The organism is Chengkuizengella sediminis (genome assembly GCF_010078385.1).
Classification (GTDB): domain Bacteria; phylum Bacillota; class Bacilli; order Paenibacillales; family KCTC-33759; genus Chengkuizengella; species Chengkuizengella sediminis.
This window is the reverse complement of record NZ_SIJC01000001.1, coordinates 346029-403699: the sequence shown is the minus strand read 5'-3', so window position 1 is coordinate 403699 and position 57671 is coordinate 346029. Positions and strand designations below refer to the sequence as shown.

Annotated in this window: 52 protein-coding genes (2 of these 52 cut by a window edge); 43 read left to right on the top strand and 9 right to left on the bottom strand. The window is 34.2% G+C overall.

Features of this window, described 5'->3' with window-relative positions; genetic code table 11:
- Window positions 1–295 carry the 3' portion of a shikimate kinase gene (locus EPK97_RS01940; RefSeq protein ID WP_162034913.1) on the top strand. The gene continues 218 nt to the left of window position 1, outside the view, so the window shows 295 of its 513 coding nt (coding positions 219–513); the start codon falls outside the window, past its left edge; its stop codon occupies window positions 293–295.
- A 56-nt stretch (window positions 296–351) separates the two neighbouring features.
- Here EPK97_RS01940 and EPK97_RS01935 read toward each other — a convergent pair whose 3' ends face one another.
- The gene (locus EPK97_RS01935; RefSeq protein WP_162034912.1) at window positions 352–651 is read right to left on the bottom strand and encodes a rhodanese-like domain-containing protein; all 300 of its coding nucleotides are present in this window, start codon (window positions 649–651) and stop codon (window positions 352–354) included.
- A 95-nt stretch (window positions 652–746) separates the two neighbouring features.
- Between EPK97_RS01935 and crcB (EPK97_RS01930) the strand changes: the two genes are divergently transcribed.
- From crcB (EPK97_RS01930) to acsA, 12 genes are all read left to right on the top strand, one after another.
- Window positions 747–1139, top strand: a complete 393-nt coding sequence (gene crcB / locus EPK97_RS01930; protein ID WP_162034911.1) for a fluoride efflux transporter CrcB — start codon at window positions 747–749, stop codon at window positions 1137–1139.
- Window positions 1136–1504, top strand: a complete 369-nt coding sequence (gene crcB / locus EPK97_RS01925; protein ID WP_162034910.1) for a fluoride efflux transporter CrcB — start codon at window positions 1136–1138, stop codon at window positions 1502–1504. The genes crcB (EPK97_RS01930) and crcB (EPK97_RS01925) overlap by 4 nt, the downstream gene beginning before the upstream one ends.
- A 16-nt stretch (window positions 1505–1520) precedes the next feature.
- Window positions 1521–2816: a 3-phosphoshikimate 1-carboxyvinyltransferase gene (aroA, locus tag EPK97_RS01920; protein WP_162034909.1), complete on the top strand. Its 1296-nt coding sequence runs from the start codon at window positions 1521–1523 to the stop codon at window positions 2814–2816.
- Between the two features lie 61 nt (window positions 2817–2877).
- Window positions 2878–3297: a CoA-binding protein gene (locus tag EPK97_RS01915; protein WP_162034908.1), complete on the top strand. Its 420-nt coding sequence runs from the start codon at window positions 2878–2880 to the stop codon at window positions 3295–3297.
- A 144-nt stretch (window positions 3298–3441) separates the two neighbouring features.
- Window positions 3442–4092, top strand: a complete 651-nt coding sequence (locus tag EPK97_RS01910) for a hypothetical protein (RefSeq protein WP_162034907.1) — start codon at window positions 3442–3444, stop codon at window positions 4090–4092.
- 102 nt (window positions 4093–4194) lie between these two features.
- Window positions 4195–5934, top strand: coding sequence for a phosphoenolpyruvate--protein phosphotransferase (ptsP, locus tag EPK97_RS01905; RefSeq protein ID WP_162034906.1), 1740 nt, complete (start codon window positions 4195–4197; stop codon window positions 5932–5934).
- Window positions 5935–5949: 15 nt separating this feature from the next.
- Window positions 5950–6474, top strand: a complete 525-nt coding sequence (locus EPK97_RS01900; protein ID WP_162034905.1) for a type 1 glutamine amidotransferase domain-containing protein — start codon at window positions 5950–5952, stop codon at window positions 6472–6474.
- Window positions 6461–6898 carry a VanZ family protein gene (locus EPK97_RS01895; protein WP_162034904.1) on the top strand — a complete coding sequence of 146 codons (438 nt, stop codon included), beginning with the start codon at window positions 6461–6463 and terminating at the stop codon, window positions 6896–6898. Before EPK97_RS01900 ends, EPK97_RS01895 begins: the two co-directional genes overlap by 14 nt.
- 56 nt (window positions 6899–6954) lie before the next feature.
- Window positions 6955–7377, top strand: a complete 423-nt coding sequence (locus EPK97_RS01890) for a YgiT-type zinc finger protein (RefSeq protein WP_162034903.1) — start codon at window positions 6955–6957, stop codon at window positions 7375–7377.
- Between the two features lie 214 nt (window positions 7378–7591).
- On the top strand, window positions 7592–8596 hold the full coding sequence (ccpA, locus tag EPK97_RS01885; protein ID WP_162034902.1) for a catabolite control protein A: 1005 nt from the start codon (window positions 7592–7594) through the stop codon (window positions 8594–8596).
- The gene (locus EPK97_RS01880) at window positions 8596–9312 is read left to right on the top strand and encodes a 5'-methylthioadenosine/adenosylhomocysteine nucleosidase (RefSeq protein ID WP_162034901.1); all 717 of its coding nucleotides are present in this window, start codon (window positions 8596–8598) and stop codon (window positions 9310–9312) included. The genes ccpA and EPK97_RS01880 overlap by 1 nt, the downstream gene beginning before the upstream one ends.
- A 162-nt stretch (window positions 9313–9474) precedes the next feature.
- Complete coding sequence (acsA, locus tag EPK97_RS01875; RefSeq protein ID WP_162034900.1) at window positions 9475–11199, top strand: acetate--CoA ligase; 1725 nt, start codon at window positions 9475–9477, stop codon at window positions 11197–11199.
- Window positions 11200–11288: 89 nt separating this feature from the next.
- On the opposite strand, the gene EPK97_RS01870 is transcribed toward acsA, so the two are convergent.
- Entirely contained in the window at window positions 11289–14393 is a 3105-nt protein-coding gene (locus EPK97_RS01870) for a transglycosylase domain-containing protein (RefSeq protein WP_162034899.1), read from the bottom strand.
- A gap of 294 nt (window positions 14394–14687) precedes the next feature.
- Here EPK97_RS01870 and tyrS point away from each other — a divergent pair, with 294 nt between their 5' ends.
- Window positions 14688–15944 (top strand): tyrosine--tRNA ligase, encoded by a 1257-nt coding sequence (tyrS, locus tag EPK97_RS01865; RefSeq protein WP_162034898.1) that lies wholly within the window; start codon window positions 14688–14690, stop codon window positions 15942–15944.
- 66 nt (window positions 15945–16010) lie between these two features.
- On the opposite strand, the gene rpsD is transcribed toward tyrS, so the two are convergent.
- Window positions 16011–16610 (bottom strand): 30S ribosomal protein S4, encoded by a 600-nt coding sequence (rpsD, locus tag EPK97_RS01860; protein WP_162034897.1) that lies wholly within the window; start codon window positions 16608–16610, stop codon window positions 16011–16013.
- A gap of 511 nt (window positions 16611–17121) precedes the next feature.
- On the opposite strand from rpsD, the gene EPK97_RS01855 reads away from it, so the two are divergent.
- From EPK97_RS01855 to EPK97_RS01835, 5 genes are all read left to right on the top strand, one after another.
- On the top strand, window positions 17122–19104 hold the full coding sequence (locus tag EPK97_RS01855) for a sensor domain-containing diguanylate cyclase (RefSeq protein WP_162034896.1): 1983 nt from the start codon (window positions 17122–17124) through the stop codon (window positions 19102–19104).
- A gap of 172 nt (window positions 19105–19276) precedes the next feature.
- Window positions 19277–20392 (top strand): aminopeptidase, encoded by a 1116-nt coding sequence (locus tag EPK97_RS01850; protein ID WP_162034895.1) that lies wholly within the window; start codon window positions 19277–19279, stop codon window positions 20390–20392.
- A 105-nt stretch (window positions 20393–20497) separates the two neighbouring features.
- Entirely contained in the window at window positions 20498–20740 is a 243-nt protein-coding gene (locus tag EPK97_RS01845; protein ID WP_162034894.1) for an HPr family phosphocarrier protein, read from the top strand.
- A gap of 130 nt (window positions 20741–20870) precedes the next feature.
- A complete protein-coding gene (locus EPK97_RS01840) occupies window positions 20871–21170 on the top strand; it encodes an Fpa/YlaN family protein (protein WP_160647495.1) in 300 nt (99 codons plus the stop codon).
- Window positions 21171–21266: 96 nt separating this feature from the next.
- On the top strand, window positions 21267–21635 hold the full coding sequence (locus EPK97_RS01835) for an Asp23/Gls24 family envelope stress response protein (protein WP_162034893.1): 369 nt from the start codon (window positions 21267–21269) through the stop codon (window positions 21633–21635).
- A gap of 75 nt (window positions 21636–21710) precedes the next feature.
- On the opposite strand, the gene ftsW is transcribed toward EPK97_RS01835, so the two are convergent.
- The gene (gene ftsW, locus EPK97_RS01830; protein ID WP_162034892.1) at window positions 21711–22859 is read right to left on the bottom strand and encodes a putative lipid II flippase FtsW; all 1149 of its coding nucleotides are present in this window, start codon (window positions 22857–22859) and stop codon (window positions 21711–21713) included.
- A 10-nt stretch (window positions 22860–22869) separates the two neighbouring features.
- Complete coding sequence (locus EPK97_RS01825) at window positions 22870–23211, bottom strand: YugN family protein (protein WP_162034891.1); 342 nt, start codon at window positions 23209–23211, stop codon at window positions 22870–22872.
- A 147-nt stretch (window positions 23212–23358) separates the two neighbouring features.
- On the opposite strand from EPK97_RS01825, the gene EPK97_RS01820 reads away from it, so the two are divergent.
- From EPK97_RS01820 to EPK97_RS01800, 5 genes are all read left to right on the top strand, one after another.
- Window positions 23359–24540, top strand: coding sequence for an amidohydrolase (locus EPK97_RS01820; protein ID WP_162034890.1), 1182 nt, complete (start codon window positions 23359–23361; stop codon window positions 24538–24540).
- Window positions 24541–24620: 80 nt separating this feature from the next.
- On the top strand, window positions 24621–25040 hold the full coding sequence (locus EPK97_RS01815; RefSeq protein WP_205690223.1) for a CBS domain-containing protein: 420 nt from the start codon (window positions 24621–24623) through the stop codon (window positions 25038–25040).
- Window positions 25041–25134: 94 nt separating this feature from the next.
- The gene (locus EPK97_RS01810) at window positions 25135–26802 is read left to right on the top strand and encodes a DNA repair helicase XPB (RefSeq protein ID WP_162034888.1); all 1668 of its coding nucleotides are present in this window, start codon (window positions 25135–25137) and stop codon (window positions 26800–26802) included.
- The gene (locus tag EPK97_RS01805; protein ID WP_162034887.1) at window positions 26799–28772 is read left to right on the top strand and encodes a helicase-associated domain-containing protein; all 1974 of its coding nucleotides are present in this window, start codon (window positions 26799–26801) and stop codon (window positions 28770–28772) included. The genes EPK97_RS01810 and EPK97_RS01805 overlap by 4 nt, the downstream gene beginning before the upstream one ends.
- 43 nt (window positions 28773–28815) lie before the next feature.
- Window positions 28816–29253: a YlbF/YmcA family competence regulator gene (locus tag EPK97_RS01800; RefSeq protein WP_338075637.1), complete on the top strand. Its 438-nt coding sequence runs from the start codon at window positions 28816–28818 to the stop codon at window positions 29251–29253.
- Window positions 29254–29331: 78 nt separating this feature from the next.
- Here EPK97_RS01800 and EPK97_RS01795 read toward each other — a convergent pair whose 3' ends face one another.
- Window positions 29332–30336, bottom strand: a complete 1005-nt coding sequence (locus EPK97_RS01795) for an asparaginase (RefSeq protein ID WP_162034885.1) — start codon at window positions 30334–30336, stop codon at window positions 29332–29334.
- A gap of 48 nt (window positions 30337–30384) precedes the next feature.
- On the opposite strand from EPK97_RS01795, the gene EPK97_RS01790 reads away from it, so the two are divergent.
- Window positions 30385–30648: a YlbG family protein gene (locus EPK97_RS01790; RefSeq protein WP_162034884.1), complete on the top strand. Its 264-nt coding sequence runs from the start codon at window positions 30385–30387 to the stop codon at window positions 30646–30648.
- A gap of 173 nt (window positions 30649–30821) precedes the next feature.
- Here EPK97_RS01790 and EPK97_RS01785 read toward each other — a convergent pair whose 3' ends face one another.
- Complete coding sequence (locus EPK97_RS01785) at window positions 30822–32930, bottom strand: methyl-accepting chemotaxis protein (protein ID WP_162034883.1); 2109 nt, start codon at window positions 32928–32930, stop codon at window positions 30822–30824.
- A gap of 126 nt (window positions 32931–33056) precedes the next feature.
- A complete protein-coding gene (locus tag EPK97_RS22485; RefSeq protein ID WP_162034882.1) occupies window positions 33057–33431 on the bottom strand; it encodes a DUF3899 domain-containing protein in 375 nt (124 codons plus the stop codon).
- Window positions 33432–33732: 301 nt separating this feature from the next.
- Here EPK97_RS22485 and EPK97_RS01775 point away from each other — a divergent pair, with 301 nt between their 5' ends.
- The 13 genes from EPK97_RS01775 to EPK97_RS01715 all read left to right on the top strand — a co-directional run bounded on the left by EPK97_RS01775 (window position 33733) and on the right by EPK97_RS01715 (window position 48115).
- The gene (locus EPK97_RS01775; RefSeq protein ID WP_162034881.1) at window positions 33733–35403 is read left to right on the top strand and encodes a peptide ABC transporter substrate-binding protein; all 1671 of its coding nucleotides are present in this window, start codon (window positions 33733–33735) and stop codon (window positions 35401–35403) included.
- Window positions 35404–35530: 127 nt separating this feature from the next.
- The gene (opp3b, locus tag EPK97_RS01770; protein ID WP_162034880.1) at window positions 35531–36460 is read left to right on the top strand and encodes an oligopeptide ABC transporter permease; all 930 of its coding nucleotides are present in this window, start codon (window positions 35531–35533) and stop codon (window positions 36458–36460) included.
- Entirely contained in the window at window positions 36457–37485 is a 1029-nt protein-coding gene (opp3C, locus tag EPK97_RS01765; RefSeq protein ID WP_338075652.1) for an oligopeptide ABC transporter permease, read from the top strand. Before opp3b ends, opp3C begins: the two co-directional genes overlap by 4 nt.
- 18 nt (window positions 37486–37503) lie before the next feature.
- A complete protein-coding gene (locus EPK97_RS01760; protein WP_162034878.1) occupies window positions 37504–38565 on the top strand; it encodes an ABC transporter ATP-binding protein in 1062 nt (353 codons plus the stop codon).
- Window positions 38562–39494, top strand: coding sequence for an ABC transporter ATP-binding protein (locus EPK97_RS01755; RefSeq protein WP_162034877.1), 933 nt, complete (start codon window positions 38562–38564; stop codon window positions 39492–39494). The genes EPK97_RS01760 and EPK97_RS01755 overlap by 4 nt, the downstream gene beginning before the upstream one ends.
- 399 nt (window positions 39495–39893) lie before the next feature.
- Window positions 39894–41585, top strand: a complete 1692-nt coding sequence (locus EPK97_RS01750) for a peptide ABC transporter substrate-binding protein (protein ID WP_162034876.1) — start codon at window positions 39894–39896, stop codon at window positions 41583–41585.
- Between the two features lie 110 nt (window positions 41586–41695).
- On the top strand, window positions 41696–42649 hold the full coding sequence (locus tag EPK97_RS01745) for an ABC transporter permease (RefSeq protein WP_162034875.1): 954 nt from the start codon (window positions 41696–41698) through the stop codon (window positions 42647–42649).
- Window positions 42639–43568, top strand: coding sequence for an ABC transporter permease (locus tag EPK97_RS01740; RefSeq protein WP_162034874.1), 930 nt, complete (start codon window positions 42639–42641; stop codon window positions 43566–43568). Before EPK97_RS01745 ends, EPK97_RS01740 begins: the two co-directional genes overlap by 11 nt.
- Before the next feature lie 14 nt (window positions 43569–43582).
- Window positions 43583–44575, top strand: coding sequence for an ABC transporter ATP-binding protein (locus tag EPK97_RS01735; RefSeq protein ID WP_162034873.1), 993 nt, complete (start codon window positions 43583–43585; stop codon window positions 44573–44575).
- A complete protein-coding gene (locus EPK97_RS01730) occupies window positions 44572–45534 on the top strand; it encodes an ABC transporter ATP-binding protein (protein WP_162034872.1) in 963 nt (320 codons plus the stop codon). Before EPK97_RS01735 ends, EPK97_RS01730 begins: the two co-directional genes overlap by 4 nt.
- 159 nt (window positions 45535–45693) lie before the next feature.
- A complete protein-coding gene (locus EPK97_RS01725) occupies window positions 45694–46605 on the top strand; it encodes a selenium metabolism-associated LysR family transcriptional regulator (protein WP_162035429.1) in 912 nt (303 codons plus the stop codon).
- Between the two features lie 95 nt (window positions 46606–46700).
- The gene (locus EPK97_RS01720) at window positions 46701–47549 is read left to right on the top strand and encodes a PHP domain-containing protein (protein WP_162034871.1); all 849 of its coding nucleotides are present in this window, start codon (window positions 46701–46703) and stop codon (window positions 47547–47549) included.
- A gap of 32 nt (window positions 47550–47581) precedes the next feature.
- A complete protein-coding gene (locus EPK97_RS01715) occupies window positions 47582–48115 on the top strand; it encodes a hypothetical protein (RefSeq protein ID WP_162034870.1) in 534 nt (177 codons plus the stop codon).
- 65 nt (window positions 48116–48180) lie between these two features.
- Here the strand turns inward: EPK97_RS01715 and EPK97_RS01710 are convergent, their stop codons facing one another.
- The gene (locus EPK97_RS01710) at window positions 48181–49947 is read right to left on the bottom strand and encodes an Rqc2 family fibronectin-binding protein (protein WP_162034869.1); all 1767 of its coding nucleotides are present in this window, start codon (window positions 49945–49947) and stop codon (window positions 48181–48183) included.
- Window positions 49948–50121: 174 nt separating this feature from the next.
- Between EPK97_RS01710 and EPK97_RS01705 the strand changes: the two genes are divergently transcribed.
- From EPK97_RS01705 to EPK97_RS01685, 5 genes are all read left to right on the top strand, one after another.
- Entirely contained in the window at window positions 50122–52899 is a 2778-nt protein-coding gene (locus EPK97_RS01705) for a calcium-translocating P-type ATPase, SERCA-type (protein ID WP_162034868.1), read from the top strand.
- A 322-nt stretch (window positions 52900–53221) separates the two neighbouring features.
- Complete coding sequence (gene dapF / locus EPK97_RS01700; protein ID WP_162034867.1) at window positions 53222–54055, top strand: diaminopimelate epimerase; 834 nt, start codon at window positions 53222–53224, stop codon at window positions 54053–54055.
- Between the two features lie 192 nt (window positions 54056–54247).
- Complete coding sequence (locus tag EPK97_RS01695) at window positions 54248–55450, top strand: nitrate/nitrite transporter (RefSeq protein ID WP_162034866.1); 1203 nt, start codon at window positions 54248–54250, stop codon at window positions 55448–55450.
- A 243-nt stretch (window positions 55451–55693) separates the two neighbouring features.
- Complete coding sequence (locus EPK97_RS01690; protein WP_162034865.1) at window positions 55694–57577, top strand: bifunctional homocysteine S-methyltransferase/methylenetetrahydrofolate reductase; 1884 nt, start codon at window positions 55694–55696, stop codon at window positions 57575–57577.
- Window positions 57578–57605: 28 nt separating this feature from the next.
- Window positions 57606–57671: the start of a YicC/YloC family endoribonuclease gene (locus EPK97_RS01685; protein ID WP_162034864.1), read on the top strand. Its footprint extends 816 nt past the window's final position; only the first 66 of its 882 coding nucleotides appear in the window; it begins with the start codon at window positions 57606–57608; its stop codon lies off the right edge, out of view.

Below are 57671 nucleotides of genomic sequence, written 5' to 3'. Positions count from 1 at the left end.
ACAGGTTGTAGCAACAGGGGGAGGGTCTGTATTAAATCTTCAAAATCGAAGCTGTATGTTAAGTCATGGTACTGTAATTCATCTTGATGCTGAAGTAGAGGAGATAATTAAACGTGTAAAGAGTGAAAAACATAGACCATTACTTCAAGGGAATTTAAAAGAAAGGGTCTATGAAATGATGGAGAAACGTAAATATGCTTATGAATTTGCAGACTTTGTCATTGATACAAATGTTATTGAAGTAGATAGTATTGTGAAACAAATTTATAACCTCATTATATTACATAAAAAATAAAATAATACTAGGAACAAATATATGAGATTAACTCTATGTAGTATTTATGGGATTATTTAGAGCTTATCCCACTTTAACATGCCACCTTCCATATTCTTAAGATTTTTTAATCCTAACATTTGTAAATATTCAAGTGCTTTTCCACTTCGATTCCCGCTTCGACAGACGAGGATAATATCGTCAGTTTGTTCAATTTCTTGATGGCGTACAGGTAATTCTCCCAATGGGATATGTTTCGCACCTGATATCATTCCTTGAGCAACCTCTTCGTTCTCTCGAACATCGATAATGTTGAGTTCTAAACCTTGATCTAATTTATCTTTTACTTCCTTTGGTAAAATGATTTGCTGACTCATTATTTTTTGTCGCCTCCAGTAATTAAGTTATGACCAAAAGTATGAAGTGTCTTGAACATAGTATTTTTATTATACCATAGAAAGGATATAGCAACATGCCATGGGTAAACAGTGATAAGGCGATCTACTTATATATCGGTTTAGCAGGATTTATAGGTGCAAACCTACGCTTTATGATTAGTGTATTGACCTATTCAAGTGACTACTTTTTTCCAACAGGGACTTTACTTTGTAACTACATTGGTTGTTTTGCATTAGGTTGGTTTTCTCAATATATAGGGACTAGCCAATTATCATTGAAAATGAAAACAGCCATTTCTACAGGACTTATTGGTTCTTTTACGACTTTTTCTGCTTTTAGTGTAGAAACCATTTCTTTATTGCAAGATGGAAAAATGTTTATTGCCTTTATCTATATTATGATAAGTTTTATTGGTGGATCTCTTTTTGCTTGGATAGGTTATAAAATAGGACGTGTATTTATATGAGTTTAATACAAATTTACTTAATAGGCATCGGTGGGTTTTTAGGTGCTTGTAGTCGTTTTTTTGTATCTGGTGTTTTTGCAAGAAGATGTTCAACAAAATTTCCATATGGTACACTTACTGTAAATCTTATAGGATCATTTTTTTTGGGACTATTATTTGCTTGTATGAATTCAGGCTATGAACTTTTTATGTTGTTTTTTGCTACAGGATTTTTAGGATCTTTTACTACATTTTCAACTTTTAAAGTAGAAATATTGAAGATGTATATCGATAAAAATTGGAAAGTTTTGTTTTTATATATTTCATGTAGTTATGTTCTTGGTATTTTATTAGCTTATATTGGGTTTTTAATAGGAGTGAAATAAGGGAGAGATAAACAAAATGAATGCAATTGTAAAACCTACTGGGAAGTTAAAAGGAGAAATCAATTCTTTATCTTCAAAAAATTACACAACGCGTTATTTATTAGCCGCAGCATTATCTGAAGGAACAAGCACAATTTATTACCCTGCTCATAGTGAAGATAGTGATGCAATGAGAAGATGTATTCAGGATCTAGGCGCACAAATGCAAGAGGACCATGAAAAGATTATAATTACAGGTTTTGGAAAATCACCGAGTCCAGTAAAAGAACTCAATGTTGGAAATGCAGGAGCAGTATTACGCTTTTTGATGTCCACTGCTGCCCTATGCCCTGAAGTGACGTTTGTGAATGCTTATCCAGAATCTCTAGGCAAAAGACCACATGATGATTTAATTCAAGCATTAGAACAAATAAATATTAGAGTTGAACATCAAGATGGCAAGCTTCCAATCAAAATATATGGGGGTAATCCGCAAGGTGGCAAAATTCAAGTGTCTGGGGACGTTAGTTCACAGTTTTTAAGTTCTTTATTGTTTTTAACACCTTTACTTGAAGAAGATAGTGAAATTGAAGTATTAGTTGATCTCAAATCAAAGGTGGTAGTTGGACAAACCTTGGATGTTTTAAAACAAGCTGGCATTCAGGTTGAGGCCAGTGATGATTTCATGTTCTACAAAATCCCAGGTAATCAAAAATATTTACCTCAAAAATACATAGTGGAAGGGGATTATCCTGGTTCTGCAGCTATATTAGCCGCAGCAGCGGTCACAGATTCCAATGTCACAATGCTTCGTTTAATGGAAGATAGTAAACAAGGAGAAAAAGCAGCTGTGGATGTGCTCAAAGAGATGGGTGTAAATATAACTTATGATCAATCCACATTAAAAATTATTGGGAATCAAACACTTAATGCTGGTGAATTTGATGGGGACCACTTTACAGATGCGGTGTTAGCATTGGTAGCTGCTGCAGTATTTGCAAAGGGTACATCACGTTTCTATAATGTGGAGAATTTAAGATATAAAGAGTGTGATCGCATTACTGATTTTTGTAATGAATTGAAAAAAGCCGGGGCAAAAGTGGAAGAAAGACAAAGTGAAATTATTGTACATGGGCAACCTAATGGTGTGGATGGTGGAGTAGAAATTAATGCACATTATGATCATAGAGTGATTATGGCACTTACGGTAGTTGGATTGCGTTCAAAGAAAGGTCTTATTATTCGTGATGCACATCATGTTGCGAAGTCTTATCCACAATTCTTTGAACATATCCAATTTTTAGGTGCAAATGTGGAGTTACAAGAAGACTAACATGCCAAAAAAGTAAAGATCAGCTTCAAAGCTTAACCTAAAAGTATAGGGGGAATTAAAAATGCACGAAAATCCATCTAGAGATCAAATTAAGGAAATACTTAAACAAGCTGAAACTGTAGCTGTTGTTGGTCTCTCTGATAAATCTGATCGTACGTCTTATATGGTTTCAGAAGCTATGCAAAAAAGGGGTTATACAATCATACCTGTCAATCCTAATGCTGAAGAAATATTAGGCCAAAAAAGTTACAAAAGCCTTATGGATATCCCGCAATCCGTTGATATAGTTAATGTCTTTCGTAGGAGTGAATATACTGCACCTGTAGCGAAGGAAGCGGTTGAAATTGGAGCAAAGGTACTTTGGTTGCAGTTAGGTATAGAAAATGAAGAATCAGCCCAAATTGCTAAAGACGGTGGGCTAGAAGTGATAATGGATCGCTGTATTAAAGTAGAAGACTCTATTTTGAATCCAAAAAGTTAAAAATAAAAAACTCCTTTTTTTTGGAGTTTTTTTTATCCCAATACCTTCCATAATAAAAAGAGTTTATTCTTGAAAAACTATTATAGGCTACACAATTTGAAAAACTTACTCTGTGTAGACTATTTATTTAGGGAGGAATTTACGTTGTATCATCAACAAACAATGAACCAATCTCAGCAATCACAATGGATGCAACCTTCACAGCAACAAGCTGCTTCCAATCAATTCCATTTAACTAGTTTCCGAAGCAACCAGCAACGAGCAGGTGCTAACAACACAATCCAAGCAGGAACACAGACAACTTATCAACCAGCAGGATTTGTTCCGTCCGCATATCAAGGGAGTACTCCATCTACCCATACAGGAAATCAATCTTGGCAAAGTCATATGGCAGTGCCACAATCTTATCGCCAAACAAATTATCGTAGCAATCAACCATCAGCTCAAAATACATTTAAAAGACAAACTTTTAGTCAGCCAATAAACCAAGCTACTGGATATGCGAATCAAACACAAAATCAACATCAGACTTATCAACCAGCAGGATTTGTTCGGTCCATGTATCAAAGCAATCAGCAGCAAGAAAATCAGACAACAACACATCCTTCTACAATGCAAAGAACTCAAACGACTGCTTATCAACCACAACAATTTTCATCTAACAATCCTCAGTCGTTCCATTTAACAAATTACAAAGCTAATCAACGAAGCCAGGCTTGGAGTAGAAGCGATTTTAGTCCTTCTGACCAGTTTATGAATCAAACTCAATCTGTAATTCCCAGACCTTCACATTAAATTTGATTCGATTAACTCTGGTTCTTCATGAACCAGAGATTTTTTTTGACAAAATATCGATAACGATTTACCATCAATATAGTAGGAAGGTGGGGAATAACATTGGTTAAAGGAATCGCGGCATCTTCTGGTATCGCAATAGGTAGAGCGTTCGTTCTTCCTTCATGGAATTGGGATTTAAATGAAGAGAATATAAGTGTAAATGATTTTGCAAAAGAATTTGAAAGGTTATATGAAGGCATACAAATATCTAAACATGAAATATCAAACATAAAAAAAGAATTTAATGAAGTGATTGGTAGTGAAGAATCGAAAATTTTTGACGTTCACTTAGCCATTTTGGATGATCCAGTTTTTATGGATGAAATTCAAGGAATTATAAAACGTCAATATAAAGTAGCAGAAGTAGCAGTTAAAGAAGCGATGGATCATTTTACAAATATGTTTGATTTGTTGGATGATGAATATATGAGAGAGCGCGCTTTAGATATTAAAGATGTTGGTAATCGATTGCTTAAACATTTGTTAGGAACTCCTGAGGTTACTTTACCCCAGGATAATCAACCTTTTATTTTAGTGGCTAAAGAGCTGTCTCCTTCACAGTTAGCACATTTAAATCCTTCTCATGTGGAAGGAATTCTGACGATGGCAGGAGGAAAAACTTCTCACTCTGCTATCATGGCGCGTGCATTAGGAATTCCATCTGTTTTGGGTTTAGAAGGTAAGATCGAAACCACGATTGAAACGGGTGATTTCATTGTTCTAGATGGAGATGAAGGTAGTGTATATGTAAATCCAAACGAAGAAATCGTACAAGCTTACAATCTCAAAAAACAAACGTGGTTAGAGAAGCAAAAAAGTTTACAAAAAATAATCAATGTACCAGCAACTACGATGGATGGTAAAGAAATTCAATTAGATATAAATATTAATTCACAAAACGACGTAGATTTTGCTTTATCTTACGATTCATCTGGAGTTGGATTATTTCGCAGTGAGTATTTGTATATGGATCGTGATCAATTCCCGTCCGAAGAAGAACAACTGAAAGCTTATAAAAATGTGGTAAAAAAACTTGGGAGTAAGCCAATTATTATTCGAACATTGGATATCGGTGGAGATAAGCAATTAGATTATGTTACTTTTCCTGAGGAGGATAATCCTTTTTTAGGATATCGTGCTATTCGTTTTTTACTGGATCAAAAAGACATTTTTAAAACACAATTAAAAGCTATTTTAAGAGCAAGTGCAATGGGAAATGTGAAAATAATGTATCCAATGATTTCATCTGTAGAAGAAATCAGAAAAGCGAATTCTATCTTAGAACAAGCTAAAGAGGAATTACTTGAAAAAGGTTATGATTTTAACCCAAACATAGAAATTGGGATCATGATAGAAGTTCCAGGTGCGGTTGCAATCGCTGATTTGTTAGCTCAAGAAGTAGATTTTTTCAGTATTGGAACAAACGATCTAATTCAATATGTATTAGCTGTTGATCGTATGAATGAACATATCGCTGATTTTTACGAACCATTTCATCCAGCGGTCATTCGAATGCTTAAACAAACAGTGGATGCAGCTAAAGCAAATAATATTGATATAAGTGTATGTGGTGAAATGGCTGGAGACTTTAATGCAACACCTATTTTTATAGGATTAGGTGTTCATAAATTAAGTATGTCCTCACAATCTATTTTACAAGTCAAAGAGAGAGTATTATCCATATACGAAACAGAATGTAAACAAATGATTGATGACATATTATTGTGTAAAACAAGTGAAGAAATAACTGAATTAGTTAAAAGGATGAATGATAAAACAAATTCGAATGTATCTTATTAAGAAGGAGGTAGTATTTTGGAATTACATGGAAAAAAAGTGATGGCTTTTGTGGAAAAAGAATTTGAAGATCTTGAATTATGGTATCCAGTATTACGAATGAGAGAAGCAGGTATCCAAGTTGATTTAGTGGGTCCAAAAGCAAATGAAACCTATATCGGAAAGTATGGCATCCCTATTTCTACAGAGATGGCGTTTGATGAAGTGGATTCTAGAGATTATATAGGATTATACGTTACAGGGGGCTGGGCACCTGATAAATTAAGAAGATATGAAGATGTATTACGTCTAACTAAAGAGTTTCATGAAACAAAGAAACCGATTGCTCACATCTGTCATGGCGGCTGGGTTTTGATATCAGCAAAAATATGTGAAGGGTTCACGATGACTTCAACACCTGGGATAAAAGATGATTTAATAAATGCAGGAGCAAGCTGGATAGATCAGGAAGTTGTTGTAGACCGCCATATCGTTTCTGGGAGAAGACCTCCTGATTTACCAAACTTTACAAAGGAATTTATACGTGTTCTTGCAGAAAAGTAAATCAATTCGAATTTTATTAAGATGGGTCCCAGCTCTTATTTGGATGATTATAATATTTGTTCTTTCTCAACAGCAAGGAGATGAGCTTCATTCTTTTTTACCTCTTTTTCAAAAATGGTTACCATGGATGAATAGTTTTAATTGGGGACATATTGTAGCCTATTTCATTCTTTCTTGGTTATTATTGTTGGGGTTAGGAAAAAAATATAATACAATTCAAGGCAAAATAATTGTTGTATGTTTGTGTTTATTATATGGGATTACCGATGAAATTCATCAGTCATACATACCTGGAAGAACACCTGAGATTTTGGATCTGAGAAATGATACAGTTGGAGCTTTTCTTGGGGTAGTGTTTATCTCAATTCCTCCTTTTAAAAAGGTTTATTCCAAGCTAATTTCTTCCTATATTTACCAAGATTGATGAACAGGAATTTGCTGATCAAGTGTCGAAATATTGACACATAGGGAGTGATTGGTTTGCAAAAAGAATGTAAGTGCGGTAATACACTGAGTATTCAATTAAGAACAGTTAAATACTCAAAAAAAGTACATATAAAAAATGTCCCCATATTTTCATGTGAAAAATGTGAGGAGAGTGAAGTGCTGCTGGATGTTAAGGAAGATTTAACTGAATTGATACAAAAAATACATACTTATTCCAAGAATCAAATATTTTTTAATGAAATCAATGAGTTTGCTCATCTTTTATTTGTAAGTTCAGAGAAAGAATTAATACACATCCCGATTGAGGATATCATTGAACAAAGGATTAATGAACTTCTTGATATATTATTGCTAGCTCAATCCCTAGATGATATAAAGTGGGTTAAGGAAACTGAGAAACGTTTATTACAGATCACAGATCAAATTATTTCTAATGAAAAAATCTACAAAATATAATAAAAGTATTTAAACTTAAAATTTGACCCAAGTTGAAAATTCTCAAGTTAAATTGTTATAGAATTTACATCTTTTCATGAGTTTTCATCGGTTATTTAGGTGTATTATGTAATTGTATTTCATTTATATAGATGTGAAAACTGCCGAAAGTTTACAATAAGATTATAATATCGTATGATATCTCTATAGAATATAACAATTGGAGAGAGAAAAAGTGACAGTAACTATTTATGATGTAGCAAGAGAATCAGGTGTATCCATGGCCACCGTATCGAGGGTAGTTAATAACAACCCGAATGTAAAACCTCAAACACGTAAAAAGGTGTTCGATGCCATAGAAAAGTTAGGATATCGTCCAAATGCTGTAGCTAGAGGGCTAGCTAGTAAGAAAACGACTACGGTAGGTGTAGTGATTCCTGACATTTCAAATACCATATTTTCAGAGGTTGCTAGAGGTGTCGAAGATATTGCCAATATGTATCGATACAATATTATTTTATGTAACTCTGATAAGAAAAAAGAGAAGGAAATTCAAGTGATTAATACGTTGTTGGAAAAACAAGTGGATGGATTATTATTTATGGGTGGCACAGTAACAGAAGATCACATTCATGCTTTTAAAACAACAAGTGTCCCTATTGTATTATGTGGAACGAAAGAAGAATCGGAAAATATACCATCTGTGGATATTGATCACGAAAAAGCGGCATATGATGCAGTACAAGCTTTAATAAATGAAGGCCATCGTGATATTGCTCTAATTGGTGGTAACTTTGAAGATCTAGCTAAAGGGTTTGCAAGATATCAAGGGTATATCAAAGCAATTGAAGATGCAGGACTAACCGTAAATGAAGATCTTATTCAAGTAGGTAACTTCCGTTATGATTCAGGTTTAGAAAAAATGAAGCACTTCCTAGAATCTAAACAAAACATTACTGCTGTATTTGCTGTAACAGATGAAATGGCTATAGGTGCAATTCATGCAATTCAAGATGCAGGATTAAAAGTACCTGAGGATATTTCTGTTATCAGTGTTGATAATATTAGAATGGCATCTATGGTGAGACCTTTGCTTACTACAGTTGCACAACCGATGTATGATATTGGTGCTGTTTCTATGAGGCTTTTAACAAAACTAATGGTGAATGAAGAGATTGAGCAATCTCAAATTATATTACCACATGAGCTAATTCAAAGAAATAGCGTGAAAAGCTTATAATGAATTATAATAAGATAGGATTAATTGGTGCAATGGATGAAGAAATAAAAAGATTTCTTGATCATATTGACAATCCAAAAACGGTTGTAAAAGCAGGAATACAGTTTTATGAAGGATATTTTCACGATACAAAGGTCGTATTATGTAAATCTGGTGTAGGAAAAGTAAACGCGGCAATATGTTCTCAAATTTTAATTGATACCTTCATGGTAGATGCTGTTATTTTTACAGGTGTTGCAGGTGCTCTTCATCCAGAACTACAAATAGGTGATATTCTTATCTCTACGGATTGTATGCATCACGATATGGATGCTACAGCACTTGGTTTTGATAAAGGTATGATTCCTTATGATAAAACCTCTATTTTTAAAGCAGATCATGAGTTGGTAAATTTAGCTTTCAATGCAAGTGAAAAGTGGTTTAAAGATCGTACTCGAAAAGGAAGAGTATTATCCGGAGATCAATTTATTGCTGATCGTGAGATTGTTAGAAATTTATATAAACAGATGGATGGGGATTGTACAGAAATGGAAGGGGCAGCAGTAGCTCAAGTGTGCTCCATGAATGCAGTTCCATTTGTCGTTATTCGTTCGATGTCCGATAAAGCTGATGGTTCAGCAAATGTTAATTTTGCAGAGTTTGTTGTAAAAGCCTCTCAACATTCTTATCAAATTGTAGAGCATATGTTTAAAAACATTACCCCTCACAAAATGTGAGGGTTTTTTTCGTTTGTGGATTATTTTACTCTATTGTAAGACATATATCACCTTGTAGATATGATATAATGGAAATGTCATAAAATGTTCATCGTATTTGTTTGTTTTCATATATTTTAATGGAAGCACTTACAATATAGTTATTGAAATAGGAGGGAGATTATGGGGAAAAATAATGAAGAAGTGCTGGAAGTAGTAGCTTCAGAAGCGAATTTACAAGACTACGAAACCGATCGTTCAGAGTTCGAGTGGGAGCATATTATAAAGGATTTTTCTTGGCACGATTCAGGGAAAGTGAATATGGCTTTCGAAGCGATTGATCGACATGCGGAATCAATGATAAAAGATAAGGTTGCTTTATACTATAGTGATTCAATACGTGATGAATCCTATACATTCGCAGACATGAAAAAGAAATCTAATCAAGCAGGAAATATATTAAAGGACCTTGGAATAAATAAAGGAGATCGTGTTTTTATTTTTATGCCAAGAACTCCAGAGCTTTATTTTGTCTTACTAGGAGCGATTAAAAACGGAGCCATCGTTGGTCCATTATTTGAAGCTTTTATGGAAACCGCAGTGAAAGATCGATTGGAGGATAGCGAAGCTGTTGCAGTAGTGACTACACCAGAATTACTTCATAGAATTCAAGTTGCAGATCTTCCAAATTTAAAACATATCATATTAGTTGGTGAGGATATTTCTTTATCTGAAGGACAGGTGGATTTTAATCAAGAAATGAAAAATGCTTCAGATAAGTTTGAAATGGAATGGGTTGATCTTGAAGATGGTTTAATTATTCACTATACTTCTGGCTCTACTGGGAAACCTAAAGGTGTTTTTCACTCACACAATGCGATGATTCAGCATTATTATACTGGTAAAATCGTTTTGGATTTACAAGAGGATGATATTTATTGGTGTACTGCTGATCCCGGATGGGTTACTGGAACTTCATATGGGATATTTGCTCCTTGGTTAAATGGGGCAACCAATGTGATTAGAGGTGGTAGATTTAGTCCTCAAGATTGGTATGAAACAATTCAAAAATATAAAATTACGGTATGGTACAGTGCTCCAACTGCATTTCGTATGCTGATGGGAGCAGGAGACGATGTTGTCCAACAATTTGATCTAACAAGTCTTAGACATGTATTAAGTGTAGGAGAACCACTAAATCCTGAGGTTATTCGTTGGGGGTTGAAAATATATAATCAGCGAATACATGATACTTGGTGGATGACAGAAACAGGAGGACAACTCATTTGTAATTATCCTCGGATGGAAATCAAACCTGGTTCAATGGGTAAACCTATACCCGGTGTGGATGCAGCAATCATTGATGATCAAGGAAAGGAAGTCCCTTCGTATCACATGGGGAACTTAGCAATTAAAACCCCATGGCCTTCGATGATGAGGAAAATATGGAAAAACGAAGCTAAGTATGAGGAATATTTTAGAATTCCAGGCTGGTACATATCTGGTGATTCAGCTTATCGTGATGAGGATGGTTATTTCTGGTTTCAAGGTAGAATTGATGATGTCATTAATACTTCTGGTGAAAGAGTAGGTCCATTTGAGGTAGAAAGTAAATTGGTTGAACATCCGGCTGTTGCAGAAGCCGGTGTAATTGGAATTCCTGATCCTGTACGTGGAGAAATTATTAAAGCTTATATTTCTTTGAGAAAAGGATACGAACCTTCACAAGAGTTAAAAGAACAGATTTCACAGTATGTAAAAGAAGGATTGTCTGCTCATGCAGCACCTCGTGAAATTGTATTTAAAGATAAGCTCCCTAAAACAAGAAGTGGTAAAATCATGAGACGTGTGTTAAAGGCTTGGGAATTAAACCTCCCAACTGGAGATTTATCTACAATCGAAGATTAGATAATTTATGAATAGATCTTTTTGAATTTAAAACCCCCTATCTGAATTCATAATGAATTTTGATAAGGGGGTTTTTGAGTAGCTTATAATTATTTTACTTCTACAGGTTCAGATAGTGCTGAAGCTCCTGTTTTATTTACTGCGGTAATTCGATACCATCCATTTTCCATAAGACTAATGTCTGCGAAGGAATTTTTATTTGCATTGGAGACAAATTGATATTCTCCATCTTTTTCATCACTGTAATAAATTTCATAATATAAAACTTTGTCATTGACTGAATTTGCACTCCACGTAATTTTTACAGTTAATTCCTCTTTTATAGCTTCAACATTTGTAGGGACCTTTGGTAATGATCCAATATTACCTAGATCAATGTCCGTATCCTCATTTTCATCATTATCATCTGTATCTTCTCCACCGTCCTCTTCCTCAGGAATTTCAGGTGATTCAGCATCTATATTTGTTTGAAGCTGCTTAGGTTCTGAAATATTCCCAGCGACATCAACAGCAACTACATAATAAAAATAATCAACAGATGCACTAACATAATCTTTAAATTTCAATTCATCATCGTATCGTTTCGTTTGGGAATGTGTATATCCATTTCCATTATCTCTATAAAAACGATAACCTACTACATCCTCACTTGGACTATGGTCAAATGTAATAATATTAATTCCTTCTTTTTGTTCCAATCTTACATTGAATGGAGGTTCGGGATTTTTCCCGTCCTCTATTCTTGGATCTTCAGCAATCGGTGCAGTTGAACCCATGTCAGTAGGATAGAAGTCTTCAAGCCTCATAGGATATCCATTTCTATTTTTAGGTTTCTGACTACTCGAATATCCTTTTAAAATTGTATCTATTTGCTCATATAACTCTTTTAATGAAGTACTTCTATTTACAACGATCTTGGTTTCAATCATATCGTCTGGTGTAGAAGCAAGAGGGATATAATTGATGTCATTATAACTGATGACAGGTAATTCTGATAAACTATCATCCATCTCAGTAGGTACATGCCTTTTATCAAATAAATCTGTTGTTGTAAATCCTGCTTGTTTAGTTAATTCAGAAGGAATCAGTCCCGATTTACTTGAAACCGTTTTTCTAATTAATCCTTCTGGTTGATAAAATTCAGTCGTTGCAAACAGTTCAGGCTTTAACTCAATCGTTTTGTCCATTACCTTTGACCATATTTCTTTGGCTCTATACTCACCATTTAATGCGTGACCATAGCCAAAATATAAGGATCCATTTTGGTCGTATCCAGCCCAAACTCCTAGTGTAATGTCAGGTGAATATCCTAAAAACCATACATCACGACTAAGGTTTGTTGTTCCTGTTTTACCTACGATAGGAACTTTTCCATAGTTTTCAAAACCATTTCTGATTTGACTGCCTGAAGCCCCTTGAGAAACTGCTGTTCTTAACATATCTGTCATTAGAAAAGCGGACTGTTCAGAGAATAATCTTTCAGGTGCATGCTGATGTTCGTAAATTATCTTCCCATTTGGATCTTCAATTTTTTCAATTAAAAATGCATCGTTAAACTCACCGTAATTAGCTATACTTGAATAAGCATTTGCCATCTCTTCTACAGTTGTCCCATAAGCTAATCCTCCGATAACTCCTGTTTGTGCATTTCTATCCTCTTCAGTTAATGTTGTGATGCCTAGTTGTTCAACAAAATCTAAAGCATTGTCAATTCCAACCACATCTCTATATACATAAAGAGCAGGTATATTATATGATTCATTTAATGCCTCACGAGCAGTCATTAATCCATGATATTTGTAATCCCAATTTACAGGAAGGTGAGCACCTTTAGATCCATCTGGTAGAATGATTGGAATATCATCAACAATTGAAGCAGGTTGTATTTCTCCTGATTCGATCGCAGGTAAGTATGCAGCAATAGGTTTCATGGATGAACCCGGTTGTCGCTTCATTTGAGTAGCATGATTATATTCTTCAATTTCATAACCGCGACCTTCAATCATTCCTAATATAGCACCTGTTTTATTGTCAATCATCACTGCACCAGTTTGCTCAACACCATTTTCATTATCAGGTACAAAGTTATCTGAGTTTTGAGCAATTTCTTGCATAGCATCGTAAATGGTTTGATCAATCGTTGTATAAATTTTAAACCCACCATTGATTACTTTTTCACGATATTCTTCTACTACGGAGTCAACTTCCTCTTGAGATAATTCAGGATTTTGTTGTTTGTATAAAATTTCAGCTGCTCTTCGTTCGATTTCAATCATAAGATAAGGATAGGTAGTATATGCTTTTTCAGAAGGCTCAGCAAGTGAGGCTTTGAGGTCAAAATTCAGTGCTTCGTTATATTCAGCCTCTGAAATTTCCCCTGTCTCTTTCATTCTATTTAATACATGTTTTTGTCTTTCGATAGCAAAATTGAATCCTTCTTCATCAAACTCTCCATATCCAGTAAAAGGTGAATATTTATTAGGATTTTGTGGTAACCCAGCTAAAAATGCTGCTTGTGCAATATTGATATCGTCTAGATTATCTAATCCAAAGATACCTTGTATCGCTGCTTTTACCCCAGAAACAGGATATCCACTAGAACCTGTTCCAAAGCCAATTTTATTTAAATATGCTTCTAAAATTTGATCCTTCGTTAATACTTGCTCCATTCGAACAGAAAGAATGATTTCTTTTACTTTTCTATCAATCGTTTGGTCAAAATTTAAAAATACTCGTCTAGCCAATTGTTGTGTAATTGTACTTCCACCTGTTTGAATTTGTTCATTAAATACTTGCTGTTTTACAGCGCGGATAACTCCTTTGAAATCAAAACCAATATGATTTTCAAAATTCTGATCTTCTGTGGCTATAAAAGCATCTTGAATGACTTGCGGTATATCATCCAACTCAATCATTCTACGATCTTCTGCTGAGCGGAGTTGCCCAATCAACGTATCATTATTAAAATAAGCAAATCCTGAGACATTGTTATTCATAACCTCAGACACCATTTCTTCTGGTGAGCGTACAGGTTCATCTTTAACGATTGAGGTAACATAACCTAAAACTACCCCACCAGCTAAAATACCAAAAATAATTCCAATAATTAAAATCCATTTCAAAGTTATCAAAGATATAAATAATGATTTCTTAAGTATAGTTTTTGATTTGTTTTTGTTTTGTTTCTTTGACATTTTTGATCCCCCTCTGGTCTAACCCATTATAGCATAAAGGTTTTTTCTTGAACATTCGCTATAATATAGCAACCATTTGTTTGACTTTACCGTTGTTGTTTGATATAAAAGAATGAAATTGCAATCCAAATAATACAACTTTTTTACGTGAATAAAGAGTAAAAGTTGCACTTTTTAAAAATGTTGTAAACATATAAACATTTTGTAATAGTTATTGCATTGTATTTATCATCTTTAATAGATATTGATGAATGATATAATTATTTGTAGGACTTAATTGGAGGGAAAGTATTAATGGCAAAGTGGGAAGAGCTTACAATAGAGCAACAAACGGAGGTTAACAGACAATTAGAAGTCATCCGCCGTGGAGTAGTTGAAATCGTACCAGAGGATGAGTTGAAGCAAAAGGTTATCAAATCAGTGTTAACTAATAAACCTTTAAAAGTAAAATTAGGATTAGACCCTTCTGCACCAGACATCCACATAGGACACACCGTAGTTTTACATAAACTTAGACAATTTCAAGACCTTGGACACCATGTACAACTAATCATAGGGGATTTTACAGGTCGCATAGGAGACCCTACAGGAAAATCTGAAACACGTAAACAGTTAACCGAAGAAGATGTTTTCAAAAACGCTCAGACCTATAAAGAACAATTTTTTAAAATACTTGACATTGAAAAAACAACCGTTGTTTTTAATTCAGAATGGCTAGCACCATTAAATTTTGCAGATGTCGTTGAGCTATCCGCAAAAGTTACAGTAGCTAGAATGTTAGAACGTGATGATTTTACTAAACGATACAATTCAGGTCAATCCATAAGCATTCATGAGTTTTTCTATCCACTAATGCAAGGGTATGATTCAGTTGCATTGCAAAGTGATGTTGAAATAGGAGGAACTGATCAAAAATTTAACTTATTGATGGGAAGGACGTTGCAAAAAGAATATGGTGTACCAACACAAGCAACGGTTATGCTTCCATTAATTGAAGGGTTAGACGGCGTTAAAAAAATGAGTAAAAGTTTAAATAATTATATTGGGATAGATGAAGAACCTAGTGAAATTTATGGTAAATCTATGTCAATTCCAGATGAACTTATGATTAAATATTATGAACTTGCAACAGATCTATCTATCGAGGATTTAGATGAACTAAAAGCGAGCTTAGAAAATGGTACAGTGCATCCTAGAGATGCAAAAATGAAGTTAGGGCACACGTTTGTACGAATGTATCATGGTTTAGAGGCAGCGAATGAGGCTGAGGAACGTTTTAAAACCGTTTTTCAAAAAAAAGCATTACCTGAAGACATTCCATCCGTTGAAATTTCTCAAAATGAACTAGATGATGGCAAACTTCGTTTAATAAATCTACTTGTAGTTTTAAAATTACAAAGCTCAAATGGAGAAGCAAGGAGAAGTATCACACAAGGAGCAGTTAGAATTAATGAAGAGAAAATTACGGATGTCAATGCTGTAATTAACCCAAAAGAAGGGGATATTGTGCAAGTTGGGAAAAGGAAATTTGCAAAAGTAACCTTGACCTGAAAAGTAAAGAATAAAATTTAGTGAAAATTGAAATAGAAAAAACCCCCTCAACGGAGGGGGTTTTTATTATCTGCTGTAAAGCTCGACGATTTGTTGCTCGTTGATTTCAGGAGGTAATTCCGCACGTTCTGGATAGCGAACATATTTACCTTCCATTGTTTTTTCATCAAATTCAACATAAGCCGGAGTAAAATTGCTGTTTTCCAATGATTCTTTGATGACTTTTAAACCTTTACTTTTTTCTCTTAAACTAATAACGTCACCTGGTTTAACAGCATAAGATGGAATATCCACTTTTTTACCATTTACAGTTACATGTCCATGTGCTACAAGCTGACGAGCTCCTGCACGAGAATTGGATAATGCAAAACGATAAACTAGATTATCTAAACGACCTTCTAATAAGATCATGAAGTTTTCACCAGAAATACCTTTCATATTAGAGGCTTTGTCAAACAGGTTACGGAATTGCTTTTCGTTTAATCCGTACATATGACGAAGTTTTTGCTTTTCCATAAGCTGTAAACCGTATCCGCTAATTTTTCTTCTTTGATTTGCACCATGTTGACCTGGTGGATAATTTCTTTTTAATTCTTTACCTGTACCACTTAAGGAAATTCCTAAGCGACGACTTAATTTAAATTTTGGACCTGTGTAACGTGCCATGTATTTTGACTCCTTTTATAATTATAATTAAATTTAATTGGTCGGTTCCGCTTGTGCCTAAATTTATGCAGTTTAACCAAAGGGATAGCGAGGTTAAACATTGATAAACTCTTCAGCCGCAGGTCTATCATCCACAAAATTAGTGAGGGTATTTACACAAATTTTTCCCGCCATAAATACATAACGCTATCCACATTCTCTAATCGTTAATTTTATAAGAAAAGTACTGCTAAAGTCAAGTTTTTATAGAAAGAATAGTTAATTTATTTTTAAAGGGATAGTAAAGTATAAAATATTGTCATACTTTTTTCCACCAGTTAACAACTTCTTCGAAAAGTCGCCAACAGTTGATTTTGATTTATATCAAATTGATATAGTGCAAAATTACTAAATTAATAGTATTATAGATATATTGGAAAATCGGAAAATCAGGAACTAAAAAATTACATATTTGTCATGTATGACACAAGACTCTGTATCTACTATCTTTTTTGGTGAAGAAGGTGTTTGAATGAATGTGAATAATAATGAATGTAAGATTAAAAAGGATAGTGTACATACCATTCATCAATGGGACTATAGTAGCAATATTGAAAATATAGATGTTCAACATATCGGGCAGATCATAACAGTTTCTTTTAAAGAATTTATTCATCAAATCATCTGTGAATCACTCCAAGTTCAGGGTGCTTTTTTTATTGCAGATTTTAATGGGAAATTGTTGAACAGTCATGTTTTTTCAGATTGGGATTATACTGATAAATTAGATTTGAAGTTAGAACCTGATACCGTTTGGAATGAGAAGGAGTTAGGAGTAAATGCATTAAATGAGTGTATTATAAATTTAAAACAAAATATAGTTTATTTTGAAGAAAATACATATGAGCCTTTTAAGAAATACATTACTTGTGCAGTTCCAATGCTATTTTCAGTGGAAAAAAATACAAAGAAAATAGTGTTAGGTGCTATTTTAGAGAAAAATGAAAATATGAATGAACATTTTTTAATAAAAACGTTTGGTATGTTTTTCCAATCCACTTTACATAAAAATATAGAATCTTATTTGAAAGTTAAATTATATAATGAAAATTTAAAGGTGTCTAAAGAAAATAAACAGAAAGAGGAATTATACCAGATTAACAAAAACCTTCAATCAAAATCAGATGGGGATTTAATATTATCAGAAGTCATACAGAAAATAAAAGAAATTTATCCAAAATGTGAAGTTCAATTGTTTTTATCGCTAGATAATAAACCAAACACATCGCTTAAAACAATATCTTTTGACGTAAATGAAGACCCATATTGTAAACGTGCTTTTATGGAAGGTGAAATCCAAGTACAACATTTTGAATCAGACAATCAGCTCATTTCCATTCCTTTACGTGGTTTACAAGCGGTTTATGGCGTTTTTAGAATCCAAACAAACTTAGAGCCTTTCTGTGATAAAGATATTAGCTTTGTCTCCATGTTAGCTGATTCTGCAGGGACTGCCTTTGAAAACGCTAAATTATTAGAACAGTCTAACTCTTTAATTGGGGAGTTAAGATTAATTAATGACATAACGAGAAGGTTAAATAAAAGTTTGAATTTATATGAACTTTTTGATTATATTTCAAATGAACTAATTAATATTTTTAATGCGGATTTTGGTTGTATACTTGAATTTAATAAGGAGAAAAATCAAATTATTATAAAATCAAGCAATATTCCAAATTTATCAAATGATGTTTTTTCAATTCATTATGGTTTTTCAGGTGTTGTGAATCAAACAAAAGAAGGACTTATTGTCCAAGACTATGAGATGAATCCATCTGTAAGTTCAAAGGTGATGGAAATCACAAAATCTCGATCATTAATTGCTTCTCCTATTCTTGTAAACGATGAGGTTTCAGGTGTTGTTATGTTTACAAATCGAATGCCTAATTTTTTTACATATGATAATTTTAGAATGTTGCAAGTTCTTTCCACGCATATTGGATTAGCTATGAGTAATGCTATGCTTCATGATGAAATGAATCGGATGGTGATCACCGATAATTTAACAGGGTTATATGCCAGGCACTATCTAGATGAACAAGTTACTAAGATGTTAAGTGATCATCATTATGGTTCTCTAATTCTGTTCGATATCGATTTCTTTAAAAGAGTAAATGATACATATGGTCATCAACTTGGAGATAAAATATTGAAACAAGTGAGTAAAATTATTCAGTCTTGTATTCGAGATTCAGACATCGCAGCAAGGTGGGGTGGGGAAGAGATTGCAGTATATATTGCTGAAGCTAAGGTGGACCATGCAATAAAAATAGCTGAGCGTATACGTAACAGAGTTTATAATGAGACAAATCCAAGAGTAAGTGTTTCATGTGGAGTTGCTGATTGGAGTTTAGATGATAGTATCATCGGAGTTGAAAACTTGATTTATAAAGCAGATATGGCTTTATACGAAGCTAAAAAATTAGGAAGAAATCAAATACAAGTTAATGAATAAATAACATCCTCAAAGGGCTAGAAATGAAATCAATGAATAACTCACCTTTGAGGGTTTTTTTGATGTTAGAATCTTTATCGGGAAAGATCTGTACTTTTTATTCAAGGAAGATTTGTGTTAAAATTTTTATGAGGAAAATTGTGTTTTATAAAAATACTGGAGGTTGAATAAGGTGAGAGATCCGAGAGTACAAACATTAGCTAAACAGTTAGTGAATTATTCTATTGAATGTAAACCTGGAGAAAAGGTTTTAATTGAGATGATTGGTACTGAAAGAGAATTATTGAAATGTGTCATTGAAGAGGTTCAGGCATGTGGAGGGTTTCCATTTGTAGAAATTACAGACCCTTCAGTAATGAGATCTTTATTGATGAATGCTTCAAAGGATCAAATCGAAGAGTGGTCTTCTTATGATTTAATTCGTATGAAAAAGATGGACGCTTATATTGGCATACGTTCAGGTGATAATTCCAATGAATTATCGGATGTACCTGATGAACAAATGAAGATGTACATTAATGATTATCGCCATCCAGTGCACTCTGAACAGAGGGTAAAACATACAAAATGGGTGATATTAAGATATCCAAACAATTCCATGGCTCAATCTGCAAATATGAGTACAGAAACTTTTGAAGATTTCTATTTTAATGTATGCAATTTAGACTATGCTAAAATGTCCGATTCGATGGATGCTTTAGTGAAGTTAATGAATCAAACAGATAAGGTGAAAATCAAATCTCCTGGAACAGAATTAAGTTTTTCCATTAAAGATATTCCTGCGATAAAATGTGCCGGTTCTAATAACATTCCTGATGGAGAAGTATATACGGCACCTGTTTTAGAATCAGTGAATGGAACTATTTCTTATAATACTCCAACTGTATATTCAGGTATTACTTTTGAAAACATACAGTTTACGTTCGAAAATGGAAAAATAGTTAAGGCTACAAGTAATGATACAGAAAGACTGAACAAGATTTTGGATTCAGATGCAGGAGCACGTTACATAGGTGAATTTAGTTTAGGTTTTAATCCATATATTAAATATCCGATGAAGGATATTTTATTCGACGAAAAAATAGATGGTAGTATGCATTTTACTCCTGGTCAAGCGTATGATGAAGCAGATAATGGTAATCGATCCTCTGTGCATTGGGATTTAGTATTGATCCAAAGACCAGAGTTCGGAGGCGGAGAAATTTATTTTGATGATCGTTTAATTCGAAAAGATGGTCGTTTTGTGATCAGTGAATTGGAGCTATTAAATCCAGAAAATCTAACCTAAAGAGCTGCAGGCATATTTTTCAAGAAAATAACTTGCGTGAATTCATCAACACGAGGTATCATATATTTAATGAAATATATGGCATTTAAAAATGGAGGGAAGCATATGTCAAAAAATGAAGCTATTATGGAAATTTCTCAAACCGCTAATAAATTTACCTCTTCGATCGTATTGCAGTTTGAAAATAAATATATTGATGTGAAGAGTATTTTAGGTTTGTTTACCACCTTAGTGGATTCAAATAGTTATGAATTACACGTGCATGGTCCTGACCAAGAAGAAGCCATTGCTAGTATGCAGGAAGTATTTGCTAAACATAATTTAACAATTGAAGTAAAAAAAGATTAATTTTAATAGATTTAATCTTTGATTTCCTTGCTTCCTCTTCATGAATTATGGATCATCTCTTGTGTATTTTTGCGTTTTCGTCTAAACTATTTTTTAAAGGGAAGTGAACATATTACAAGGGGGAAGTTGGGTGTCTACATCTGAAATATCAAACGATTTAGTTCAAAAAGCCTATAATCTTCTTAAAGAAGATGCAGATAAAATATTAAAATTGATCGAAGTGCAAATGGAAACACTCGCCAACCGTAGATGTCCTTTGTATGAGGAAGTTTTGGACACTCAAATGTACGGATTATCAAGAGAAATTGATTTTGCCGTAAGAGCAGGTTTAATGACGAATACAACGGGTAAGGAAATTTTAAGTGAGCTTGAAAGAAATTTAGCTAAATTGTATGAAGCGCTAAATCAAAGTAAAGATGAGTGTCTTTAAGTTCTTTGTATTATTAGGGGAACCTCTACTATTTCAAAATTTAGCTCTATAATGAGCTTTTTATTTCATATATTGAAAATAAGAAGGGGTGAGCTTATGTCTGATTTTGGTGATGTTCGTATCTCAAATGATGTAGTAGCCACAATTGCTGGCTTGGCTGCAGTAGAGACACCTGGGATTGCTGGTATGTCTGGTGGTATTTCCGAAGGACTTGCTAAAAGATTAAGTGGTAAAAATGTTCAAAAAGGTGTCTCAGTTGAAGTTGGTCAATTAGAAACAGCCATTGATTTAAGAGTGATTGTGAACTATGGTTCAAAAATTCATGAAGTTTGTAAAAACTTGCAAACAAATGTAAAGGAATCCGTAATGAGTATGACAGGTCTATCTGTTGTAGAGGTAAATGTAAAAGTTGAAGGTGTGGTTTTTCAAGAGGAAGTTGCTGAAGCGCTTCAAAGAGTAAAGTAACTTAACACTAAAAATTGAACAGCATTGCCGACCCTACTAAAACCACTAATTAAAAAAAACAACCCCGATACGGGGTTATTTTTTTTCTATTTTATCTAAGCGATTGTTTTCACGTGAGATACTGAGTAGAATACCTACACTGATCAGTGAGGTAATCATCGATGAGCCTCCTTGACTTATGAAAGGAAGGGGGACTCCAGTTATTGGAATCGCATTGGTTACCCCACCGATATTGATGAGTGCCTGGATAGCCAATATTCCTACAATTCCAGTCCCTACTAATGTTCCAAACATGTCAGGGGACTTAATAGAAATGACTAATCCTCTCCACAACAATAGTAAGTATGTGATTAGAAAAAGAGAACTTCCAATAAACCCTAATTCCTCACCAATAATTGAAAAAATAAAATCATTATATGCAAAAGGTAGATAAAATAGCTTTTGAATACTTTGTCCAAATCCAGCACCTGTCATACCTCCATGTCCAAACGCATACAGTGATTGGATAATATGATATCCTCCGTCTAATGGATCTGCCCATGGATCTTGGTAAGAAGTAAATCGGCTTAACCTTTCATTGATAGGTCCACTCGTTATCTCAATTTTGGTTAAGATTAGCAAAAATAAAGTCATCAGACCAGAGAAAATTGCAAATATACCAAATAGATGTTTAAGATTCGAGCCACCTACAAAAACAACTAACATTGTACCAAAGATAAGGATTGCAGCTGTTCCTATATCGGGTTGGAGCAAAATCAATAAAGATATAAATGCGATAATGGTTAACACAGGCAGCAATCCTGTTTTAAAATCTCTAAACTGATCTCCTTTTTTACAGATGAGAGCAGCAATATATAAAATAATCCCGATTTTTGCAAATTCAGACGGTTGTAAAGTACCAAAAGATCCCAAAGGTATCCAACTTTTCGCACCATTTATTGGGTCTGTAAATAATACCATGAACAGCATGACGATGATGATAAAATTAACAGGTACAATCCATTTTTTTAGTTTTTCGATACGCATATTCATAACAAAAAACATAGCAATTAAACCTACGATTGCAAATATAACTTGCTTTTTGGTGTAATATAAAGCATCTTGTAAGTAAAAAGAAGCAATCGGAGAACTGGAACTGAAAACCATTACGATCCCAAACCCTACTAGTAAAAAAGTTAAAAAAAGTAGAATAAAATCTGGTGTACCTCTTCGGCCAGTATCCATTATTTTTCTCCTAGCTCAATAGCTTTTCTAATTCAGACATTTTATCATTTGCAATTTTTAAAACAGATTTAGGGATTTCAACACTATAATCTAGTCCGTGTGGGAACGACTCTATACCTATGTATATATCTTCTGGTGTTAGAACTGCATATGGAGATTCCATTTTCCCGTCAATAACTCTGCAATTTACTCTTAAAAAATACACATCATTTTTTTGATCTTGAATTCTAAAATCATATGTAGCACGGAAGTATTCCCACTGCCCTCTGACAAATCCAAGTCCACTTGTGATTTCATCCATATATTTTAATTCACTTTGTAACCCTTGTAATTTTGTTTTTTCTAATATCATAAGTTGACCTCCAAGTCCTATTTATTCTTTATCCATGATATTATGTTTCATTCAGTTGTGCAAGTTTTACCTTTCCGAAATTTCGTGACGAACGTATGAAGAAGAAGATGATATAATATGAAAAGATAATGAATTTATTAGAAGGTGATGAGTTTGAATAAATATATTCAAAAGATTGAAGAACTTTTTCCTGAAATGGTGGAATGGAGAAGGCATTTGCATATGAATCCTGAGTTATCTTTTCAGGAATTTAAAACGACTCAATTTATATACGATAAACTCTTGAATTGGGGAATAAAATCGAAAAAATCAAAAAATGATCATGGAGTGATTGGCACCATTGAAGGTAGTAAACCTGGACCTACCGTTGCATTAAGAGCAGATATTGATGCATTACCTATTCAGGATCAAAAAAACGTGAATTATGCTTCACAAAAACATAATATTATGCATGCTTGCGGTCATGATGGTCATACATCAAGTTTACTTGCTATAGCAAAAATATTACAAGAAAATAGATCCGAGTTGAATGGGAATATTAGACTCATATTTCAGCCTGCTGAGGAACGACATCCTGGTGGAGCATTAAACATGATAGAAAACGGTGCATTAGATAATGTAGATGTTATTTATGGAGTTCATTTATGGACACCATTGCAAACAGGGATTGTTTCTTCTATTGCTGGACCTTTTATGGCATCGGTAGATGAGTTTGAGATTCATATTGAAGGGGAAGGGGGACATGCAGGATTACCACATGAAACTGTGGATAGTACATACATTGGAGCACAATTAGTTGTCCAGTTACAGTCCATTGTAAGTCGAATGGTTAATCCGCTAGACCCTGCTGTAGTCTCTGTTGGATCCTTTCATTCAGGAAATAGTTTTAACGTCATATCCTCCCTTTGTACCATTAATGGTACTGTGCGAACGTTTAGTGATGAAATAAGAGCCCATATTCAAAAACGGTTTACTCATATTTGTGAACAAGTTGGAATAATGTACGGTGCTAAAATAAAATTAAATTATTTTAATGGATACCCAACTGTTGTAAATCATGAAGAAGAAACGAATCGTTTTTTTAATGTGGGAAAAAAAGATCTTATGAATTTAAAAATTATATCATCTCCACTCATAATGGCGGGGGAAGACTTTTCATATTACTTAAAAAAAGTACCAGGATGTTTTATGTTTGTAGGTGCAGGAAATGAAGATACAGGGATGACCTATCCTCATCATCACCCAAAATTTGACTTTGATGAAAGCGCAATGAGGAATGCTGTGCAATTGCTTTTAGGAATGACGTTAGATTATATGTATGTAAATTAGAGGAATGGGTAACTCTAAATTTGAATCCGAATTTGTGAAAAAATTAAGGAGGGTTACCCTTGTCAACATTAAAAGAAATCATGACTACTGATTGTGTAACAGTAACCATGCAAGATAATATTTATGAAGTAGCAGTGAAAATGAAAGAACATAATATTGGAATTATCCCTGTTGTGGACAATAAAAAATTAATCGGTGTGGCAACTGACCGAGATTTAGTGATTAGAGGTTATGCGGAGAAGAAATCAGGATCAACGGCTGTGGAAGAAGTGATAAGCAAAAACATAACCACAGCTTCACCAGATACAAATATTAATGATGCAGCAAATTTAATGGCTGAACAGCAAATTCGAAGATTACCTGTCGTTGAAAATGGTGATCTAGTTGGTATTGTTGCGATAGGAGATTTAGCTGTACGTGATATTTTTGAAAATGAAGCTAGTGATGCGTTAAGTAAAATATCTGAACCGACTCAGGAGTCACAAAATTTTGCACATTAAAAAGTAATCTTTCATAGTGCAAGGTTTTATATGTTGGTTTATAGAGAAGGGGGTCTAATTAGAGGCTCCCTTTTCAAATAAGGAGGGATATCTCGTGTCATGTTTAATTGTACAAGCTGATTCCACCATACTTTTTGAAACCAATTCACCTCAATACGTGGAGATCAGCGCGTATTTATCTCTTTTTTCAGATCTAATGAAAACACCTGAACATGTTCATACCTATAAAATAACCCCATTATCCATGTGGAATGCATCCGCGTCTGGCATGAAATCTCAAGACATTATTGATTTTTTGAAAAAGCATAGTAAATTTGAGATTCCATTAAAAATTTGTAAAGAAATTCAAATGTACATGAATCGATATGGAATATTAAGATTGGAAAAAAATAATGATCAATTAACATTAATATCTAGAGACTCAGAAATCATGAAGCAAATCAGAAAATCTAAAGCTCTTCAACCTTATTTGCAAGATCAAATTGATAACTTTTCATCTAAAATTAACTTGGTACATAGAGGTTTAATCAAACAAGAACTGATTCAATTAGGATTTCCAGTTGAAGATATTGCAGGGTATTTATCGGGTGAAAGATTACAAATACAGTTGAGTAATGTGAATTTAAGAGATTATCAAACGGACGCTATCGAGGCTTTTTACCAAGGAGGAAAAAAAACTGGGGGGAGCGGTCTTATTGTTCTTCCTTGTGGTTCTGGTAAAACCATTGTAGGCATAGGTGTGATGTCCAAAGTGAATTGTGAGACTTTAATTCTAACTACGAATGTAACCTCTGTGAAGCAATGGAAGAGGGAGATATTAACTAAAACGGATGTTCCTGAAGAATTAATCGGCGAATATACTGGGGATATAAAACAAGTGAAACCAATCACAATCGCTACCTATCAAATCTTAACACATCGAAAAAACAAAAATGCAGATTTTATTCATATGGAATTATTTAAAAAAAGAGATTGGGGATTGATTATTTACGATGAAGTACATTTGCTTCCTGCTCCTGTTTTTAGAGAAACAGCCACTATTCAAGCAACTAGAAGATTGGGATTAACGGCAACTTTAATCAGAGAGGATGGGAGAGAAGAAGATGTATTCTCATTAGTTGGACCTAAACGGTTTTATTTTCCTTGGAAGCAATTGGAGCAACATGGATGGATATCTAAAGTGGAATGTTATGAGATTAGAGTAGATTTATCATCTGATGTTATAGATCAGTATCATCAAATGGAAAACCAAAAAAATAAGTTTAGGTTGGCGAGTGAAAATCCCATGAAGATAAACGTGATTAAACAGTTGCTTAAACTGCATGCTGAAATACCTACACTTATCATCGGACAATATATAAATCAGCTAAAAGAAATCTCAAATCATTTTCAAGCCCCTTTGATTACAGGGGAATTATCTCATACTGAGAGAGATCGATTATATAATGAATTTAAAGAGGGGGAGATCAAATTACTTGTTGTATCGAAAGTAGCTAATTTTGCTATTGATTTACCAGATGCAGCAGTGGCAATTCAAGTTTCTGGGAGTTTTGGATCAAGGCAAGAAGAGGCACAGAGATTGGGAAGAGTTTTAAGGCCAAAAAAATCAAAAAATCAAGCTCATTTTTATACGCTTGTGACTAGAGACTCGAAAGAGCAAGAATTTTCACTGAAACGACAGCTGTTTTTGGTTGAACAAGGTTATCAATATCATATCCTTGATGCGAGACACATAACTAACAAGGAGTTGTTAACTTCATGAACTGTGAAAAGTACCTTTCGCAATTACCCCCTTCCTATTTAAGAGAAATTCAAACACAATCCACTTATGAAAAATTAATTAAACATGGGTATGAACTTAAGGAGTGTTTAACCTCCCCACTATTACTAGAAAAGTGTTATGAGAAATTAAATAACATAGAAAAGGATACTTTATCTTGGTTAATTAAAAATGTAGGATATGAGCCTTTTGAATGGAAACATGTAATATCATTGGTAGAGGGTCAGCTCTCAAAAGCTGAATTAAAAGTGGGGCTAACGCTTTTAAGACAAAAAGGAATTGTTTTTACATTTCGTAAAACGTGGGGAGAACATATCTATGTGATTCCAAAAGATGCTTTTCACTCATGGGTAAAAGTATTGCTACCTGAAATTAATAATGTAAGCTGCATCAATGATGAAGAAGTTGAACCCTTGGATAGATTAGGTAGGGGTTTAATTTTTGATCTATTTCAAATGATCATTTACATAGGAAAAAATGAGGTTTCATTAACACAAAATCGAATGATTAAAAAGAGACAGCTTCAGAAGATGTGCAATTTAATTGATATCAACGAAGATGATTTAAAATATATTGATTTAAAATATATGGGACAAGACCTTTATCCAAAAGCATTTGTACTTGTTTATGACCTGTTGTTAAGATTACAGCTAGTGGAGCAAAAATCAAAACATGTTGAAATAAATAGGGATAAAGTTCATGGGTGGTTACTTCAGAATAGTCAGCAAATGAATAGAACCTTATATGAAGTTTGGCATCAAATATGTATGCCAGATCATGTTTGGCTTCAATTAATATGGGCAAAAATCGAGACCATTTCTTATGATATGTGGTATCCTATACAAGAGCTAGTAAATTGGATAGAACATACTAAATTAATGTCGTGTCATGATATAGAAAATATGCAATGTTTCAATCAACTTTTAAACTGGATGAAGGTATTCGTAGGTTTTGGGTGGATTCAGGTAGGAAAAACCAATAAAAATGAAATGGTTTTTAAATGGAAAATAAATTTGAATTCCACAGATGAGCTATTAAAACTAGATGAAAAGCAATTTTATATTCAGGCTGATTTTGAGGTTATCGTTCCCCCTGATATCCCATTCCAAATTCGATGGGAATTAGAAAGTATGTCAGAAATGACTTATTCAGATGTTATCATGCGTTATACAATGACTAAAGAAACGATAAAGACTGCAGTGCAAAATGGAAGAACTACAACAGATATTATTCAATTTCTAAATACACATTCAAAATATGGGTTACCTGATAATGTGAAAAAATCTGTTGAAGATTGGTCTGAGCAAGTTGGGAAAACTGTTTTTCAAGAAGTTCTTCTTTTACGTTGCTCGGATGAAAACACAGCAAAACATATTGGTGACAATCCGTTATTTCAATCTTATATAATGGAAAAACTAGGAGATAAAGATTTTATTATACAAAAGAATCTGGTAAAAGAATTGATAAAGAAATTAGAGGGCAGTGGATATTCCCCACTATTTTCATCAGTACAACAAGGAAATGAGGAGGAAAATGTACAATTCCCATGTTTCAATAAAACATCTAATGCTTCGTTCATATTAGAAAATTCAAAGGGAACATATGGATTGGTGGACTCAAACAAAACCATGTTATATTATGAAATGGAACAAAAATTTCCTAGTGTAAAAGACGTTTATCCTACCTTAGAAGAAATTCCGACTATTTGGTTAAAGCAATATAGATCTTACCATCCATCTACAGAAAAAGAAATCATTCAGAAAGCAATTGAAAGTCATGTGTATTTAAAATTAAGAAAAAACAATGTGGAAAGAACAATATTACCTCAAAAATTAGAAGAAAAAGAAGGTTTAATTTCAATGCACGCCGTTGAAAAAAATGCTGAAATCACCTTATTTTCCCATGATTGGGAGGAAATGAGGTTGATTTTCCCCGGGATTAATGATAAATAGTAATTAAGTTCTAATACAAATAGATTAGATAGGAATGATATTAATGAGTGTAATCACTGAGTTAGATATGTCCACGGTGTTAATGGAAGCATATGATCTTGGTGATATGATAAATGCTTCTGAAGAGCTTCACAATTATTTATACTGGAAAAAAGAAATAGAGAGAGATCAACAGGTTCAATTACTAGTAAATCAATTTTTAAAAAAGAAGGAAATTTATGAGGATTGTCAAAGATTTGGACAATTTCATCCTGATTATCACTCTGCATTGGAAGAAGTACAAAAAGTGGAAGAAAAACTGAATGAATTGGAGCGAGTGAAAAAGTTTAAGGAAGCAGAGGAGAAAATAGATGATTTACTTTACTCAGTTTCCAAATTAATCGCTCATGAAATATCAGAAGAAATTAAAGTACCGAGTAATCATCCATTACCGACTGTTGCTGGCTGCGGATCTGGTGGATGTAGTGGAAAGTGTAGCTAAAACAATAGGGGATGTAAAAGATCAAATAGTCACCTTATACATCCCTTCTAAATGAATGGATCTTAAATAAAATATAAATTATACACGTAAAAGATTAAATGCAGGTTCTAAGCGACCGACAGTTTCATTTCTACGATTTTTAATGATTGGATAATGAAATCTTTCTAATTCTTTTTTTTCAAGAGTAGAAATAAGATTAAGCTGTGACAGTGTTTCCACAACTGTAGGATAAGATGCTCTCTCGGCACCATCTCTAACCTTAATTGCTATTCCCAAATCTTCTGAAGGGATGGTTAAAGCAAAGACTCCTTCGTTACCCATCTTACCGATGATTCGACCTTGAGTTACATGAATGAGGTGTGTATCAAATCGATCTGTCCCTGCTATGTAAAAAGGGTGTAACGAGATAGCTTGCAAGATTTTTTTACAAGCTTGTGTTCTATTTGCAGAAAGTGACTGAGAAGAACCAATTCTTGCAAATGCTGTGGCGAGCTGATGTACTGTTAGTCCAAAAACTGGAACACCACAACCATCCTTAGCTATATCAACTTCATTCATTTTTGCACCTGACATTTCAACGATGGTGTTAAACATGACTTGTTGAACTGGATGATCTATTGATAAGTAGTTATCAACATGACTATTCAATAATTTTGCTAAAATAAGCATACCTGCATGTTTTCCGGAACAAGTATTATGTAATGTTGAAAACTTGAAGTTTTTGCGTAATAACTTTTCTCTGGTTTCTTTATGTAAAGGTTGTTGTTCTCCACATAATAGGTGTGAAGGGTCTAAATTGATTTTTGCTAATATTGACTGAACCTGTTTCACATGGTCTGCCTCTCCATTATGAGAGGAACAAATAATTGCAATCTCTTCATCGCTTAAATCTAAGTTATTCACAATCATTCCTTCAATGATTGGAATCGCTTGCAATATTTTAGCGCTAGACCTGGCAAAAGTTTTATATTCAGGATCACCTAAATGGTATTTTATTAGACCATTTGAATCCGTAACTACAATGTAACCGTTATGTTGACTCTCGATCATTGATCCTCTTTTTACGTGTATGATAATAGACAAGAATGTCACTCCTTCAGTTTTACGATATTTTGAATTTGAGGTGTTAAAATGTTTACTGGAAGAACTGGACTCATCATATGGGTTAAACATATTAAAGCATTAAGGTTAGTTGAAAGATATGGTAATATCCATTATGTTTCAAAAAAATTAAAGTATGTAGTATTGTATGTAAATGAAGATAAGGTAGAGCAAGTTATTGTGCAATTAAATAAGCTTAATTTTGTTACAAATGTTGAAAGATCATATCGTAGAGAAATTAAAACGGAATATGATACTAATGTTCCTGATAAGACCAGATTTTACTCCATTTAGATGAAATCACATATGATTATCACCTAATGAATAATAGAAGTCAAATGCAGTTGATAGTATTATAAATAACTTATAAATGTACATATAAAAAGCGCCATTTCTTAAAAAGATGAATGAAAGCAAATTCATTTCAATTTAAGAAGGCGCATTTTTAATGTGCAAATTAAATAATGTTATTTCTGTTCATCCTGGTTAACTTTGAAACGCTCAACAGATTTATTTAATTCGGTGGACATAGATAACAATTCCTCAATGCTTTTGAGAACTATATTCATATTTGCTGTAGTTTCAGTTGCAGATGCGGCGACTTCTTCAGTACTTGATGTAGTCTCCATCGCATATGCAGAAGAGTCCTTTGAATTGCTCTGGATAACAGTCACGTTCGTTTTTTGTTCTTGCAATAATTTATTCATTAAATTGACCGTTAACAAAACTTTATCCATGGATGCTACAATTTCTAACAAGGCTGCTTTTGCTTTTTCTGCAGAAATTCGTTCGTTTTTAGCTTGTTCTATATTTTGTGTCATAGTTGTATTAACTGAAGAGATTGATTCATCTACACTACTAATGATATCTTCAACGTGATCCGATGCTTTTTTGCTTTGCTCTGCTAATTCCCTAATCTCACCAGCTACAACTGCAAAACCTTTTCCGTGATTTCCTGCTCTTGCAGCTTCTATCCCAGCATTTAAAGCTAACATATTTGTTTGCTTAGCTATATTTTTTGATGTTTCAAGAATTGATTTGATTTGAAGTGTACGTTCCTCTAATGCACTGACTTCCTGGGAAGAATGATCTGTAGATTCTGCTAAAGATTGCACACCACTTATTACTTCTTCTAAGACAGATTGATTGTCACTAATTGTCTCTTGTGTTTGCAATGCTTTTTCAATGACTTCATTTTTTTGTTCTTCCAACTCAGTAGCAAGTTCCATAAACTGATGAATTTTATCATCTGTCTCTTGACTAATTGTTGCTTGGTTTTCTGATCCTTTAGCAATTTCATCAATAGCCGCGGTGATCTGATTAGAAGCAACTGCAACTTCATTAACAGATGAACGCAATTGTTCTGAAGTATGAAGTGTCAGTTTTGATGCTTGTTTTGTTTTGGTAACGATTTGATTTAAGTTAACAACCATTTCATCGAATGAGTTTGCAAGTAAACCAATTTCATCTTTTCGAACGATATTCGTAGTTTGAGTTAAGTCTCCACTGGAAATTCTTTTTGAAATTGAAATCAACTTTTTAAGCGGTTTCACTAACCTAATTGAAAACAAAAATGCAATAATTGTAATGGCTACTAAGGAGATACTGATGACAGCAAAAATAACATTTCTGATTTCAGTGACAGCTCCAAAAGCAACACTTACTGGCGTTTGGATAAAAACAGCTCCACCAATCTGATGGTCATAAACATAAGATGTAACTTGTTCTACACCTTTTTCATCTTTAAAAATACCATAACCATTTAAAATATGATTTTCCTCAGAAAATGAAGTGGTTTCTAAATTTGATACCAAATCAGAAACGCCTTCGTGACGTAATAAATTATCAATCGAACCGTCATCATTCATTAAATTATTCATCTGTTCTTCATCGTCTGTGGCCACTAAAAGTCCTTTGTTAGAAACTAAGAACATTTGATTATGTGACTCCTCATCTGTATTTCCTCTAAGATCCTCCCAGGCAGATTGCATTCCTATATATGTACCGATTGTACCTATGGGTTCATTTACTAGATCTGTAACTGTTTTTGACACTTCTATAATAAACCTAGGTCCCATTGTATAATTACTTTCTTGAATATTACCTAGGTAGCTACCTGAATTATATACTTCGATATACGAAGGATCTTCGGACCGATCTTCTAGGAGAGAAGAATAGCCTTGTCTCAATATTTCTTGTCCATTTTTATCAATTTGAAAAATATCGATGAATTTTGAGTTTGAACCTTGCATTTGTGAAAATCCACTGTTGATCTCATCATTTGATTTGTTCTTTAGAACTTCCGACATGAGATTTAATTCTTCTGCTACTGTAAGAATATAATTTTGCAATGACTTCAATTGTGTTTGAGCAACCATTAAAGACTGACTTTGAATATTAGCCTCCATCTTTTTGGTCACATAAGGTGTAATGATCAAACTGAGTAGAATTCCAGTAATGATCATACATATTAGAAACAACAAATTTATTTTCGTACCAATTCCAAAAAAGTTGAACTTTTTATTTATGTATTTTGATTCTAGTTGAGTCCCACTATTTTTTTTGATTTTTTCCACGCAAAAGCCCCCTTCAAGAATACAATTGTGCTAATTATATCATTATTGGGGGCAAGGAAACTATTTAATTTTACAAAAACAAACACTTTTCGCAAGGGATTTTATTAAAGCATATTACATAAAAACTTATAAATAATAAAATAATAAGCAGAGCAACATGATACAAAACAAGGTCATTCCTGTTGTGAAAAGGGGTTTTATAATTCTAAATTTAGACATTTCAGAAGGGAGTAACATAGTGTCAATATCATCACCAAGCATTTCACCTTGTCGGGTTGTTCTTTTAAACACCTTTCGAAAACTAGAATAAAAAAAGTCGAAAAACCCACCTTTTACTACAATAAGTAACAATGTCAGTAATATATATGCGATCGAAACAACAAATAAAGAATTGATATATGAGACGAAGGTAACCTTATTATAATAAACCAAGGACAGCAAAAAGGGCGATAAAAAGCTAATTATATTGAATAAAATTACATTTTTTTTGAATAAAAACATGACGACCTCCTAATAATATTATATTCGTGCATCAGAAAAAAAGAAAGTATTTTGTCAAAACGACGCTTTACCATAATAGCAATATAACGTTTTAAATCAATAAAATAGATTAGAATTTATAGGTATATAGTAATAAATATGTGGATCAATATACTCATTATTTTTGATTCTAAAGGCTGTGCAACATGACTTTAGACTTACCAAAAAAAATATGTACAATTTGTAGAAAACCTGTATAATAAAATATAGTGGGCTAGTCCCCACTGGAAAAAAATGATGATAAAAAGGGGAGATTTTATTCATGAGAAAGACAAAGTGGTCCTTTCTATTAACACTTATGTTAGTGTTAAGCGTATTCGCAGCGGCATGTACTGGTGGCGGAGGAGAAACAACTCCAGAACCTGGTGACGAAGGTAAAGAAGAAACTCCAGGAGAAGTTACTGAGGAAGTTGCACAAATTTTAAACATTATTGATACTGCAGAAATTCCAACAATGGATACTGTAATGGGTACAGATGCGGTAGCTTTTGAAGTGGCTGACGCAGTATTTGAAGGTCTATACAGATTAGGAGAAAATGCTCAACCTGTTCCAGGTATTGCTGAAAGCCATGATTTAAGCGAAGATGGTTTAGTGTATACTTTCCATTTACGTGATGCAAAATGGTCTGATGGATCTGAAGTTGTAGCAGATGACTTCCTATATACATGGCAGAAAGTTGTAAACCCAGATACTGGTTCTCAATATAACTTCATTATGGGTGATATCCTTAACGCTAACAAAATTATGGCTGGAGAAATGGCTCCTGAAGAGTTAGGAGTTAAAGTAATTGACGAAAAAACTTTAGAAGTAACATTAGAGCAACCTGTAGATTATTTCATTTCTTTAACAGCATTCCCTGTTTATTATCCTCAAAAACAAGAGTTTGTTGAATCACAAGGTGAAAATTATGCTTTAGAAGTTGAAAACTTAATCTTTAATGGACCATTCACTTTATCAGAGTGGAAACATGAAGAAGGTTGGGTATACAAGAAAAACCCTGATTATTGGGATGCAGATACAGTTAGATTAGAACAAATTAACGTTAAAGTTGTTAAAGATAATGCAACCGCTGTTAACTTATATGATACAGGGGATATTGATCGCGTAGGTTTAACTTCTGAATTCGTTGATAAATATAGAAATGACCCTGCATTTACTACAATCGAAGAAACAGTTGTTTTCTGGTTGAAAATGAACCAAACTAGAACTGAAGCTTTAGCAAACGAAAACATTCGTAAAGCAATTGCATATGGTGTCGATAGAGTTAGTTTAACAGATGTAATCTTAAACAACGGTTCAATCCCAGCATATACAACAGTTCCAAAAGGTTTTGTAACTCATCCAGAAACTGGTGAAGATTTTAATGATAAATACGGAGATTTCTATGTATATGATGCTGATAAAGCATTAGAACATTGGAATACAGGTTTAGGGGAACTTGGAATAACTGAACTTTCTCTTGAAATCTTAGGTGGAGATACTGAGACATCTAAAAATTTAAATGCATATCTTAAGGATCAATTAGAGAAACATTTACCTGGATTAACTATCGATTTAAAAGAAGTTCCATTTAACGTTCGTCTTGATTTAGATGATAATCAGGATTATGATCTACAATTTGCAGGTTGGGGACCAGATTATCTTGATGCTATGACATTTGTTGATCTTTGGTTAACAGGTGGAGGACACAATAAAATGGAATATTCCAACACTGAATTTGATCAATTAGTTTCAGACGCTAAAACATCATTAACTGGCGTAGAACGTTTTGAAGCAATGCAAGATGCTGCTCGTATCGCAATGGAAGATGCTGCAATTTCTCCATTATACCAACGTGCACGTGCTACATTAATTCAACCTTATGTTAAAGGCATGTTAATTCAACCATTTGGTCCAGATTACAGTTACAAATGGGCATATATTGAAAAATAATAAACATGTGTAAATTATAATGAAATTAGGAAAGAGAGTATGTGTGCTCTAGCCCATACTCTCTTTTTCCTTGCTAGTGAAATGTGGACAGTATGCCCATTCACAAAATCGATTAGGAGGTGCAAACATGGCAAAATACATTGTTAAACGTTTGTTTTTTACACTTATAACATTATTTATTATAGCATCCGCAACGTTTTTCTTAATGAAACTACTGCCAGGAACACCGTTTACTGCTCAAGAGAAATTAACTGAAGAACAACTTGAGATCTTAAAAGATAAATATAATCTTAATGATCCAGTGCCTGTTCAATATGCAAATTATATTGGGAATATGCTTAAAGGTGATCTTGGTGTATCCTTCCAATTTGGTAATAGAAATGTGACAGATTTAATTTTGGATCGCATTGGACCATCGGCTCATTTAGGAATTCAAACGTTAATCTTTGGAGCAATAGTCGGGATATTCTTTGGTGTAATAGCAGCATTGAAGCAAAATACAATGTGGGATTATGGTTCAACATTTCTGGCAGTACTAGGGAAATCAGTTCCAAGTTTCGTTTTTGCTGGTATTATGCAGTATTTTATAGGTGTCAAGTTAGGTTGGTTTCCTGTTGCTTTTTGGGACGGTTTTAGTTATACTATTATGCCAACCATTGCAAATTCTATGTTTACACTTGCAGTTGCTGCAAGATTTATGAGGACGGAAATGATTGATGTACTGTCATCAGATTATATAACTACTGCTAAAGCAAAAGGGTTAAATAGTTTTGCAGTAACAGTAAAACATGCGCTTCGCAACAGTTTGATACCACTAATAACTGTATTAGGACCATTAACTGCAGGTCTGTTAACAGGTTCACTTGTAATTGAAAAGATTTTTGCTATTCCTGGTCTTGGAGAACAGTTTGTGCGCTCCATTTATGTAAATGATTATCCTATGATTATGGGATTAACGATGTTCTTTTCAGCTCTAATCATTTTAGCTATATTAATTGTTGATATTTTATACGGAATCGTTGACCCTCGTATTCGACTTGCAGGAGGTAATAAATAATGAAATCTGAAGAGTTATCGAAAGAATTATTTGTACCTGCACAAATTGACCCTAACAAAGGTGAAGAAATTACGAGTCCGACTCTTTCCTATTGGAAAGATGCATGGTTAAGAATAAGAAAAAATGTGGGGGCTATCGTAGGTATTATTTTGTTATTAGTATTAGCTGTGATGGCTATCTTTGGACCTATGATGACACCTTACGATTCGTATGAACAGGATTTATCAAGAGCAAAGTTACCTCCAAAAATCCCTGTTCTTGAAAACATTAGTTGGCTTCATTTAGATGGAACCATTCAATTGAATGAAGACCAGCCACGTATTGATATGTATGAGCAAAAAGAAGTAGAAGAGTACTTTTGGTTTGGAACAGATGGTTTAGGACGTGATTTGTGGACAAGAACGTGGGAAGGAACACGAATTTCTTTATACATTGCACTTTTAGCTGCATCTATTGATATGGTTATCGGTGTTGCCTACGGAGGGATATCCGCATATTACGGTGGCAGAGTAGATCTTATTATGCAACGTATCGTTGAAGTATTGATCGGAATTCCATTTTTAATCGTAGTTATATTAATAATCCTTATACTAGAACCAGGCATATTAACTATTACAGTAGCCATGACCATAACAGGTTGGCTCGGGATGTCTCGTGTTGTACGTGGGCAAATTTTAAAATTGAAAAATCAAGAGTTTGTATTAGCGTCAAAAACGTTAGGGTCTAAAGATTCTAAGATTATCATGCAACATTTAATACCTAATATTACAGGCGTAATTATCATCAATACGATGTTTACGATTCCAAGCGCGATTTTTACTGAAGCGTTTTTAAGTTTTATCGGTTTAGGTTTGCCTGCTCCGATAGCGTCATTAGGTACGTTAATTGAAGATGGATTTAGATCATTACAAATATATCCTCATATATTGCTATTTCCATCAATAGTTATCAGTTTGATCATGATTGCATTCAATCTTGTTGCGGATGGGCTGCGTGATGCGCTTGATCCAAAAATGCGTGACTAATAAAGGTAGGTGGTAAATATGGAAAAGATACTTGAAGTGAAAAATATGCATGTTTCATTTGATACGTTTGCTGGTGAAGTCCAAGCTGTTCGAGGTGTTAACTTTGATCTTCATAAAGGGGAGACTTTAGCAATCGTAGGTGAATCAGGTTCTGGTAAATCAGTTACGTCAAAGACAATAATGCGTCTTATTCCTACTCCACCAGGGAGAATTAAAGAAGGAGAGATCCTTTTTGAAGGGAAAGATTTAGCCAAACTTTCTGAAAAAGAGATGCAGAAAGTTCGTGGTAAAGAAATCTCAATGATATTTCAAGACCCGATGACATCTTTAAACCCAACGATGAAAGTTGGGAAACAAATTATGGAAGGTTTAATTAAACATCAAAATCTAAGCTCAAGTGCTGCTAAAGAACGAGCGATAGAATTGTTAGGTTTAGTTGGTATCCCGCAGCCAGAGGTTCGTATAAATGAATTTCCTCATCAATTTTCAGGTGGCATGCGTCAGCGTGTTGTGATTGCGATCGCTCTTGCTTGTAATCCTAAAGTATTATTAGCTGATGAACCCACTACTGCGCTTGATGTAACCATACAAGCACAAATTTTAGAGTTAATGAAAGATCTCCAAAAGAAAATGGATACATCTATTATATTTATTACACATGACTTAGGTGTTGTTGCCAATGTAGCTGATCGTGTTGCAGTTATGTATGGTGGAAAAGTTGTGGAAATCGGTACTGTGGATGAAATTTTTTATAACCCACAGCACCCATATACGTGGGGTCTGCTTAGTTCTATGCCTAGCTTGGAAACAAGTGATGATGAACTCTACGCAATTCCTGGATCACCTCCAAATTTAATTAAACCGCCAACAGGAGATGCATTTGCAGTGAGAAACGAATATGCATTAAAGATTGATTTAGAGAAGGAACCACCAATGTTTAAAGTTTCAAATACTCATTTTGCTGCAACGTGGTTGTTGCATGAAAATGCTCCTGAGGTTGAGCCACCTGCATTTATTCAGCGATTGAAAGAGAAGAAACAACTGTCTAAGTCAGGTTCGAAAGCGAGTGATCACAAATGAGTAAACAAAAGCTGTTAGAAATAAAGAACATGAAACAGCACTTTGAAATATCTAAACATAATGTAATAAAAGCTGTTGATGGTATTTCATTTGATGTATATAAAGGTGAAACTTTTGGACTAGTTGGAGAATCTGGCTGTGGAAAGTCTACTACAGGACGTACGATCATTCGTTTATACAATGCTACAGATGGTCATATTATATATGATGGTATTGATGTGCATGGAAAAAAATCAAAAAGTGATTTAAAAGCTTTTAATCGAAAGATGCAAATGATTTTCCAAGATCCATATGCATCACTGAATCCACGTATGAAGGTTTCTGACATTATTGCTGAAGGTATAGATGTACATGGGTTAGCCTCTTCTAAAGAGGATAGAATGAATCGAGTATACGATTTGCTTAAAACGGTTGGATTAAATGAAGAACATGCAAATAGATATCCTCATGAGTTTAGTGGAGGGCAGCGTCAACGGATAGGTATTGCTAGAGCACTCGCTGTTGATCCTGAATTTATCATAGCAGATGAACCTATTTCTGCCTTAGACGTTTCTATACAAGCACAGGTCATCAATCTTTTGAAAAAGCTGCAGAAGGAAAAAAAATTAACTTATTTATTTATAGCTCATGATTTATCGATGGTTAAATATATCAGTGATCGAATTGGGGTAATGTATCAAGGGAAAATTGTGGAACTTGCTGAAAGCGATGAGCTTTATGAAAACCCGATTCACCCATATACAAAATCACTTTTGTCAGCGATTCCATTACCTGATCCTGAACATGAGAGATCTAGGAAACGTATCATTTACGATCCTACTCAACATCAATACAATAATGGTGAAGCCTCTTTGAAAGAGATTAAACCTGGACATTTTGTATATTGTTCTGAAACTGAATATAAACGTTATAAAGCAGAATATAATTAATATAAATATCACCCATCAATGACAACAATAAAGTCATTCATGGGTGATTTCTTTTAAAGCTCTCCAAATGGAGAGCTTTTTTTTTAGGAATGATTAATAATATAATAATTTGTCCTAATTTTTAGTTATATAAATGTATTAATTTAATATAAATAGTTATGAACACGGTCACATTTTTCGTATTTAGAAAGTTTAGGAAAAAATAGTGCTTATTTTATGAATACTAAATCTCCCCGGATAAAGTTTTTTAAAATACAAAAGCAGATCCGCTTGTTAAATTGTAATGTAGAAAGAGAGTTTTGCTTCATTTGGTTGAGTGCTTTTATTCAAGTGGATCATTTTTCCTTAAAACTATCATAAATTCGATAGATGATGGCAAAAAAAATAAGGGGGAAATAAATGATGAAAAAGGGGTTCAAAATAAGTTTCCTGACAGTTTTAGCTTTAATATTTGTAATGGGGTTAGCTTTAGTCGGATGTTCTGAAGATACGACGACAGAACCAGAAGAGGTTGAGAAGACAGATGATACTAATGATCAAAAAGATGATAATGATGAAGCAAATACACCTGGTGAAGAAATGACAGAAAAAGTATTTCGTGCAAGTTTTCCAAGTGAACCACCCACTTTAGATCCAGGTCAAGCAACTGATACAACTTCATCTACTGTTCTTCGTGGAGTTTTTGAAGGTTTAACCCGTGTTACTCCTGATGGTCCTGCTTTAGCAGGAGCTGAAAACTTAGAAATCTCAGATGATTATTTAACCTATACGTTTACTTTAAGAGATCACAGTTGGACAAATGGTGATCCAGTAACAGCTCATGATTATGAATATGCTTGGAAACGTGTATTGGAACCAGCATTTGCAGCAGATTATGCATATCAGCTTTATTACATTAAAAATGCGGAAGCAGCCAATACAGGAGAAGGAAGCATGGATGATGTTGGGGTAAAAGCGATAGATGATAAAACGCTAGAAGTTACACTTGAAAACCCAACTCCTTATATCATGGAGCTCTTAGCATTTACAACGTATAAACCAGTAAATAAAAAAATTGTAGAAGCTAATGAAACATGGGCTAATGATGCTGGTGATTTATATGTTAGCAATGGTCCTTTCAAATTGGATATTTGGGAGCATGGTAATGAAGTTCAGCTAGTTAAAAATGATGATTATTGGGACGCAGATACAGTACAGTTAGATCGAATCATATATGCTGTAGTTGAAGATGAGGGCACCGTTTTAGCTTTATATGAAGATGGGGAATTAGATTGGGCAGGATCTCCGTTTTCTTCTTTACCTACAGACTCATTACCAATTTTAAAAGATCAAGGATTATTAACTACTCAAATTCGAACTGGAACTTATATGTATAAATTTAATGTAGAAAAAGAACCTTTCAATAATAAAAAAATGCGTCAGGCGTTTGCATACGCAATTGATCGTCAATCTATTATTGACCACGTAGCGCAAGGTGAGCAAATCCCTGCAATGGGGCTTGTTCCTCCAAATATGGAGTTAGTTAAAGAACCTTATTTTCAAGATAATAATATAGAAATGGCAAAGCAGTTATTTGATGATGCTCTTGAAGAGTTAGGATATGCCAGCGCAGCTGATTTGCCTCCATTAGTGCTTAGCCACAATACTAGTGAAGGACATCAAAAAATTGCTCAAGCGGTTCAAGAGCAATGGAGACAGGTTTTTGGAATTGAACTAACACTAGAAAATGCGGAATGGGGAGTTTACCTAGATCAAATTGATGAAGGGGATTACCAAATCGCTCGTTATGGTTGGATTGGTGATTTCAACGATCCGATCAACTTTCTTGAAATATTTAAGGAATTAGGCGGAAACAACAACACTCGTTGGCACAATGATGAGTACACTAGTTTGTTAGATCTAACCTATTCTGAGGGGGATGTAACAACTAGAACTCAACTTTTAAAAGATGCAGAAGCGATCTTCATGGACGAAATGCCAATAGCTCCAGTGTATTATTATACTTATAACTATGTTTCTAATCTTGAAATAAAAGATATCTTCCTTGATAGTTTAGGAAATACGGATTTAAAATGGGCACATTTTGAATAATAATATCATTTAAATAAAACAGACTTTATGACTTTAAGGTATATGGAGAAACTCCATATACCTTAAAGACTATTTAGATACATTATTTGTAAAAATGGAGGTGGCACGGTTTGACTAGGTTTCTTTTACGTCGCTTGATTTTTGTTTTGATCTCGCTTTGGATTATTATATCAGCAACCTTTTTCTTAATGAGAGCTGTTCCTGGTGGACCCTTTTCAGCTGAAAAAAAAGTTCCAGTAGAAATTCTAAAAACTTTAGAAGCGCATTATGGCTTAGATAAACCTCTAGTTATACAATATTTTGATTATGTTAAATCAGTAGTAACCTGGGATCTAGGTCCTTCTTTTAGATATAAAGCGGAAACAGTGAATGATATCATTAACAGAACATTTAAAATTTCGTTAGTTTTAGGGTTAGAGGCATTATTTTTATCCATCGCTTTAGGATTGTTTTTTGGCGTATTAGCGGCATTATATCATAATAAATTTCAGGATTATTCAGCAATGGTAATCGCTGTGATTGGTATGTCTGTTCCTAGCTTTATTCTGGCGGTATTTTTACAATATGTTTTTGCCATACAGCTGGATATTTTTCCAGCAGGAAGATTTGAAACCCCTTTACACCATGTACTCCCCGCATTATCATTATCCGCACTTCCAATCGCTTTTATTGCTCGTTTAACACGTTCTAACATGTTGGAGGTTTTACAGCAGGATTATATTAAAACAGCGAGAGCCAAGGGGTTAAAAGAGAGTATGGTTTTAATTAAACATGCGATTCGCAATGCTATTCTCCCAGTAGTTACTTATTTAGGTCCTTTAACTGCTGGTATACTAACAGGTAGTTTTGTAGTGGAAAATATTTATGGCATCCCTGGATTAGGTACTCAGTTTGTCCAGAGCATAACAAATCGAGATTATACAGTTATTATGGGTACAACCGTTTTTTACAGTATTATTCTTGTGTTAATGGTATTTGTAGTGGATATGTTGTATGGAATTATTGATCCAAGGATTAATATTACAGGAGGAGAAGTTAAAGGAGGGGATGTTAATGAATATTAATAAAACAACCTTAACTCCAGAACATTTTAAACCTTATATAAAAGACGTAAGACAAGCTGAGAAAATTTCCAGGGAAAGTTTAAATTATTGGCAAGATGTTTGGATTAGACTAAAAAGCAATAAATTAGCTATAATTGCTTTATTTACATTGATTATATTAGTATTCGTGGCTATATTTGCACCCATTTTAAGCTCCTATGAGTATCAAGGACAAGTACTTGAAGACAAAAACATAGCTCCTTCGGCTGAGCATTGGTTTGGAACGGATGATTTAGGAAGAGATATGTTTGTTCGTACCTGGTACGGTGCTAGAATTTCACTATTTATTGGGGTTGTTGCAGCATTAATAGATTTGACCATTGGTATCATATATGGAAGTATTGCTGGGTACTTTGGTAGACGAGTAGATGAAGTAATGATGCGTATTTGTGATATTTTGTACGGGATTCCTTATTTGTTAGTTGTGATAATGTTAATGGTTGTATTACCACAAGGATTAGGCACTATGATCCTAGCATTGACGGTGACAGGCTGGATCACCATGGCAAGAATTGTACGTGGGCAAATCCTTCAATTAAAGGAGCAAGAATTTGTATTATCTGCACGTTCATTAGGTGCAAATACAAAACGTTTGTTATTTAGACATTTAATACCTAATGCCATGGGACCCATTATTGTTACGATGACACTAACGATTCCATTAGCTATATTTACAGAAGCTTTTTTAAGCTTTTTAGGGCTGGGTGTTCAGGCGCCGATCGCTAGTTGGGGAACGATGGCAAGTGATGGGATACAGGCATTACGTTATTTTCCTTGGAGAATATTTTTCCCAGCATTTTTTATCAGTGTAACGATATTGGCATTTAATATTTTAGGTGATGGATTACGTGATGCACTTGATCCACGATTACGCAAATAAGGGAGGTGGTTCATTTGGAAAAGTTGTTAGAAGTAAAGGATTTACACGTATCCTTTCAGACTTATTCTGGAGAAGTACAAGCTGTTCGTGGAGTAAGTTTCGATGTGCTTAAAGGAGAGACTGTTGCGATTGTTGGAGAGTCAGGTTGTGGAAAAAGTGTAACAGCTCAAACGATAATGAAATTAATTCCGATGCCGCCAGGGGAAATCAAACAAGGTTCTATATTGTTTAATGGCGAGGAAATTGTTACGAAATCCAAAAAAGATATGTTTGAGATTCGTGGAAAAGAAATTGGGATGATATTTCAGGACCCAATGACTTCATTAAATCCTACTATGAAAGTTGGGAAACAAATTCGAGAGGGACTTATTAAACATCAAGGATTGAGTCCAAAAGCTGCAACTGAAAGAGCGATAGAACTATTAAAGCTAGTTGAAATCCCTCAGCCTGAGAAACGGATCAATCAGTACCCACATGAATTTAGCGGAGGTATGAGACAGAGGGCAATGATCGCAATCGCATTAGCATCCAACCCGAAATTATTAATTGCGGATGAACCAACAACGGCTTTGGATGTGACCATCCAAGCACAAATTTTGAAGCTAATGAAAAACCTCCAGAAACAGATGAATACGTCGATAATACTCATTACCCATGATCTTGGGGTTGTAGCTGACCTTTGTGACCGTATTGTTGTGATGTATGCAGGAAAAGTAGTGGAGCAAGGCACAAAACGTGAGATTTTTAAAAGTCCTCAGCATCCGTATACTAGAGGATTGCTTAGATCAATTCCAAGATTAGATCAAGAAAAAGCAACTTCCTTAGTTCCGATATTTGGCACTCCACCAGATTTAATTAGTCCTCCAAAGGGATGTGGTTTTTGCGATCGTTGTGACGATGCGATGAATATTTGTAAACAAGAGGATCCTGATCTCTATAAAATCTCTGAAAGTCAGCATTCTAGATGTTGGTTAATGCATCCGATGGCACAAGGGGTGAAATTATGAATCAACCATTAATTGAAGTGAAGAATTTAAAAAAACACTTTCAAGTTGGAAGAGGTAAAGTATTAAAAGCAGTAGATGGTGTCAATTTCACTATTCAAAATGGAGAAACTTTAGGAATGGTTGGAGAATCTGGATGTGGTAAATCTACAGTTGGAAGAACGATGCTTCGTTTGTATGAACCTACTTGTGGAGAAATGTTAGTAAATGGGGAAAATATGTTCTCATTATCTTCAAAAGAATTAAAACAAAAACGTCGTGACATGCAAATGATTTTTCAAGATCCCTACGCTTCCTTAAACCCCAGAATGACGGTGCGCGATATTATAGCTGAGCCGTTAGATATACATAAATTAAGTTCAAGTAAGCAGGATCGTGTAAAAAGAGTTGAAGAATTATTAGATTTGGTCGGTTTAAACCCTGACCATGCAAATCGTTATCCTCACGAATTTTCAGGCGGACAAAGGCAGAGAATTGGAATAGCAAGAGCTTTAGCAGTGAATCCTAAATTTATAATTTGTGATGAACCAATCTCTGCTTTAGACGTTTCAATACAAGCACAAGTAGTAAACCTCTTAAAGGATTTACAAAATAAACTTGGATTAACATATTTATTTATTGCACATGATTTATCTATGGTGAAACATATCAGTGATAGAGTCATTGTCATGTACTTAGGAAATATTGTGGAACTAGCGGATAGTCACACACTATACAAAGACCCTTTACATCCGTATACAAAAGCTCTGATGTCTGCCATTCCGATACCTGATCCAGATGTTGAGGAACAACGTGAAGGGACTGTATTAACAGGTGATTTACCTAGCCCGATTAATCCACCAAGTGGGTGTGCTTTTCGTACACGTTGTCCGATTGCTTCTGATAAATGTGAGGAAATTAAACCAGAATTCCAAGAGATTAAACCGGGTCATTGGGCTGCATGTCATTATACTGAAGTATGACAAATCTCTAAAAAGAATCCCCGATTGCAGGAAAGTAACATCCGCAATCGGGGATTCCTCTTCTCTACTTTTTATTTTTCTTCACTTTTATGGGATACTTTATATATAATAGTGTATACATGCATCTAATTAAAAGTTGCGATTGAAATGGAGAGGATGATTCCCATGAATTTTCATCAACTTCATATTTTTTTTACGGTTGCTGAAAAAGGTAGTTTTTCAGCGGCTGCACAATTTTTACATATGACTCAACCTGCTGTAACGATGCAAATACAAGCGCTTGAAGAACACTTTGGTACTAAATTGTTTCATCGTACAACAAAAAAAGTAGTTTGTTCTGAAGCAGGGAAGGCTTTATTGCCGTATGCGAAACAAAGCTTTCATTTAATTAAAGAAACAGATGAGGCAATGTCTAAATTTACACACTCTTTAAAAGCTAGATTACAGTTGGGTGCCAGTCTTACTATAGGTGAATACATTTTACCAAGAATTTTAGGACCCTTCTCATCTGAATATCCAGATATTTCAGTCAGTTTAAAAGTGAATAATACAACTCAAATATTAGATGAAATATTAAAACATAAATTAACGTTTGGATTAATAGAAGCGGAGATTCATCATCCAGATTTGCAAACGGAATCTGTTTTAAGTGACGAACTTACATTAATTTTACCTTCAAATCATCCTCTTTTGGAATTAGATATTATAATGCTAGAAGATGTAATAAAGTATCCTTTTATTTTAAGGGAACAGGGTTCTGGAACTAGACAGGTAATGGAAAAAGAATTATCTAAACATGGGGTTGAAGTAAACGCTATGAATATCGTGATGGAATTAGGAAGTACAGGTGCAGTTAAATCAGCTGTGGAATCAGGTTCTGGTATATCCATACTTTCACATTCATCTGTTAAACATGAAAAAACCTTAGGTTTGTTACATACTAAAACTATCCATGGTATTTCTTTTAAAAGAGATTTTTATTCGGTACATATAAACACTGCTATTTTACCGATTTCAGCCATCACCTTTTTGAAATTTCTTAGAGAACGTGATTTAGGTAAATGGCTATAAGCAACCCCAAAAAGTGAAGGGAAGCTCTGAAGAATAATCCGAATGAAGAAAATAAAATAACAATCGAAATATTCTAAATGAAAGTTGGACTTAACATGAGTAATAGCAATCAATACGTAGATCTTCATACACATACATTAGCGTCTGATGGACTTCATCTTCCAAGCGAAAATGTAAAAATGGCAAAAGAAAAGGGTTTAGCTGGTGTGGCAATTACGGATCATGATACTGTTTCAGGATTAAAGCAAGCAATAGCTGAAGGTGAAAAAATTGGAATTGACGTTGTTCCAGGTATTGAAATTAGTACTGTTGCTAATAAATTGGATATTCATATACTTGGTTATTATATAAATTATGAAGATACCATTTTTTTAGAGCGGTTAGATCAACTTCGCGATGTTAGATCTATTCGTAATGACATGATGATTAAAAAACTGCAAGATCTAGGTATAGAAATTACGATGGATGATGTTTTAGAGCTGGCCCCAAAGAAAAAAACAAGACAAACAGTAGGAAGACCGCATATTGCTGAAGTACTAGTTCATAAAGGAATTGTTAAAACGATTAAGGAAGCATTTGAATTATATCTCGGCAAAGATGGAAAAGCGTTTGTAAACCCTCCACGTATTCATCCCTCTGAAGCTGTGGATTGGATAAGACAAGCAGGTGGTGTTGCCGTGATCGCACATCCTGGATTATATGAAAATGATGAATTGGTCGAAGAGTTAATTCAACATGGGGTAGATGGATTAGAAGTATACCATTCGGATCACAGCTCTGAGGAAGAGGAGAAGTATCTTAGGTTAGCTAATAAATATCAATTGGTCGTAACAGCAGGTTCTGATTTTCACGGTGAACGAAATGGTGAAGTGTTTCATGCTCCAATTGGTGGTAGAAAAATAAATATAAAAGTGTTATCAATGCTGAAAAATAAAAGAAATTAAAATATCATTTGTAAAGAACAGGGGTAAGTAGTTTGATTAGAACCAATATAGGAGTCTTGGTTGTATTATGCTTCATCATAATAATTGTTAGTTGTAGTGATATGAAAGTATCTGATGAAGTATGGGGTAATTATCATAAACTAGATGCTGCTGATGTTATTTCTATTGAAGTATATAGATCTAGACCTACTGCAACACATGACGTTTTTAATGTCGTCTGGTCTAAAAAAATGGATTCAAATGATGATATCTATGATTTTGTACAAGCTATGAAAGGTGCCAAAAAAATATCAAATGATTATGAGAATGAACCTTCAGGGTACAATTTTAGGGTACAACTTTTTGTTAATGATAAAGGTTTTAATGATACCAATATAACTGACCCTAATTCTTCTAAAGTAACTATTAAATTTGATGGATTACATTTATATCATCTCAAGTTTGTGGATGAATATGTCATTTTATTAGATGATGGAGATCAATACTTACTTAGTGATGAAGCAATTGAGAAAATGCACGATTTGATTGACTATGCAATAGTAAACAATATGAAAGAAAATTCTTAATGTACAAAAATAGTATGCCACATTAGTTTGGCATACTATTTATTGACTTTCAAAAACACTCTCAACTATTTCATACACTGCTCCATCTTTTTAATCACTTCTTCTTCAGGTGTGATAAAGACCGTTTTCTGATTGTCGTATATCACATACCCAGGTTTTGAGCCATTTGGTTTACGCACATGACGAATAAGTGTGTAATCAACGGGGACTTGACTTGACTCCTTTGCTTTGCTGAAATAAGCTGCAATCATGGCGGCTTCTTCTAATGTTTTTTCTCCAAACTCGGTACTTTTTATAACAACATGTGAACCGGGTATATCTTTAGTATGTAACCATGTATCTTTGTAACTTGCAAAACGATTGGTTAAATACTCGTTTTGGAGATTGTTTTTTCCAACATAAATTTGTATTCCCTCACTTGAGGTATAACAAGTTAAAGAAGGTTTGTCATTTTTTTTCTTTTTCTTTTTCCCAGTGTTACGTTTTCGAATGTAACCTTGTTCGATCAATTCCTCTTTTATTTCATCTATATCTCCAAGAGAAGCTGAACTCATTTGTTGAAGAATGGTGTCTAAATATTCTACTTCTTTTTGGGTTACTTCAATTTGCTCTTTAACTACTGATACACTATTTTTGCTTTTTGTATATTTTTTAAAATAAGATTGAGCATTTTCTGAAGGTGATAACTTTTGATTTAATGGGATTTTAATTTTGCTCTGATCTTCATCATAATAATTGATCACTTCTATTTCTTTATCTCCACGATTGATTTCATGTAGAGATGCGGTAAGAAGTTCACCATAAATACGGTACATATCTGCTTCCTCAGCTTGCTCTATTGTTCTGTTTAGTTTTTTAAGTTTCTTTATATTTTTATTTTTTTCATTTTGAATTAATTTTAGAAGATCCCCTACCTTTTGTCGCATAATATCTCTTTCAACTTTGCTTCCAAAATACTCATCCAAACATTGATGAATGGAGTTGAAGGATGTCATCTTCCCTTGAACATGTGTAAGCTCTAAAATATTAAATAAGATTTTATTGGAGGTTTCTAAGATAGTGGGCTGATATTGATTATTTTTTAATTGCTGCATAAGTCTTATAAATGTTTTTATTAATTTTTGCTTTTGTTGTTCATTCTTTAGAAGTTCGTTTACTAAACAATTTAATGAAATTTCACACCGACTGACGATTTCCTTTGCAGTAATAGGACTGATCCCGCTAAAGTTATTTAGGATAAACTGCCAAGATTTTTCTTCCTCTCCAAACTCTGTATTTCTAAATAACTCATTCATTTGATCCTCTGAACAATTTAGCGGATTTATTTTTCCTTGATCAGGAGGAGTGATATATTCTGCGCCAGGTAAAACAACTCTATGTCTATTAATCAAGGCATTAATATGGTGGATGCTATCAAAAATTATATTTTTTTCTAAATCTAACAAGATAATATTACTATGACGTCCCATAATTTCTACTACAATGACTTTGCGATTAAAATCACCTAATTCATCTCTTTGTCTAACTTTAATATGAAATATTCGTTCGAGTTCAATCTGGTGAATGGACTCAATAATGCCATTTTCACAATGTTTTCTTAATAACATACAAAACATTGGAGCTTCCATTGGATTACGAGAAGATCCTTCTGTTAAATGTGCCCTAGGATAAGTGGGGTTTGCTGAAAGGATTAACTTTTGATTTTTCCCTTGGGCTCTTATATGTAAACGTATGTCATGTTCGTTGGGTTGATATATTTTATTAATTCTTCCACCTACACAATTTTGAAGTTCGTGTATAAGTGCGTGAATAACGAGTCCGTCTATAGCCATATTTTGTACGCTCCATTTCTTGTTTCTAAATCAATACTTAGTAAAGTTTTTTTGCAAGTATCTCCTTATTTTATACTATATTTGCAAGATTAAAAAGTTCGTTATAAAAGTGATAATTTGTGGCTTGTCTGAATACATTTACCCTAGACAAGGTTTTAGGGAGGGGGACAAGTGATGAGTCAAAGGAAATGGTACCAACTAAGCACAGATGAAACGTTAGAAACATACAGAGTGAATGCCAAAGAGGGGCTTTCTGGAAAGGAAGTAACTAGGAACCTAGAAGAGTTTGGGGAAAATGTGATCATCGAAAAACAAAAGATTTCACCTATTATATTATTTTTAAATCAATTTAAAGATTTTATGGTACTAGTATTGGTTGGTGCGGTATTGATATCAGGGTTGCTGGGTGAATATTTGGATGCTATAACGATCATTGCTATCATTGTTATGAATGGTATATTAGGTTTTGTTCAGGAATTTAGAGCGGAACGGTCCTTACGTGCTTTAAAGGAAATGTCTGCACCCACAGCTAGAGTTATCAGAAATGGAGTAGAGATGAGTATTAAAGCGAGTGAGCTTGTACCCGGTGACTTGATTTTAGTGACTGGTGGTGATCGTATCCCTGCAGATATAAGGTTTATTAATACAAATGGATTACAAGTAGAGGAATCGGCATTAACAGGTGAATCTGTATCTGTGACAAAACACCATGAAACGATTGAAGAAGATGAAGTTCCTTTGGGTGATCAACGAAATTTAGGTTTTATGGGAACTATGATTACGAAAGGAACTGCAAAAGGCATCGTTGTTAAAACTGGAATGGATACAGAAATGGGTAAAATTGCAGATTTGATTCAAAATACAGAATCAGCAGAGACTCCACTTCAACATCGCTTAGAGCAGTTAGGTAAAATATTAATAGCATTATCTATTGGGTTAACGATTATGGTTGTTGTTGCAGGAATATTACATGGACAACCAACGTACGGTATGTTTTTGGCGGGTGTAAGTTTAGCTGTTGCAGCTATACCAGAAGGTCTACCAGCAATTGTAACTATCGCGCTTGCACTTGGTGTTCAACGAATGATAAAACGGAAAGCCATAGTGAGAAAACTGCCTTCTGTTGAAACATTAGGGTGTGCTTCTGTTATTTGCTCTGACAAAACAGGAACGTTAACACAGAACAAAATGACAGTGACTCATTTATGGATGGAAGATAAAATTTTAGAAGTATCAGGGGACGGTTATAGACCTGCGGGAGAGCTAAAACATAAAGGAAAAACGATGGATGTACAAAAAGATTCATCTATTCGGCGTTTAATGCAAATATCTGTCCTTTGTAATAATGCTACTTTGCAAAAAACATCAGATAAACAAAACAAAAAAAGAAACCAAAAGCAACAATCAGACTGGAGCATTGATGGAGATCCTACTGAGGGGGCTTTACTTGTATTGGGTGCTAAAGCAGGTATGACATATTCTTCCTTACAAAACTTATATCAAAGAGAAAAGGAGCTCCCTTTCGATTCAGAAAGAAAAAGAATGTCTGTCCTAGTAAAACATCAAGGTGGAAAGTTAATATGTACAAAAGGGGCACCTGATTTATTGTTAGATCGTTGTTCTTATGTTCTATGGGAAGGGAAAGTAACCCCTTTGAACGAAACATTAAGAAAGAAAATTTTATCTGCTAACGAAGCAATGGCCAGATCTGCTTTAAGAGTTTTAGGTTTAGCTTATCGAGATATAAGAAAGTCAGAATCACAAGATGATGATGAGGCTTTAGAAAATAATTTAATATTTGTTGGATTAACAGGTATGATAGATCCTCCTCGAAAAGAAGTTCATGAGGCTATATTTAAATGTAAAAAAGCAGGGATTAAAACAGTGATGATCACAGGAGATCATCAAACAACAGCGGAAGCGATTGCCAGACAATTAGGAATTGTTTATAAAGATGGTGGTCGTACAATCAATGGAAAACAACTCGCTAAAATGTCAGATGATGAGTTAGATCAAATGATAGATGATGTGAATGTATTTGCCCGTGTTTCACCTGAGCATAAACTAAGAATTGTTAAATCTCTCCAGAGAAAAGGTCATGTTGTAGCAATGACAGGTGATGGTGTAAATGATGCGCCTGCTATCAAGGCTGCTGATATTGGGATTTCGATGGGAATAACGGGAACGGATGTTTCTAAAGAGGCATCTGCATTAGTGTTAAGTGATGATAATTTTACTACTATTGTGTCAGCAATTGAGGAAGGTAGAGGCATTTATGAAAATATTCGTAAATTTATTCGTTACTTGCTTGCTTCGAATGTAGGGGAAATTTTAACAATGTTTATTGCTATGATGATGGGAATGCCGCTTCCTCTAGTTCCTATACAAATTTTATGGGTGAACTTGGTTACCGATGGATTACCTGCTATGGCACTAGGGGTAGATCAAGCTGAGGATGATTTGATGAAACAAAAACCCCGCCCAGCAAAGGAAAATATATTTGGCAGAAGGTTAGGTTGGAAAATTATTAGTCGTGGGATTGTCATTGGGATATGTACACTTGCTGCGTTTTGGATTATCTTAAGAGAAAACCCTGGAGATCCAGATACGTTAGTTAGAGCACAAACGGTTGCATTTTCAACTCTTGTGATGGCTCAACTCATACATGTTTTTGATTGTCGAAGCTCACAGTCAATTTTTCATCGAAACATATTTCAAAATATGTATTTAGTTATAGCGGTGTTATCCTCTGTATTGTTGTTATTAGGTGTATTATATATTGACGCTCTTCAACCTATTTTTAAAACAGTAGGTTTGGGCTTAAATGAATGGTCATTAGTATTAGTATTTGCAGGAATTCCGAGTTTCTTCTTTGGGGCTGGAAGTGTAATTAAAACAATGTTTAGAAAAAAGAAAAGAATCAAATTTAGCTCCAAACCGATGGCAAGGTAACACTTACCCCAGAAAAACAATACCCACAAAAGTGAGGATAAGTCTGGAAGATTAATCCTATTACTTTTGCGGGGCCCAGAATATAAACATCCAAAAAGTGAAGCAAAGCTATGAAGGTTAATTATCTAAAGAACTTTCAAAATCACTTAGTAAGTGGTTAGGAGGTTCTTTTTAATGAGATTGGATTCACAAGCATGGGTATGTAAAATGTATTATTTAAAGTGATTTCGTTTCTGAATACAAAATTAATGTATTAAAATCTATTTTATTACTTGAACAATCATGTTAAATTATTGTAGATTAGATTGAAGGAGTGATTTTAATGGAATTTACAAAAATGAATGGTTTAGGCAACGACTTCATTATTGTTTCGGGGGAAAAACAATTACCAGAAAAAGCTTCAGATTTAGCGATTAAAGTTTGTAATAGATATTTTGGAATAGGTGCAGATGGTTTAGTATATATTCTCCCATCACAAAAGGCAGATTTTATGATGCGGATTATTAATTCGGACGGTTCAGAAGCTGAGCAGTGTGGAAATGCAATTCGTTGTGTGGCAAAGTATGTATACGATCAAGGATTAACAAATAAAACAGAAATTTCAATTGAAACCATTGGTGCGGGTGCACAAAAAGTATGGTTGAACGTAAACCAAGGAAAAGTGAACACCGTAAAAGTGGATATGGGAGAACCAATATTACAAGGGAAACAAGTACCAACTACAATAGATCAAGATGTTGTAGTGAACTATCCTATAGAGGTTGAAGGTAGACAATTTCATTTTACAGCGGTATCGATGGGAAATCCTCATTGTGTGATTTATGTAGATGATGCAGTGAATTTTGATTTAGCAACATGGGGTCCAAAACTAGAAAAACACCCACTATTTCCTAATAAAATTAATGTGGAGTTTGTCTCGATAAGAGATACTTCTTTCATGGATATGCGTGTATGGGAAAGAGGAGCTGGTCCTACATTAGCTTGTGGAACTGGAGCATGCGCAACTGTAGTTGCTTCTGTTTTAAACGAAAAATCTGATCGTAATGCAACGGTGTCCTTAAAAGGTGGGGATTTATTCATTGAATGGAATGAAGAAGATAATCATGTATATATGACGGGTCCAGCTGAGGAAGTGTACCGAGGAAAACTTCTTTAAAATAACCAAAGAAACCTTCAAATCACTAGAATGTGGTGGGGAGGTTTTATTTCAGATTTCTACATTTAAACATGTATATAAAATGAATTTTTTATGAACTTATGATCATTTGTGATAAATATCACATCCTTACTCCTTGGGCGCGCTTACAATTTAAAAAGAAATACCATTAATTTAAGGAGTGTGGGTGGGATGAGATTAAAAGAATTTTTAAGAAGTGGACATAACCCAACATTATTTGCCTCATTTTTATATTTTGATATTAGTTTTATGATATGGGTTCTACTTGGTCCTACAGGTACGTTTATCGTTGAGGATTTAGGACTTTCCGATTTTGAAAAGGGTATGATGGTTGGGATTCCAGTATTGGGTGGAGCTTTATTACGCATTCCTATGGGATTAATGGCAGATCGATTCGGTGGAAAACGTATTGGTCAAATCGGTATGATTTTAACGATGATCCCATTAACATGGGGATGGTTATTCGCAAACAATCTTCCTCAAATTTACATGTTAGGATTTTTACTTGGTGTCGCTGGAGCAAGTTTTGCCGTTGCGTTACCATTGGCAAGTCGTTGGTATCCTAAAAAACATCAAGGTTTAGCCATGGGGATTGCAGGAGCGGGTAATAGTGGTACGGTCATAGCAACGTTGTTTGGACCACGGTTAGCTGAAATGTACAGTTGGCAGGCTGTTTTTGGAATAGCACTTTTACCATTACTCATTGCGTTTGTGGTATTTACTATATTAGCTAAAGATAATCCTAAAGCTGTAAAACCTATGAAAGTTTCAGAATACATGCAGGTGATCAAACATAAACATACATGGTTGTATAGCTTTTTTTATAGTTTGTCTTTTGGTGGTTTTGTTGGTTTAACAGGTTATTTAACTTTATTCTTTTATGATCAGTATGGTGTAAGTAAGGTTACTGCTGGAGATTTTGTTACATTATGTGTTTTTGCAGGTAGCTTTATACGTCCGATTGGAGGGTACTTCGCAGATAGATATGGAGGATTACGTTTATTAGTTTTTTTATTTAGTGGTGCGATGATTACATTATTGATAGTAGGTATGCTTCCTTCAGTTTATGTAGCATTAGCTATGTTGTTTTTAACATTACTATTTTTAGGTGCAGCCAATGGAGCACTCTTTCAAGTTATCCCTGTCCAATTTCCTAAAGAGGTCGGACTTTTAACTGGCTTTGTTGGGGCTGCTGGTGGATTAGGAGGATTTTTCCTTCCCAATATATTAGGTACTTTCAAAGAACTTACTGGAACATACACCTATGGCTTCTGGTGGGTATCTGGGACTATTTTAGTTGCAATTGTTATATTAGTAGTTATGCAAAAAACAAGTCGAGTTAGGAATGCTCAAGTTATGGTTAATAAAGTTTAGATGATCGATAAATCACAGATAAGTGTTTTAATAAATTTAGTGTCAATAAGCTGATAAAAAAGGATTGTCGGAAGTCTATTAAGATTTTATCAACGACTTAAAGCAGTCCTTTTTTTGCTATAACATAAATTTTTAAACAATTACTTATACTGGGTTTTTAATAAGAAGATTTGCTTAATTACTTATCTTTCTACCCGTTTTATGATACATTTAAGTATAATATTTTAAATGTGGGGGATGGAAATGAAACCAGATTTGCGCGAACTACTTAAAAACAATATTATTACCGGTGATGGCGCAATGGGAACCTATTTATATAACCTTGGATTTCCAGTAGGTATTTCGTATGAAGAGTTTAATATGATTAGACCTGATGTCATAGCGGACGTGCATCGTAAATATTATGAAGCAGGAGCTCGTTTGATTGAAACTAATACATTTACTGCAACTAGAGAAAAGTTATCTAAATATGGTTTAGAAAATGAAGTGAAAGCCATTAACCGTGCTGGGGTAGAAATTGCTCGAAGTGCTGTTGGTGAGGATGCATATGTTGTCGGGGCTATTGGCTCCATTCGAGCTGGTCGTCGAAATAACATCACAACAGAACAATTAAGAAAAGATTTTGAAGAACAAGTTGATGCTTTATTAAATGGAATAGTAGATGGATTTATTCTAGAAACTTTTTTTGATTTAGAAGAGGCAATTATACCTATACAAATCATTCGTTCAAAGAGTGATCTTCCAATCATTTGTCAATTTGCTATTGAGGATGCAGGACGTACATCTGATGGGTTTTTTATATCAGAAGCATTTCGTCAAGTTAGAGAACAAGGCGCTGATATTGTGGGATTAAACTGTCGAAGTGGTCCTAATTTGATGTTAAGAACATTGGAGAATGTTTCTCCTCAAGAAGAAGTGCCGTTATCTGTTTTTCCAAATGCAGGAATTCCGGATTATGTGGATGGGGAATATACTTACATGGCTTCACCAGAATACTTTGCTCAAAGTGCATTGCGTTTTGCCAAGTTAGGAGCTAAAATTATCGGTGGCTGCTGTGGAACTACACCTGAGCATGTTAGTGCAATTACTGATGCACTTAAAGGTTTTGATCCACAAGACCACATTCCACTACCTACCAGACCTACTAAAGATTCAATAGTTCATCATAAAACTAGCGTTTTTAACAATATAATAGAAGAAAAAGAACCTTCCATTGTTGAAATTGTTAAACAAAGACATACAGTTATCGTTGAGTTGGATCCACCGAGAGATTTGGATATAAGCAAGTTCATGTCAGGGGCAGAAGCTTTAAAACAAGTGGGTGCAGATGCCGTGACTATGGCAGATAATTCATTAGCAGTGACAAGAATGAGTAATTTAGCTTTAGGACAGTTAATTAAGGAAAAACATGATGTCCGTCCATTAGTGCATATTGCTTGTCGTGACCGTAATTTGATAGGTTCTCAGACTCATATGATGGGGCTGCATGCTCTAGGTATTGATCATGTTTTAGCGGTAACAGGTGATCCGGCTAGATTTGGTGATTTACCAGGTTCTAGTTCTGTGTATGATACTACTTCCTTTGAAATGATTAGAATGATTAAACAGCTTAATGAAGGCATTTCTTTTTCAGGAAGACCACTAAAGCAAAAAGCAAATTTTGTAGTAGGAGCTGCCTTTAATCCAAATGTAAAACATTTGGATAAAGCGGTAAAACGACTTGAAAGAAAAATTGACGCTGGAGCTGATTATATTATGACCCAGCCTGTTTATGACCCCAATTTAATCGAAGATGTATATGAAGTTACCAAACATTTAAATACTCCTATTTTCATAGGGATTATGCCACTTGCAAGTGAGCGAAATGCAGAATATCTTCACAATGAAGTGCCTGGAATACAATTGTCAGATGAAGTAAGAAAAAGAATGGCAGGTTTATCAGGCGAAGAGGGTAGAAGAGAAGGTGTAGAAATAGCAAAGGAATTATTAGATGTGGCTGTAAATTATTTCAAAGGTATTTATTTGATCACACCTTTTATGTCTTACAAAATGACTGCTGATTTAACGCAATATGTATGGGTAAAAACAAATCGTTACGATCATTACTTGTACCCAATCTCAAAATGAATTAAAATAAAATATTGGATGTGTCTAAATGTTACAAAGTATGACTGGTTTTGGTCAAGCCATCCGGTTGATGAAAGGTTATCAAATTCAAATT

Coding starts and splice junctions, on each gene's coding strand:
- EPK97_RS01695 (WP_162034866.1), top strand. CDS start 54,248: ATGAGATTAAAAGAATTTTTAAGAAGTGGACATAACCCAACATTATTT.
- crcB (WP_162034911.1), top strand. CDS start 747: ATGCCATGGGTAAACAGTGATAAGGCGATCTACTTATATATCGGTTTA.
- crcB (WP_162034910.1), top strand. CDS start 1,136: ATGAGTTTAATACAAATTTACTTAATAGGCATCGGTGGGTTTTTAGGT.
- EPK97_RS01845 (WP_162034894.1), top strand. CDS start 20,498: ATGTCAAAAAATGAAGCTATTATGGAAATTTCTCAAACCGCTAATAAA.
- EPK97_RS01815 (WP_205690223.1), top strand. CDS start 24,621: ATGACTACTGATTGTGTAACAGTAACCATGCAAGATAATATTTATGAA.
- tyrS (WP_162034898.1), top strand. CDS start 14,688: ATGGCAAAGTGGGAAGAGCTTACAATAGAGCAACAAACGGAGGTTAAC.
- opp3b (WP_162034880.1), top strand. CDS start 35,531: ATGGCAAAATACATTGTTAAACGTTTGTTTTTTACACTTATAACATTA.
- EPK97_RS22485 (WP_162034882.1), bottom strand. CDS start 33,431: ATGTTTTTATTCAAAAAAAATGTAATTTTATTCAATATAATTAGCTTT.
- EPK97_RS01800 (WP_338075637.1), top strand. CDS start 28,816: ATGAGTGTAATCACTGAGTTAGATATGTCCACGGTGTTAATGGAAGCA.
- EPK97_RS01720 (WP_162034871.1), top strand. CDS start 46,701: ATGAGTAATAGCAATCAATACGTAGATCTTCATACACATACATTAGCG.
- EPK97_RS01710 (WP_162034869.1), bottom strand. CDS start 49,947: ATGGCTATAGACGGACTCGTTATTCACGCACTTATACACGAACTTCAA.
- EPK97_RS01835 (WP_162034893.1), top strand. CDS start 21,267: ATGTCTGATTTTGGTGATGTTCGTATCTCAAATGATGTAGTAGCCACA.
- ftsW (WP_162034892.1), bottom strand. CDS start 22,859: ATGGATACTGGCCGAAGAGGTACACCAGATTTTATTCTACTTTTTTTA.
- EPK97_RS01740 (WP_162034874.1), top strand. CDS start 42,639: ATGAATATTAATAAAACAACCTTAACTCCAGAACATTTTAAACCTTAT.
- EPK97_RS01935 (WP_162034912.1), bottom strand. CDS start 651: ATGAGTCAGCAAATCATTTTACCAAAGGAAGTAAAAGATAAATTAGAT.
- EPK97_RS01805 (WP_162034887.1), top strand. CDS start 26,799: ATGAACTGTGAAAAGTACCTTTCGCAATTACCCCCTTCCTATTTAAGA.
- EPK97_RS01880 (WP_162034901.1), top strand. CDS start 8,596: ATGAATTATAATAAGATAGGATTAATTGGTGCAATGGATGAAGAAATA.
- EPK97_RS01820 (WP_162034890.1), top strand. CDS start 23,359: ATGAGTTTGAATAAATATATTCAAAAGATTGAAGAACTTTTTCCTGAA.
- dapF (WP_162034867.1), top strand. CDS start 53,222: ATGGAATTTACAAAAATGAATGGTTTAGGCAACGACTTCATTATTGTT.
- EPK97_RS01730 (WP_162034872.1), top strand. CDS start 44,572: ATGAATCAACCATTAATTGAAGTGAAGAATTTAAAAAAACACTTTCAA.
- EPK97_RS01755 (WP_162034877.1), top strand. CDS start 38,562: ATGAGTAAACAAAAGCTGTTAGAAATAAAGAACATGAAACAGCACTTT.
- EPK97_RS01775 (WP_162034881.1), top strand. CDS start 33,733: ATGAGAAAGACAAAGTGGTCCTTTCTATTAACACTTATGTTAGTGTTA.
- EPK97_RS01760 (WP_162034878.1), top strand. CDS start 37,504: ATGGAAAAGATACTTGAAGTGAAAAATATGCATGTTTCATTTGATACG.
- rpsD (WP_162034897.1), bottom strand. CDS start 16,610: ATGGCACGTTACACAGGTCCAAAATTTAAATTAAGTCGTCGCTTAGGA.
- acsA (WP_162034900.1), top strand. CDS start 9,475: ATGGGGAAAAATAATGAAGAAGTGCTGGAAGTAGTAGCTTCAGAAGCG.
- EPK97_RS01790 (WP_162034884.1), top strand. CDS start 30,385: ATGTTTACTGGAAGAACTGGACTCATCATATGGGTTAAACATATTAAA.
- EPK97_RS01750 (WP_162034876.1), top strand. CDS start 39,894: ATGATGAAAAAGGGGTTCAAAATAAGTTTCCTGACAGTTTTAGCTTTA.
- EPK97_RS01915 (WP_162034908.1), top strand. CDS start 2,878: ATGCACGAAAATCCATCTAGAGATCAAATTAAGGAAATACTTAAACAA.
- EPK97_RS01825 (WP_162034891.1), bottom strand. CDS start 23,211: ATGATATTAGAAAAAACAAAATTACAAGGGTTACAAAGTGAATTAAAA.
- EPK97_RS01870 (WP_162034899.1), bottom strand. CDS start 14,393: ATGTCAAAGAAACAAAACAAAAACAAATCAAAAACTATACTTAAGAAA.
- EPK97_RS01855 (WP_162034896.1), top strand. CDS start 17,122: ATGAATGTGAATAATAATGAATGTAAGATTAAAAAGGATAGTGTACAT.
- aroA (WP_162034909.1), top strand. CDS start 1,521: ATGAATGCAATTGTAAAACCTACTGGGAAGTTAAAAGGAGAAATCAAT.
- EPK97_RS01690 (WP_162034865.1), top strand. CDS start 55,694: ATGAAACCAGATTTGCGCGAACTACTTAAAAACAATATTATTACCGGT.
- EPK97_RS01705 (WP_162034868.1), top strand. CDS start 50,122: ATGAGTCAAAGGAAATGGTACCAACTAAGCACAGATGAAACGTTAGAA.